This is a genomic window from Salibaculum sp., from assembly GCF_035270045.1.
GTDB lineage: Bacteria > Pseudomonadota > Alphaproteobacteria > Rhodobacterales > Rhodobacteraceae > Salibaculum.
The window spans coordinates 113,483-162,005 of the sequence record NZ_DATFIP010000076.1 but is presented as its reverse complement, the minus strand read 5'-3'; the positions used below and the strand labels follow the sequence as shown (position 1 = coordinate 162,005).

Annotated in this window: 46 protein-coding genes (1 of these 46 only partly in view); 25 read left to right on the top strand and 21 right to left on the bottom strand. The window is 66.6% G+C overall.

The annotated features are described in order from the left end of the window. On the bottom strand, positions 1–869 hold an 869-nt coding region (locus VJ897_RS13085), incomplete at its 3' end, for an outer membrane protein transport protein (protein ID WP_324056133.1). Positions 870–974: 105 nt separating this feature from the next. Next, entirely contained in the window at positions 975–1,862 is an 888-nt protein-coding gene (locus tag VJ897_RS13080; RefSeq protein ID WP_324056132.1) for a DMT family transporter, read from the bottom strand. A gap of 334 nt (positions 1,863–2,196) precedes the next feature. Between VJ897_RS13080 and VJ897_RS13075 the strand changes: the two genes are divergently transcribed. Continuing rightward, entirely contained in the window at positions 2,197–2,847 is a 651-nt protein-coding gene (locus VJ897_RS13075; RefSeq protein WP_324056131.1) for an FkbM family methyltransferase, read from the top strand. A gap of 52 nt (positions 2,848–2,899) precedes the next feature. Here VJ897_RS13075 and guaA read toward each other — a convergent pair whose 3' ends face one another. Further along, positions 2,900–4,474, bottom strand: coding sequence for a glutamine-hydrolyzing GMP synthase (gene guaA / locus VJ897_RS13070; RefSeq protein WP_324056130.1), 1,575 nt, complete (start codon positions 4,472–4,474; stop codon positions 2,900–2,902). 139 nt (positions 4,475–4,613) lie between these two features. Here guaA and VJ897_RS13065 point away from each other — a divergent pair, with 139 nt between their 5' ends. Beyond that, entirely contained in the window at positions 4,614–6,167 is a 1,554-nt protein-coding gene (locus VJ897_RS13065; RefSeq protein ID WP_324056129.1) for a trimethylamine methyltransferase family protein, read from the top strand. A 4-nt stretch (positions 6,168–6,171) separates the two neighbouring features. Here the strand turns inward: VJ897_RS13065 and VJ897_RS13060 are convergent, their stop codons facing one another. Further along, a complete protein-coding gene (locus VJ897_RS13060) occupies positions 6,172–6,486 on the bottom strand; it encodes a DUF6477 family protein (RefSeq protein ID WP_324056128.1) in 315 nt (104 codons plus the stop codon). A gap of 216 nt (positions 6,487–6,702) precedes the next feature. Here VJ897_RS13060 and VJ897_RS13055 point away from each other — a divergent pair, with 216 nt between their 5' ends. Beyond that, positions 6,703–7,746: a DUF6456 domain-containing protein gene (locus VJ897_RS13055; RefSeq protein WP_324056127.1), complete on the top strand. Its 1,044-nt coding sequence runs from the start codon at positions 6,703–6,705 to the stop codon at positions 7,744–7,746. Positions 7,747–7,866: 120 nt separating this feature from the next. After that, entirely contained in the window at positions 7,867–8,823 is a 957-nt protein-coding gene (gene lipA / locus VJ897_RS13050; RefSeq protein ID WP_324056126.1) for a lipoyl synthase, read from the top strand. Here lipA and VJ897_RS13045 read toward each other — a convergent pair. Further along, on the bottom strand, positions 8,820–9,707 hold the full coding sequence (locus tag VJ897_RS13045; protein WP_324056125.1) for a c-type cytochrome: 888 nt from the start codon (positions 9,705–9,707) through the stop codon (positions 8,820–8,822). The two genes, lipA and VJ897_RS13045, sit on opposite strands and share 4 nt — an antisense overlap. 3 nt (positions 9,708–9,710) lie before the next feature. Continuing rightward, a complete protein-coding gene (locus VJ897_RS13040) occupies positions 9,711–10,184 on the bottom strand; it encodes a cytochrome c (RefSeq protein ID WP_324056124.1) in 474 nt (157 codons plus the stop codon). A 96-nt stretch (positions 10,185–10,280) separates the two neighbouring features. Between VJ897_RS13040 and VJ897_RS13035 the strand changes: the two genes are divergently transcribed. Further along, positions 10,281–11,147: a LysR family transcriptional regulator gene (locus tag VJ897_RS13035; protein WP_324056123.1), complete on the top strand. Its 867-nt coding sequence runs from the start codon at positions 10,281–10,283 to the stop codon at positions 11,145–11,147. Positions 11,148–11,174: 27 nt separating this feature from the next. On the opposite strand, the gene hpt is transcribed toward VJ897_RS13035, so the two are convergent. Then, positions 11,175–11,711, bottom strand: coding sequence for a hypoxanthine phosphoribosyltransferase (gene hpt / locus VJ897_RS13030; protein ID WP_324056122.1), 537 nt, complete (start codon positions 11,709–11,711; stop codon positions 11,175–11,177). Between the two features lie 87 nt (positions 11,712–11,798). Here hpt and VJ897_RS13025 point away from each other — a divergent pair, with 87 nt between their 5' ends. Continuing rightward, complete coding sequence (locus VJ897_RS13025) at positions 11,799–12,242, top strand: type II toxin-antitoxin system RatA family toxin (protein WP_324056121.1); 444 nt, start codon at positions 11,799–11,801, stop codon at positions 12,240–12,242. On the opposite strand, the gene VJ897_RS13020 is transcribed toward VJ897_RS13025, so the two are convergent. The 3 genes from VJ897_RS13020 to VJ897_RS13010 form a co-directional block, all read right to left on the bottom strand. Then, positions 12,233–12,700: a CinA family protein gene (locus tag VJ897_RS13020; RefSeq protein ID WP_324056120.1), complete on the bottom strand. Its 468-nt coding sequence runs from the start codon at positions 12,698–12,700 to the stop codon at positions 12,233–12,235. The genes VJ897_RS13025 and VJ897_RS13020 overlap by 10 nt on opposite strands. After that, on the bottom strand, positions 12,697–13,215 hold the full coding sequence (locus VJ897_RS13015) for a phosphatidylglycerophosphatase A family protein (RefSeq protein WP_324056119.1): 519 nt from the start codon (positions 13,213–13,215) through the stop codon (positions 12,697–12,699). Before VJ897_RS13015 ends, VJ897_RS13020 begins: the two co-directional genes overlap by 4 nt. A gap of 83 nt (positions 13,216–13,298) precedes the next feature. Then, a complete protein-coding gene (locus tag VJ897_RS13010; RefSeq protein ID WP_324056118.1) occupies positions 13,299–14,444 on the bottom strand; it encodes a bifunctional 2-C-methyl-D-erythritol 4-phosphate cytidylyltransferase/2-C-methyl-D-erythritol 2,4-cyclodiphosphate synthase in 1,146 nt (381 codons plus the stop codon). A 175-nt stretch (positions 14,445–14,619) separates the two neighbouring features. Between VJ897_RS13010 and dusB the strand changes: the two genes are divergently transcribed. The 9 genes from dusB (at position 14,620) to hflX (ending at position 26,407) form a co-directional block, all read left to right on the top strand. Then, positions 14,620–15,585, top strand: coding sequence for a tRNA dihydrouridine synthase DusB (gene dusB, locus VJ897_RS13005; RefSeq protein ID WP_324056117.1), 966 nt, complete (start codon positions 14,620–14,622; stop codon positions 15,583–15,585). Next, a complete protein-coding gene (locus VJ897_RS13000; RefSeq protein ID WP_324056116.1) occupies positions 15,582–16,667 on the top strand; it encodes a two-component system sensor histidine kinase NtrB in 1,086 nt (361 codons plus the stop codon). The genes dusB and VJ897_RS13000 overlap by 4 nt, the downstream gene beginning before the upstream one ends. Further along, positions 16,667–18,031 carry a response regulator gene (locus tag VJ897_RS12995; RefSeq protein ID WP_324056115.1) on the top strand — a complete coding sequence of 455 codons (1,365 nt, stop codon included), beginning with the start codon at positions 16,667–16,669 and terminating at the stop codon, positions 18,029–18,031. The genes VJ897_RS13000 and VJ897_RS12995 overlap by 1 nt, the downstream gene beginning before the upstream one ends. An 88-nt stretch (positions 18,032–18,119) precedes the next feature. Further along, positions 18,120–20,402 (top strand): sensor histidine kinase NtrY-like, encoded by a 2,283-nt coding sequence (locus VJ897_RS12990; protein ID WP_324056114.1) that lies wholly within the window; start codon positions 18,120–18,122, stop codon positions 20,400–20,402. A gap of 7 nt (positions 20,403–20,409) precedes the next feature. Beyond that, positions 20,410–21,816: a nitrogen assimilation response regulator NtrX gene (gene ntrX / locus VJ897_RS12985; RefSeq protein WP_324056113.1), complete on the top strand. Its 1,407-nt coding sequence runs from the start codon at positions 20,410–20,412 to the stop codon at positions 21,814–21,816. Positions 21,817–21,902: 86 nt separating this feature from the next. Continuing rightward, positions 21,903–23,279, top strand: coding sequence for a Trk system potassium transporter TrkA (gene trkA, locus VJ897_RS12980; RefSeq protein ID WP_324056112.1), 1,377 nt, complete (start codon positions 21,903–21,905; stop codon positions 23,277–23,279). Continuing rightward, complete coding sequence (locus VJ897_RS12975; protein ID WP_324056111.1) at positions 23,279–24,799, top strand: TrkH family potassium uptake protein; 1,521 nt, start codon at positions 23,279–23,281, stop codon at positions 24,797–24,799. The genes trkA and VJ897_RS12975 overlap by 1 nt, the downstream gene beginning before the upstream one ends. Before the next feature lie 102 nt (positions 24,800–24,901). Next, complete coding sequence (gene hfq, locus VJ897_RS12970; protein WP_324056110.1) at positions 24,902–25,135, top strand: RNA chaperone Hfq; 234 nt, start codon at positions 24,902–24,904, stop codon at positions 25,133–25,135. Continuing rightward, positions 25,136–26,407, top strand: coding sequence for a GTPase HflX (gene hflX / locus VJ897_RS12965; RefSeq protein WP_324056109.1), 1,272 nt, complete (start codon positions 25,136–25,138; stop codon positions 26,405–26,407). A gap of 57 nt (positions 26,408–26,464) precedes the next feature. Here the strand turns inward: hflX and VJ897_RS12960 are convergent, their stop codons facing one another. Beyond that, positions 26,465–28,942, bottom strand: a complete 2,478-nt coding sequence (locus VJ897_RS12960; RefSeq protein ID WP_324056108.1) for a penicillin acylase family protein — start codon at positions 28,940–28,942, stop codon at positions 26,465–26,467. Between the two features lie 86 nt (positions 28,943–29,028). Between VJ897_RS12960 and VJ897_RS12955 the strand changes: the two genes are divergently transcribed. Beyond that, positions 29,029–29,904: an NAD(P)-dependent oxidoreductase gene (locus VJ897_RS12955; protein ID WP_324056107.1), complete on the top strand. Its 876-nt coding sequence runs from the start codon at positions 29,029–29,031 to the stop codon at positions 29,902–29,904. 109 nt (positions 29,905–30,013) lie between these two features. On the opposite strand, the gene VJ897_RS12950 is transcribed toward VJ897_RS12955, so the two are convergent. The 6 genes from VJ897_RS12950 to VJ897_RS12925 form a co-directional block, all read right to left on the bottom strand. Then, positions 30,014–31,363: a branched-chain amino acid ABC transporter permease gene (locus VJ897_RS12950; RefSeq protein ID WP_324056106.1), complete on the bottom strand. Its 1,350-nt coding sequence runs from the start codon at positions 31,361–31,363 to the stop codon at positions 30,014–30,016. Beyond that, positions 31,360–32,370 (bottom strand): branched-chain amino acid ABC transporter permease, encoded by a 1,011-nt coding sequence (locus tag VJ897_RS12945; protein WP_324056105.1) that lies wholly within the window; start codon positions 32,368–32,370, stop codon positions 31,360–31,362. The genes VJ897_RS12950 and VJ897_RS12945 overlap by 4 nt, the downstream gene beginning before the upstream one ends. Before the next feature lie 3 nt (positions 32,371–32,373). Beyond that, on the bottom strand, positions 32,374–33,195 hold the full coding sequence (locus tag VJ897_RS12940; protein ID WP_324056104.1) for an ABC transporter ATP-binding protein: 822 nt from the start codon (positions 33,193–33,195) through the stop codon (positions 32,374–32,376). A gap of 79 nt (positions 33,196–33,274) precedes the next feature. Further along, positions 33,275–34,057: an ABC transporter ATP-binding protein gene (locus VJ897_RS12935; protein ID WP_324056103.1), complete on the bottom strand. Its 783-nt coding sequence runs from the start codon at positions 34,055–34,057 to the stop codon at positions 33,275–33,277. A 118-nt stretch (positions 34,058–34,175) separates the two neighbouring features. Beyond that, positions 34,176–35,372 (bottom strand): ABC transporter substrate-binding protein, encoded by a 1,197-nt coding sequence (locus tag VJ897_RS12930; RefSeq protein WP_324056102.1) that lies wholly within the window; start codon positions 35,370–35,372, stop codon positions 34,176–34,178. A gap of 97 nt (positions 35,373–35,469) precedes the next feature. Beyond that, positions 35,470–36,471 carry a GlxA family transcriptional regulator gene (locus VJ897_RS12925; protein ID WP_324056101.1) on the bottom strand — a complete coding sequence of 334 codons (1,002 nt, stop codon included), beginning with the start codon at positions 36,469–36,471 and terminating at the stop codon, positions 35,470–35,472. Between the two features lie 197 nt (positions 36,472–36,668). On the opposite strand from VJ897_RS12925, the gene VJ897_RS12920 reads away from it, so the two are divergent. Continuing rightward, positions 36,669–38,039 (top strand): class II 3-deoxy-7-phosphoheptulonate synthase, encoded by a 1,371-nt coding sequence (locus VJ897_RS12920; protein WP_324056100.1) that lies wholly within the window; start codon positions 36,669–36,671, stop codon positions 38,037–38,039. 11 nt (positions 38,040–38,050) lie between these two features. Here VJ897_RS12920 and VJ897_RS12915 read toward each other — a convergent pair whose 3' ends face one another. After that, entirely contained in the window at positions 38,051–38,686 is a 636-nt protein-coding gene (locus VJ897_RS12915) for a PAS domain-containing protein (protein WP_324056099.1), read from the bottom strand. Between the two features lie 177 nt (positions 38,687–38,863). Here VJ897_RS12915 and VJ897_RS12910 point away from each other — a divergent pair, with 177 nt between their 5' ends. The 4 genes from VJ897_RS12910 to VJ897_RS12895 are packed head-to-tail and all read left to right on the top strand — an operon-like array spanning position 38,864 to position 42,085. Next, on the top strand, positions 38,864–39,751 hold the full coding sequence (locus tag VJ897_RS12910) for a YicC/YloC family endoribonuclease (protein ID WP_324056098.1): 888 nt from the start codon (positions 38,864–38,866) through the stop codon (positions 39,749–39,751). Between the two features lie 2 nt (positions 39,752–39,753). Next, a complete protein-coding gene (gene gmk, locus VJ897_RS12905; RefSeq protein ID WP_324056097.1) occupies positions 39,754–40,392 on the top strand; it encodes a guanylate kinase in 639 nt (212 codons plus the stop codon). After that, the gene (locus VJ897_RS12900) at positions 40,389–40,910 is read left to right on the top strand and encodes a gamma carbonic anhydrase family protein (RefSeq protein WP_324056096.1); all 522 of its coding nucleotides are present in this window, start codon (positions 40,389–40,391) and stop codon (positions 40,908–40,910) included. The genes gmk and VJ897_RS12900 overlap by 4 nt, the downstream gene beginning before the upstream one ends. Before the next feature lie 2 nt (positions 40,911–40,912). Continuing rightward, positions 40,913–42,085, top strand: a complete 1,173-nt coding sequence (locus tag VJ897_RS12895) for a trans-sulfuration enzyme family protein (RefSeq protein ID WP_324056095.1) — start codon at positions 40,913–40,915, stop codon at positions 42,083–42,085. Here the strand turns inward: VJ897_RS12895 and VJ897_RS12890 are convergent. After that, the gene (locus tag VJ897_RS12890) at positions 42,063–42,518 is read right to left on the bottom strand and encodes a hypothetical protein (protein WP_324056094.1); all 456 of its coding nucleotides are present in this window, start codon (positions 42,516–42,518) and stop codon (positions 42,063–42,065) included. The two genes, VJ897_RS12895 and VJ897_RS12890, sit on opposite strands and share 23 nt — an antisense overlap. Before the next feature lie 59 nt (positions 42,519–42,577). Here VJ897_RS12890 and VJ897_RS12885 point away from each other — a divergent pair, with 59 nt between their 5' ends. The 3 genes from VJ897_RS12885 to VJ897_RS12875 all read left to right on the top strand — a co-directional run bounded on the left by VJ897_RS12885 (position 42,578) and on the right by VJ897_RS12875 (position 45,825). Next, positions 42,578–43,654 carry a sensor histidine kinase gene (locus VJ897_RS12885; protein WP_324056093.1) on the top strand — a complete coding sequence of 359 codons (1,077 nt, stop codon included), beginning with the start codon at positions 42,578–42,580 and terminating at the stop codon, positions 43,652–43,654. A 76-nt stretch (positions 43,655–43,730) separates the two neighbouring features. After that, on the top strand, positions 43,731–44,918 hold the full coding sequence (locus tag VJ897_RS12880) for a M24 family metallopeptidase (protein WP_324056092.1): 1,188 nt from the start codon (positions 43,731–43,733) through the stop codon (positions 44,916–44,918). A 142-nt stretch (positions 44,919–45,060) separates the two neighbouring features. Further along, on the top strand, positions 45,061–45,825 hold the full coding sequence (locus VJ897_RS12875) for a LuxR family transcriptional regulator (RefSeq protein WP_324056091.1): 765 nt from the start codon (positions 45,061–45,063) through the stop codon (positions 45,823–45,825). Positions 45,826–46,186: 361 nt separating this feature from the next. Here the strand turns inward: VJ897_RS12875 and tsf are convergent, their stop codons facing one another. Beyond that, entirely contained in the window at positions 46,187–47,062 is an 876-nt protein-coding gene (tsf, locus tag VJ897_RS12870; RefSeq protein WP_324056090.1) for a translation elongation factor Ts, read from the bottom strand. Positions 47,063–47,145: 83 nt separating this feature from the next. After that, positions 47,146–47,925: a 30S ribosomal protein S2 gene (rpsB, locus tag VJ897_RS12865; RefSeq protein ID WP_324056089.1), complete on the bottom strand. Its 780-nt coding sequence runs from the start codon at positions 47,923–47,925 to the stop codon at positions 47,146–47,148. Between the two features lie 220 nt (positions 47,926–48,145). Between rpsB and VJ897_RS12860 the strand changes: the two genes are divergently transcribed. After that, positions 48,146–48,523: the 5' end (the start) of a hypothetical protein gene (locus VJ897_RS12860; RefSeq protein ID WP_324056088.1), read on the top strand. Its footprint extends 1,026 nt past the window's final position; the window shows 378 of its 1,404 coding nt (coding positions 1–378); its start codon is at positions 48,146–48,148; the stop codon falls past the right edge of the window.

The window sequence follows — 48,523 nt, the reverse complement described above, 5'->3', positions numbered from 1 at the left end:
ACCGAGAAGGAGGCCGAGAGCTTGTCGGTGAACTGCCGCCCGATACCGATGGTGTAGGTATAGACGTCGTTGTCGTAGCTCAGGATGTCGCCGGCGATGCTGTCGGTCAGCGCGAACCCGTCCCATGCGGCATAGCGCACCGACCCGAAAAGCAGGGTGTCCTGTGCAATACCGGTCTGAAAGTCGAGGTTGACGCTTTCGGGCATGGTTGTGCTCAGATCGCCCGCCGACCCGTCGAGTGCCAGGTCGACCGGGCTGCTGTAGGTCAGCGCGATCCGCATGGCGATGTCGGGACGTTCATAGGCCGCCCCCACGACATAGCCCATGCCGGTGTCCTTGGAATAGGTCGAGGCGTAGGCCGGTTTGGCCGAGGCAGGCCCCGGGCCATCGAGGTCAGGTACCGCGGGCACATCGTAGACACCGCTTGCCGTCACGGTCCGAACCCCGCCGTGAAGGCTGAAGTTCTCGTTGACCTTGAACCGCAGCAGGATCGAGAGACCGGTCGTGTCGACCTCGGCATTTGCTCCATCAAGGGCGTATCCTGCCCGGTCATAGTCGACGTCGGCGCCGTAGGGTTGATCCACAATGATGGCAAGCGAGGTGCCCCCGAACAGGTCTGCCTTGTAGGCCGCGCCGAACTGCGCGTAGCTGGGTGCCATGTCGCCGGAGGGCGCCCCGCCGGTCGGCGGGGGCAGGGCGGCGTTCATGTTGCCGCTGACCGACGGGTTGACCTGACCAAAGCTCAGTTCGGCATAGCTGCCGGTTTCGAACAGGGCGCCGACCGGCTGCCCCGACCGATCAAGCCCGCCGGCACTGGCCAGACCCGTCGTCATCATCAGCGCGGCGCTTGCGCTCAGTATCTTTTTCATGTCGCTCGTCCCTGAAATGGTGTCTCTCCTCGCCGGGACCCTAGAAAGGGCCGGGGCGCGGGGTCAATTCTTGACGCCACGTCAGGGTGAAGGGGCGTCGCAGCGTCACTTTCGCCCGGCGGCGGCGCGCACCGTCGGTTGTGGCTGACCGCGCGTTATATTCAGGTAATTGCCCGCGAAGATGAAGGCCGCCCCGAGAAAGACGAAGGGATCGAGCGCCTCGGCATAGACCAGCGCGCCAACCACGGCGATCACCGGCAGCCGGACGAAGTCGATGGGCATGACGACCGCCGCCGGAGCGATGGACAGCGCGCTGGTCAGGCAGAAATGCGCCACCAGCCCGGCGCAGCCGATCAGCACCAGCCAAGGCAGGCTTTCGGGCGAGGGGCGGGTGATGTCGCCGTCAATCCCCGCGCAGAGCACGCCCAAGCCAAGTTGCATCGCTGTCAGCCAGAAAAGGATGCCGGTGATGGTCGTCCCGCGCGTGAGCCGGCGGGTGAACAACGCCGAAAGGGCAAAGCCCACGGCCGCGCCCGCGGCGGCCAGGTGGCCCGGCTCGAGCGCCGAAAGACCCGGCCGGGTCACGATCAGCACCCCGGTGAACCCGATCGCGGCGGCCATCGCGCCGACGCGGGTGATCCGTTCGCCCAGCACCAGCGGGGCCAGCAGGATGACCCAGATCGGCGAGGTGAACTCCAGCGCAAAAACCTGTGCCAGCGGGATCGCCGAGATCGCGAAGAACCAAAGGTTCTGGCCCGCGAAATGCGCTACGTTCCGCAGGGCGTGCAGGCCGATATTGTCGCGCGTGACCTGATGCAGGGTTCCGGCGAGGGTGCCCACGGCGAGCACGATTACAAGGCCGACAAAAGAGCGATACATCATGATCTCGAACGTATCGAGCTCGAAAGACACGGCGCGCCCGGCAATCGCCATCGAGGAAAAAGACAGGATCGCGCCAATCATCCAGAGCGCGGCTTTGAGGGTCTCGGTCAACTGTGGTCATCCCCGTGAATGAGAGGTTAAGTCTGGGTCGGAACGGGCGGGAACAAAAGAGCAAAACCGCGAACACACTGATTTCACCCGCCGGGCATGGAGCTTTGGCGGATTGCACAGGCAGAGGACATGGCAGAACAAGGGTACCGACAGGGCTGCATCGCGCGGGGCCGGCAGGCGCTTGGGCGCCTGCGCGGCGAATACAAGGCCAGTCGACGGGCCCGCCGGGGCCTCGGCCCCATCAAGGCCGCTGACAGGGACGCGGGGCGGGCGATACTGTCCATGTTGCGGCCCTTCCAGGCCCCGATGCCAATGATCCGCATTGGTCCCGAGAATGATGGGGGGGTATGTGCTGCCGGATGATCTCGAAGGGATCGCGGCATGTTTTTCGCCCGGCGTGTCGAATGTCATCGGGTTCGACGAGGAGATCGCCGCGCGCGGAATCCGGTGTTTTCTGGCCGATGGGTCGGTCGAGGGACCAGCGAACCCGCCGCCGGGCATCCGTTTCGAGCGGCTTTTCCTTGGCGCCGAAAGCGGGCAAGGGGTGATTTCGCTCGATGATTGGGTGCGCGGGCGGGCGCCGCCGTCGGGAGACCTGATGCTGCAGATGGACATAGAAGGTGCGGAATATGACGTGCTCGGCACGGCCAGCGCGCAGGTTCTGTCGCGGTTCCGGATCATCGTGCTGGAATATCATCGTCTCGAGAGCCTGTTCACCCCGCAGGGAAGAGACAGGATTCGCCCGGCCCTTGAGGCGCTGGCCAGGGATTTCGAGGTCGTGCACGTGCATGGCAACAATCACGCGCAATGCCTTCGCATGGCGGGGCGGCGGTTTCCGCCGGTGCTTGAAGTCAGCTACCTGCGCCGCGACCGCATGGCGCGTGCGCGCAAGGACGCGGTGATCCCGCATCCGTTCGACCGGCCCAACAGCCCGCGCAGGCCGGATCTTCAGCTGTCGCGGTTCTGGGATACCCCACGAAAATGACCCGCCGGATGAGGGCGGGCCATTGATCAGACGCGGCGCCGGTGCGCGGCCTTCATTCCCATTCTATGGTGCCCGGAGGCTTGGAGGTCACGTCATAGGTGACGCGGTTGATACCCTTGACCTCGTTTATGATCCGGGTCGCGGTCTCGCCAAGGAAGTCGTGGCTGAAGGGATAGTAATCGGCGGTCATGCCATCCACGGATGTCACCGCGCGCAGGGCGCAGGCATAGTCATAGGTCCGCCCGTCGCCCATGACGCCCACGGTGCGCACGGGCAGGATGGCCACGAAGGCCTGCCAGATCTCGTCGTAAAGCCCGTGCTTGCGGATCTGGTCGATGTAGACAGCATCGGCCTTGCGCAGGATCTCGAGTTTGTCGCGGGTGATCTCGCCGGGGCAGCGGATGGCCAGGCCCGGTCCGGGAAAGGGGTGGCGGCCGATGAAACTGGCCGGAAGGCCCAGTTCATGGCCCAGCGCGCGGACCTCATCCTTGAACAGCTCGCGCAGCGGCTCGACCAGTTTCAGGCCCATCTTGTCGGGCAGCCCGCCCACGTTGTGATGTGACTTGATGGTGACGGAGGGCCCGCCCGAGAAACTGACCGATTCGATGACATCGGGGTAGAGCGTGCCCTGCGCCAGGAAATCCGCCCCCTCGATATCGCCCGCGTATTTCTGGAAGACGTCGATGAACAACCGCCCGATGATCTTGCGCTTTGTTTCCGGGTCGGAAACGCCGTCCAGTTCGCCCAGGAACAGCTCGGCCTCGTCGGCATGAATCAGCGGGATATTGTAGTGGTCGCGGAACATGGTGACGACCTCGTCGGCTTCGCCCTGACGCAGCAATCCGTGATCCACGAAAACGCAGGTAAGCTGGTCGCCGATCGCCTCGTGCAGCAGCACGGCGGCGACCGAACTGTCCACCCCGCCCGACAGCCCGCAGATCACCTTGCTGTCACCCACCTGGGCGCGGATCTTGGCAACGGCCTCGGCACGGTAGGCATCCATGGTCCAGTCGCCCTTGAAGCCCGCGTCGCGCAGGAAATTCTCGTAAAGCGTCTTGCCGTTGGGGGTGTGATGCACCTCGGGATGGAACTGCACCGCGTAGAAGCGGCGCTCCAGGTCGGCGGTGATGGCGAAGGGCGCGCCGGGCGAGGTGCCCAGCACCTCGAACCCCGGGGCCAGCTTCGAGACATGGTCGCCGTGGCTCATCCAGACCTGTTCGCGCCCCGAGCCGTCCATGAACCAACCGTTCAGGAAATCGGGCCGCGCGCCCTTGGCGGGGGTGACCCAGGCGCGGCCGAACTCGGCAGTGGCGTCTTCACCGGCTTCGACGGTGCCGCCCAGGTCCTGCATCATCACCTGTTGGCCGTAGCAGATGCCGAGGATCGGAACGCCCAAGTCGTAGACGGTCTGCGGGGGGCGCGGACTGCCCGCGCGCATGACCGAATCCGGCCCGCCCGAGAAGATCACCGCACGGGGCGCGAAATCCTCGAGGAACGCCTGCGTAACGGTCTGGAAGGGGTGTATTTCGCAGTAGACATTCAATTCCCGCAGGCGGCGCGCGATGAGCTGCGTGACCTGGCTGCCGAAATCAATGATGAGAAGGCGGTCGTGGATCTGGCTTTGCATGGCGCCAGTTAAGCCGGAAGCGAAGGCCACGCAAGCACGCGCATGTCGCTTTCGCACTCAAAGGGGCGCAAATCCGATCTATCTGCATGCCCTGCGGGGCTATCACGCCTACAACGGATCGAAACGAGGGAGTCGCGGTATGAGCGAAGCAGGCACGGCACGGGCAGGGCGCAGGGGCCGCGGCGGCGGCGGGGCCGCGCGACGGGCACAGCGTTCGGCGGTCAGTTTCGAGACGGCGAAATACATCGAGCGCAATGTCCCCAACTTCGAGGTCCTCACCGAGGAGGCCATCGCGGTGATCGAGGCCAACGCCGAGCAGATCCTGGAGGAGATCGGCGTGGCCTTCGTGGACAACCCCGAGGCGCTGGAGCGCTGGAAGGCCGCCGGCGCCGAGGTCACGGGCGAACGTGTGCGCCTGCCCAAGGGGCTGGCCCGCGAGCTGATCAAGACCGCGCCTTCGGAATTCACCCAGCACGCCCGCAACCCGGAGCGCAATGTGGTGATCGGCGGGCGCAACCTGGTGCTGGCCCCGGTCTACGGGCCGCCCTTCGTGCGCGACGTGGACGGCGGGCGCCGCTATGCCACGATGGAGGATTTCCAGAAATTCGTGAAACTGGCCTACATGTCGAAGTGGCTGCACCATTCGGGCGGCACGGTCTGTGAACCCACGGATGTGGCGGTGAACAAGCGCCACCTGGACATGCTGCTCGCGCACATGACCCTGTCGGACAAGCCCTTCATGGGGTCTGTCACCGATCCCGACCGGGCGCGCGACAGCATCGAGATGGCCGAGATCCTGTTCGGTGCGGAGTTCGTCGACCGGAACACGGTGATGACCTCGCTCATCAACATCAACTCGCCGCTGACCTTCGATGCGACCATGATGGGCGCGTTGGAAGCCTATGCGGCCAAGAACCAGGCCGCGATCATCAGCCCCTTCATCGTCGGCGGGGCGATGGCGCCGGTTTCCGTGGCCGGCACGCTGACGCAGGTCCTGGCCGAGGTCATGGCAGGCGTCGCCTACAGCCAGTTGATCCGTCCGGGCGCCCCGGCGATCTTCGGCACCTTCGTGACCTCGATCGACATGAACTCGGGCGCGCCCACCTTCGGCACCCCAGAGGCAGCCAAGATCACCTATGGCGCGGGCCAGCTGGCGCGGCGGCTGGGTTTGCCCTACCGCTCGGCGGGGTCGTTCAACGGGTCGAAACTGCCCGATGCGCAGGCTGCCTACGAGACCGCGAACAGCCTCAACGTCGGCCTTCTGGCGGGGGTCAACTTCATGCTGCATTCCTGCGGCTGGCTGGAGGGCGGCCTGGTTGCCGACTTCGAGAAATTCGTGATGGACGCCGACCAGCTGGGCGCCCTGCATGGCATCGCCAGCGGTGTCCAGATCGACGAGAATGCCCAGGCCATGGACGCCATCCGCGAGGTCGGGCCGGGCGGGCATTACCTTGGCTGTGCCCATACCCAGGCGAATTTCAAGTCCGCCTTCTGGCGGTCCGATCTGCTCGATTACAAGCCCTTCGAGACCTGGGAAGAGGAAGGCGGGCGCGACACCCGCCAACTGGCCCGGCTGCGGGTCGAAAAATTGCTGGCCGACTACCAGCAACCAGCGCTCGACCCTGCGATCAACGAGGCGCTTCACGCCTACGTTGCCGCCAAGAAGGACAGCATGCCCGACGCCTTCAGCTGAGACGTCAGTCCAGCGGTTCGAGCCTGCGGCGCGATTTGCGTGTCGCGCGCAGGCTCGCCGCCTCGGCCATCAGTGCGATCAACACTTCGACGTGCCGGGCGATCGAATAGGCCGCCCGGTCCTGCCGGCGCTGGAAGTCCAGCGCCGCTTCCATGTCCAGAAGCCGCACCAGCGCGTCACTCGCCCTCGGGGGCACATCCGCCTGCAGCAGCCGCCGCAGATGGCGATTACGGTAATAATCGGTTAACCCTTGGCGTGCGGTTTGCACCAGGATCTGTGGTCTTTCGAGGCGCGAAACACGTGTCAGAACATCTTCCATGATGGACTCCCAGTTGATTTCACATGCTTTCTAACACAACCCCAGCGTGTGTTGCGTGTGGATAACAACCGCCGAACGGCGCGTTAACAGACGTTTACGTTTTGGAAACGATGCTTTCACACTGTGAATAATGTTTCCGAAAGAGAAACGGCGTCCTGGGTGGGTATGGGCCGGATTGGCCGCGCGCTGTCAGCGCGGCGAGGATGGGAACGGACAATGTCATTTGAACACAAGTCGTCGGTCTCGATGCCGACCTGGGTGCCGGAACACGTCCGGCATTATCTTCTGCACACCGTTTACGGCCAGTCGATCCGTGCGCTGGCCCGGCGGGCCGACTGCCACGCCTCGACCATCATGCGCCAGGTGCGCAAGGTCGAACAGCGTCGCGAGGACCCGCTGATCGACGGGGCGTTGCGCGTTCTGGCCTCGGACGGGACCGGAGGGGCGGCTGCGGTGTCGAACGGTGAACAGTTGCAGGCCCTGCGGCGCCTGGGCGAGCCGGGCGCACTGATGGCGGTGGCCCCGGACATGGGCCGCGCGGTCATCGTCCGCGACGGCGCGGGCGGGGCGCCCGAGTGCAGCACGTCGCTGGAGTTGCGCGTGGCCCGTGCCCTGGCGCTGCGCGATTTCCTGGACCCGGGCGCGTCCGGCGGCCGCGTGATACGCTACCGGATTTCCCATACCGGCCGGGCCGCCCTGCGCGACCTGATCGCGCGCTCCGAGAACCGTGCCCGCGAAATGGCCGAGGCGCAGACGCCTTTCGCCCATGCCCCCGGCGCGGGGGCGGCCCCCGGACCCGAGGAAAAGACGCCCCTGCGCAGTACGCGGCTCGGCTCTGCCGACAGCCCCGTGCGGGCGCTGGCCCGGCGCAAGGACAAGTTCGGCGAGCCCTTCCTGACCCGCGAGATGGTCCGGGCGGCCGAACGCCTGCGCGAGGATTTCGAGGTCGCCCATGTCGGGCGGTCGGTCAGCCAGGACTGGGCGGCCATGATGACAGGGGCGCCGCGCAAGGGCCGCGGCGGCAGCGACCATGGCGCGCGACTGGACGTTCAGGCGCGTGTCACCGCCGCCTTCGAGGCGCTGGGGCCGGGGCTGGCCGAGGTGGTCTATCGCACCTGCTGCCTGCTCGACGGGCTGGAGACCACCGAACAGCGCATGGGCTGGTCGGCCCGCTCGGGCAAGATCGTGTTGCGCATCGCGCTGGATCGCCTGGTCGAGCATTACCGCCAGGCGGAGCAGTTGAACACGCGCCATGGCTAGGCCGGGTGAATCAGCGCGGCATCCGGCCCCGAGGCTTGCGCCCGGTGCAAGGCGGGGTTTCATTGCTTTTCCGGACGTTTGGGCCTAGGTCAGGGGAAGCCTAGTCTGGAGGAGGCCAAATTGCGCGATCTGAACATTCCCGAATCCCGGCATCCCGAAAAGGCGCATCGCGCCGACAACGCACAGCCCAAGAAACCGGACTGGATCCGCGTCAAGGCGCCGACCTCCAAGGGCTATCAGGACACTCACAGGATCATGCGCGAGCATGGCCTCGTCACCGTCTGCGAAGAGGCGGGATGTCCCAACGCCGGCGAATGCTGGTCGCAGGGCCACGCCACCATGATGATCATGGGCGAGATCTGCACACGTGGGTGCACTTTCTGCAACGTGGCCACCGGTCGCCCTGACACGCTTGATGCCTTCGAGCCGGGCCGCGTGGCCGATGCCGTCCAGAAACTCGGCCTCAACCACGTGGTCATCACCAGCGTGGACCGCGACGATCTTGACGATGGCGGGGCCGAGCATTTCGCCATGACCATCCGCGCCATCCGCAAGCGCAGTCCGGACACCACGATCGAGATCCTGACGCCCGACTTCCTGAAATGCCCGCCCTCGGCGCTGGAAACCGTGGTTGCGGCGAAACCGGACGTTTTCAACCACAACCTGGAAACCGTGCCGGGCCTCTACCAGGAGGTCCGCCCGGGTGCGCGCTATTTCCACAGCCTTCGCCTGTTGCAGCGGGTCAAGGAACTGGACCCGACCATGTTCACCAAGTCAGGGATCATGGTGGGGCTGGGCGAAGAGCGTCCACAGGTGCTGCAGGTCATGGACGACATGCGCAGCGCCGACGTGGATTTCCTGACCATCGGGCAATACCTGCAGCCGACCCCCAAGCACCACGCGGTCGCCCGCTTCATCCACCCCGACGAATTCGCCGCCTATGAAAAATCTGCCTATGGCAAGGGGTTCCTCATGGTTTCGGCCACACCGCTGACCAGGTCGAGCTATCACGCCGGCGACGATTTCGCGCGGCTGCGGGAAAACCGCCTGAAAAAGCTGGGCGAAGCAGCCGTCTAGGGCAGGGCGACCAGGTAGGCGGCGATCGCGTCGCGGTCCTGCACCGACAGGCGACTGGTGTTCTTGATTACCGAGACCATGGTGCCGCCCGCCGTGTCGAACTCCGGCGTGAAGCCACTTTCGAGGTAGGCCGAGATATCGGGCGCGGACCAGCCCAGGCCCTCGGGCGTGATGTCGGGGATACGGCCCTCGCCATCGGGATTTACCGCGCCGGCCAGCCAGTTGCCGCGATCCAGACCGCCCAAGGCATTGCGGGGCGTGTGGCATTCGCCGCAGTGGCCCAACGCCTCGACCAGGTAGCGGCCGCGTTCCACTTGGCTGTCCAGGTTGCCCGTGACCACCCAGTCTTCATTCCTGAACAGCGTTTTCCAACCGCCCAGACTGCGCCGGACGTTGAAAGGAAAGGTGATGTCGTGCGGCTGGCTGGGCGTTGCATCGGCGGGCAGCGTCCGCATGTAGGCGATCAGGTCCGCGATATCCTGACGGCCGGCCCGCGCATAGGCGGTGTAAGGAAAGGCCGGGTAATAGTGCGCACCGCCAGGCGAGACCCCCCGCTGAACCGCATTGGCCAGGTCCATGTCCGACCAGCCCCCGATACCGTGGTTCGGATCAGTCGAGATGTTGGGGGCCACGAATGTGCCGAAATCGGTCTCGAATCTCTGACCACCGGCCAGGATGGGAAGGCCTTGGCCCGCCTCGGCGTCGGGCGCGGTGTGGCAGGACCCGCAGCCGGCGGCAATGAAGACCCGTTCGCCCGCCGCCGCGTCGCCGGTCAAACCCGCCAGGTGATCGGCTGGCAACGGCTCGGGCGCGGTCAGCCACCAGCCGGCCGCACCCCCGGCGACGGCCAGTGCCGCCACCCCTTTCAGCAGGCGACCGGCCAAGGCTCAGTCGTCGCTTTCGCGGTAGTCCTCGTGGCAGGCCCCACAGGCGCCGCCGAGACCGCCCATCGCACCCTTGAGCGCGCCCAGCCCCTGGCCGGCAGCGTCTTCCATGGCAGCGGCGGCCATGACCAGGTCCTCGGACATGGACATCACGTCGTCGAGGTTCTCCCAGATGGCCGGCAGGGCCTTGGAGCCCTCGACGGAATTGTCCGACCCCTCGGGCCAGTAGGTGGATTGGTCCAGTTGGGACAGCGCCGCGATGTTCGAGGCCGCGGCACTCGCCGCGTCGGCGTCGTAGGCAATGCGTTCGCGGGCCATGCCACCCAGCACACCTATGTTGTGGGCATAGAGCTGCATGTGGGCCTGCCGGGCCTTCATGGCCCCGGCGATGGCGGGATCGACATGGGATTCGGCCACGGCAGTGGTGCCAAGGCCGGTGAGGCTCAGAACGGTAATGGCAGTCGCAAGACGCTTCACGGTAAAACTCCTGATTGAATCAGTTTCAGTGACATCCACGATACCTGTGAGTAAAATCGAAGCCATTCCATAATTTTGCGTAAGGGGTCCGATTCCATGCACAGCCAGAACTGGGACGACCTGCGTTTCGTTCTCGCCGTGGCCGAGGAAGGCTCGGTGAGTGCGGCGGCCCGGCGGCTTCGGGTCAATCACGCCACGGTGCTGCGCCGGGTCGCCGCCTTCGAGGGGCGGGTCGGCCTGCAGCTGTTCGAACGCACTGCCAGCGGTTACGTGGTGCCGCCCGATCATCGCCGGGTGATCGACGCCGCGCGCGAGGCCGCCGCCGCCATCGGGGCGGTCGAGCGGGTGGCCCAGGGCGTCGAGATGCGCCTTACAGGGCGGCTCTGCGTGACCTCGACGGATACCTTTTGCCAAACGGTCCTGCCCGGGATCGTGCGCGATCTTGCAGTCGAGGGCGAGGGGCTGACGGTCGAGCTGTCCTGCACCAACGCCCACCTGGATCTGTCCCGGATGGAGGCCGATATCACCGTGCGCCCCGCCGTGCGCCTGCCAGAGGGGCTGATCGGGGAACAGGCGGGGATCCTCGGACTGGGCGCCTACGGGCCGGCGGCGGCCTCGACCGAGGGCTGGCTGGGCCTGCGCGGGCCACTGGAACGTTCGCGCATGGCCGAGGTCATGGACCGGCAGCAGCCCGGCCCCCTGCGCGCGGCGGCCGACAGTTTCGTCATCCTGCGCGAGATGGTCGCCGAGGGACTGGGCAACGCCATCCTGCCCAAGGTGCTGGCCGCGCAGGATCCGCGCCTGGTGCCGCTGGACCGCCCCGAGATGCAGATGGACATCCCGATCTGGGTCGCCAGCCATGCTGATATCGGCGGCTCGTCACGGTTGCGAGCCTTTCGCGCGCGCATCAAGGCCGGGTTGCAGGACCGGGCCGGTCGGCTGGGACCGGGCGCGCCACCGTAACGTGGCCCGCGCGACGGCTCCGTCCTGCTAGAGCATTCGAACCTTGCCGATATAGGGCAGGTTGCGGTTGCGTTGCGCGTAGTCGATGCCGTAGCCCACGACGAATTCATCCGGGATCTCGAAGCCGGTCCAGTCGGCCTTCACGTCCACCTCGCGCCGGGTCGGCTTGTCCAGCAGCGCGATGGAGCGCAGTTTGCGCGGCCCCCGCGCGCCCAGCAGCCCCAGCACGTGTTTCATGGTATAGCCGGTATCGACGATATCCTCGACAACCAGCACGTTGCGCCCCTCGATTCCGCCGCGCAGGTCTTTCAGGATGCGCACCTCGCGGCTGCTTTCCATGGAATCCCCGTAGGAGGAGGCCTCCATGAAATCCACCTCGACGTTCATGTCCAGCTCGCGCACGAGATCCGCGATGAAGACGAACGATCCCCGCAGCAGCCCCACCACGACCAGTTTCTCGCTGCCGTCGAATTCCGCGCGAATCTCTCGTGCCAGTTCCTCGATCCGGGCGGCGATGGTCTTTGCCGAGATCATCTCGTCGATGGCATAGTCCTCTTGCGTCATCTGGCCCCGCTGTCCTTCGTTGTGCTTGATTTCCGCGGCGCACTCTACGACATCACGCGCAAGAGTCACGCACACAAAGGAGCGCGGATGCCCGCCCATTCCGAGACCCGGCAGCTGCCCTATAGCGCGCAGCAGATGTACGACCTTGTCGCGGACGTTGACCGCTACCCCGAGTTCCTGCCCTGGACGGCCGCCGCCCGGGTGCGCCGCGTGGACGATCACGGCGACCACAAGGTGATGCTGGCCGACCTGGTGGTGTCGTTCAAGGTGTTCCGCGAGCGCTTCGGCAGCCGCGTGACGCTCTGGCCAAGGGCGCGCCAGATCGACACCGAGTATATCGACGGGCCATTCCGCTTTCTTGAAAGTACCTGGGAATTCCGCGAGGCCGAGGGCGGCTGCGAGGTCTCGTTCCGGGTGGATTTCGAATTCCGCAACAGGATGCTGCAGGGCGCGGCGGGGATGTTCTTCAACGAGGCGATGCAGCGCATCGTTCGCGCGTTCGAGGCCCGGGCCAAGGCGCTTTACGGCTGAACCGCGCCGATCAGCAGCGCAAGCGCATGTTCGACGGCCGCCGCGCGCACCTGCGCGCGCCCGATCGCCCCGAACTCCACGGTTTCCGTCCGGGTGCCGGCCGGCGTGGCCAGCGCGAAACAGACGCGCCCCTCGGGCTTGTGCTCCGACCCGCCGGGACCGGCGACCCCGGTGATCGACACCGCGAGTGTCGCCGCCGACCGGCCAAGTGCCCCCGCCGCCATCTGCGCGGCGACCTCCTCGGACACTGCCCCGTGGGCCGCGATCGTGGCCGGATCGACGCCCAGCATCTCGGCCTTGGCCGCGTTGGAGTAGGTGATGAATCCCCGGTCGAAGATGTCCGAGGACCCGGGGACGGCGGTGATGCCCGCGCCCAGCAGACCTCCGGTGCAGCTTTCGGCGCAGGCGATCATGTGGCCATTGGCGCGGGCGGCCTTGATCAGGGCCTCGACACTCATGGCGCGATCACCACATGCGACAGTCCGGCCAGCCCCAGGGTGATCACGGCGGCGAAAAGGCCCGCCCAGACATCGTCCAGCATCACGCCCATCGCGTCGCCGCGCCGGTCGGCCCGGCCCACCAGCCACGGCTTCCAGATATCGAACAGGCGAAACAGCAGAAAGGCCGCGATCCAGCCCGGATACAGCGCCAGGATGTCCTGTCCGGCGGCATGGGCGCCGATGATGACGGGCGCCAGCGCGATCCATTGGCCCACGACCTCGTCAATCACGATTTCGGACGGATCATGGTCGCCGCCCTGCGCGGTATAGGCCCGCGTGGCCCAAACGCCAGCGGCGAAGGCCGCGGGGATGGCCAGCAGGAACAACCACACGCCGCCCAGTTGCCAGATCAGCCAGGCAAGGGGCAGGGCGGCCAGCGACCCCCAGGTGCCCGGCGCCGGGCGCAGGTGGCCGACGTAGAGCACGGTGCCTGCTAACCCTGAAGCAGTGAGTCGGATAGGTTTCGCTTTCATCAACTTCTTGGAAGCTAAAAATCTGCCCTTCTTGGCAGATATCCATTTGAAACGGGCTTCTGCGACTAAGCGCCTTATCGCGTTCATGGTTTCACCAGCGTGGCCGTGGCCATGGCGGCGATGCCTTCGCCGCGCCCGGTGAACCCGAGCCGCTCCGAGGTGGTGGCCTTTATGCTGACGCGGGCCGCGTCCAGCCCCGTGATCCGGGCCATCTGGGCCCGCATGGCGGTAGCATGTGGCCCGACCTTGGGGGCTTCGCAGACCAGCGTGCAATCCACCTGGGTGATCTCGAAGCCACGCGTGCGGGCCAGGGCGCAGGCATGGGCCAGGAAAGTTTCGCTCGGCGCGCCTTTCCAATGTGGGTCGCTGGGCGGGAAATGCGTGCCGATGTCCCCCTCGGCCAAGGCGCCGTAGATGGCATCGGTCACCGCGTGCATGCCCACATCCGCGTCCGAATGGCCCTGAAGGCCCCGGTCGAAGGGCACCGCGACGCCGCAAAGCATGACGTGATCGCCCGGCCCGAAGCGGTGCACGTCGAACCCGTTGCCGGTGCGTATGTCCATGGCGCCCTCCCGGTGCTGCGCGGTCAGGATCTGCGCGGCCCGCGCGAAATCGTCCGGATGCGTGATCTTCAAGTTCCTCTCGTCGCCCTCGACGATGGCGACGTCAAGCCCGGCGGCGCGCGCCACGGCCACGTCATCGGCCGCCGTTCCGTCCGCGCCCGCGTGGGCGGCTCGGATGGCCTCCCTGTGGAACCCCTGCGGCGTCTGCGCCCGGTAAAGGTTGTTCCGGTCCCCGATACCGGTGACCTTGCCGCCGGCCCCGGTCCAAAGCGCATCGGAAACCGGCAGCGCCGGGGCCGCGCCGCGGGTCGTTGCAAGCGCATCCAGCACCCGGTCGATCACCTCGGGCGGGGTGCAGCACCGGGCCGCGTCATGGACCAGGACCGCCGCACCCGTCGCATGGTCCAGTCCAGCCAGCACCGACAGCGAGCGGGTTGCCCCGCCGATGGCAATGGTCGCCTGGTCCGAAAGGCGCAGGCGCTGCACGTGTCCCTGGTCTTCGGGCGCGACGACAAGAACGATGTCGCCGACGCGTGGATGGGCACGGAAGATCGCCAGCGTATGCTCGACAACCGTGCGCCCCGCGATCCGGCGCCATTGCTTGGGTGTCTCGCCGCCCGCGCGACGTCCGCGCCCGGCAGCGACGATGATTGCAGTGGTCTGCATTGGCCCCTCTCGTTCCGTCTGAGGGGGTGCTTAGCCGCTGGTGCAGGCCTGGGAAAGGGGGTTTCACCGGGTCTGTCCGGTCCTTTTGCACATCTTTTAATCATTTGACGCCGGCCGCACATTTTTTGACCGCAATTCAATTGTTCGGTCCGGGGGGCTCTGCTATCTGCAAAGCATGTCGTTGCCCGCCGCGCCCTTTCCCGTCGCCCTCGCCCCGCTCGCCGGGATCACCGATCTGCCGTTCCGGCGGTTGGTGGCCTCTTTCGGAGCGGGCTGGGTGGTGTCGGAAATGGTGGCCAGCCAGGAAATGGTCCAGGCCAAGCCCGGCGTGCGCGAAAAGGCCGAACTGGGGCTGACAGAGGCCGCCACCGCGGTGCAACTGGCCGGGCGCGAGGCCCGCTGGATGGCCGAGGCCGCGCGCCGTGTCACCGCCCAGGGCGCGGCGATGATCGACATCAACATGGGCTGTCCGGCCAAGAAGGTGACGCAGGGGTATTCCGGCTCGGCGCTGATGAAGGACCTCGACCATGCGCTCGGCCTGATCGAGGCGGTGGTGGCGGCGACCGACCTGCCGGTGACGCTCAAGACCCGGTTGGGCTGGGACGACGCCCTGCGGAACGCGCCGGAGCTGGCCCGCCGCGCCGAAGCCGCGGGGGTCAGGCGCATCGTGATCCATGGCCGGACCCGCTGCCAGTTCTACAAGGGCCGGGCCGACTGGGCCGCGATCCGCGCGGTGACCGAGGCCGTCGGAATCCCCGTCATCGCCAACGGCGACATCGTGGATGCCGTCACGGCCCGTGCCGCGCTGGCCCGGTCGGGCGCCGCGGGCGTGATGATCGGGCGTGGCGCGCAGGGACGGCCCTGGCTGCCAGCACAGGTCGCCGCGGACCTCTGGGGGCATCCGGCCCCGACAATTCCGGTGGGCCAGGCATACACGGACATGGTTTCAGATCATTACGACGCGATGCTCGCGTTCTACGGCAAGGCCCTGGGGACCCGCGTCGCCCGCAAGCACCTGGGCTGGTACATGGACTCGGCCGCGCCCGATCCGGCCCTGCGCCGGGCCGTGCTGACCGCCGATGACCCGGCCCGCGTTCTGGCCCTGTTGCCGCAGGCCCTGGCGGAAAGGCAAGCCGCATGATCACCGATCCGGACCTCTGGAATTCCCTGCCTGTGCCCGCGCTGCTGCTGGAGGCGGACGAGACCATCGCCGACAGCAACCTGGCGGCCGAGAACTTTCTCAATCTCTCGACCAAGGCTCTTTCGGGGGCGCTGGTCTGGGACAAGGTGATGATCGACGCGCCCTTGGAAGAGGCCTATGCCCGCGCCCGTGACAACAGCACACCGCTCTTCGTGAACGATGTGGACGTGGGCAGCGGCGAACGCCCGCCGCTGCAATGCAACGTGCAGTTCGCCCCGCTCTCGGGGGCCGCCGACCAGATGCTCATGCTGATCTCCCCGCGCGAGATTTCCACCCGTATCGCGCAGAACGCGCAAAGCTACCGCGCCGCGCGCTCGGCCATCGGCATGGCCGAGATGCTGGCCCACGAGATCAAGAACCCGCTGGCCGGCATCGCCGGGTCGGCGCAGTTGCTGTCCATGGGGCTGGCGGGCGAGGACCTGGAGCTGACCCACCTGATCGTCGAAGAGACCCGGCGCATCGTCAAGCTGCTGGACCAGGTCGAACAGTTCGGCAATATCCAGGCGCCGAGGCTCAGGGCCGTCAACATCCATGACGTTCTGGACCGTGCCCGCCAGTCCGCCTCGGTCGGGTTCGGCGCGCACATGCTGATGATCGAGGACTACGACCCGTCGCTGCCGCCCACCCATGCCGACCCCGACCAGTTGCAACAGGTTTTCCTGAACCTGCTCAAGAACGCCGCGCAGGCCGGGGGCGCGGGCGGCTCGATCACCCTGCGCACCTTTTACGACCCGGCGCTGCGCCTGCGCCGGCGGGACGGCAGCGAGGGCAGGTTGCCGCTGCAGGTGGAAATCATCGACGACGGCCCCGGCCTGCCGCCCGACATCGCCGCCGAGGTTTTCGAGCCCTTCGTCTCGGGCCGGGAGAACGGCACCGGGCTGGGCCTGGCGCTGGTCAGCAAGCTGATTGCTGACATGGGCGGCTGGATTTCCGTGGACAGCGTGCCGGGGCGCACCGTCTTTCGCGTGGCCCTGCCCACCGTGCCCCGCGACATCGCCACCAGTGAAAAGGATGAAGACTGATGGACGGAACCGTTCTTGTCGCCGATGATGACCGCACGATCCGCACCGTTCTGACCCAGGCCCTGACACGCGCGGGCTGCAAGGTGCATGCGACATCTTCCATCGTTACGCTGATGCGCTGGGTGGACGAGGGCAAGGGCGACCTGGTGATCTCGGACGTGGTCATGCCCGACGGCAACGGGCTGGAGCAGCTGCCCAGGATCGGCGAGGCGCGCCCGGGGCTGCCCGTCATCGTGATCTCGGCGCAGAACACCATCACGACGGCCATCCAGGCCGCCGAGGCCGAGGCCTATGACTACCTGCCCAAGCCCTTCGATCTTCCCGACCTGATGAAACGGGCCGCACGGGCGCTCGAGGTCAAGCGCCGCGCGCCGGTCCGGCGTGACGCGCCGGAAGAGGGAGCCGACACGGACCTGCCGCTGATCGGGCGCACCCCCGCAATGCAGGCGATCTACCAATTGGTCGCGCGGGTGATGAACACGCCGCTGTCGGTGCTGATCACCGGCGAGAGCGGCACCGGCAAGAGCCTGATCGCGCGCACCATTCATGATTTTTCCGACCGTCGAACCCTGCCTTTCGTGGTCGCTTCGGCCGCCGACCTTCAGGGAATGGACGGGCCCTCGGCACTGGTCGCGCGGGCCAAGGGCGGCACGCTGGTCTTCGACGAGGTGGGCGACCTGCCCGTCGAGGCCCAGGCGCGTGTTGTGCGGATGCTTGATTCCCTTGGCGATGGCGCGCCGCAGATCATGGCCACCTCGCGCGGGGGACTGATGGACGAGATGGAGGATGGCGGCTTTCGCGAAGACCTCTATTACCGGCTGGCCGGGGTCACCATGACCCTGCCGGCCCTGCGCGACCGGGTCGACGACATCCCGCTCCTGATCGAGCATTTCCTGGCCCGGGCGGAGCGGGACGGCGCCCCGCCGCGGCAGCTTGCGGATGCGGCCATCGACCTGTGCCGCGCCTACAGTTGGCCCGGCAACGTGCGGCAGTTGGAAAACGTGGTGCTGCGCCTTGTGGCCACCGCCCCCGAACCCGAGATCCATCGCGGCGAGGTCGAGATCGTGCTGGGCAACCAGCCGGCGATGGAACCGCTCAGGGGCGGGGACAGCGACAAGCTCTCGGCCTCGGTGGCCAAGCACCTGAGGCGCTATTTCGACCTGCACGGCGGCGAATTGCCGCCACCGGGCCTTTACCAGCGCATTCTGCGCGAGGTCGAGGCTCCCTTGATCGAGATTGCGCTGGATGCCACGGGCGGCAACCAGGCCCGCTGCGCCGATCTTCTGGGCATAAACCGCAATACGCTGCGAAAAAAGATCACCGATCAGGATATCCGCGTGACACGCCGCCGGAAATTGATGTAAAAGCGCAACAGAACCGTGGCCACTTTGCCGCAGAAGTGCGGGCCGAGCCCCGGACGAACAGGCGGTAGGGACCGGCCCCGGTCCGGCAATGAACGAGGCACCCGGCGTGCGGCGCTCTCTTCTGGGCATCAACCTTTCGACGATCAGCCGCTGGCGGCGCAAGCGGCGAGTTCAGAACGTCATGACGCTGGTGCTTGTGCTGCTGGCCCCGGTGCTTGTCCTGTCGACCATCACCGCGCTGCGCCCGCTGGAGCAGACCGACCGCACGGAGGTCCTGCGCCTTATCCTGCTGGTAGACCTGGTCTATATCCTTGTTGTCACGGCGCTGGTGCTGGCCCGGATCAGCGCGATGATCGCCGCGCGACGGGTGCGGTCGGCCGGCTCGCGGCTGCACCTGCGGCTGACCGGGGTCTTCGGACTTCTGGCGCTGATTCCAACGGTGGCGGTCGCCGTCTTTTCGGTGCTGACAATCAACATCGGGCTCGAGGGCTGGTTCTCGGAACGGGTGCGCAACGTGGTCGGCAACTCGCTCGAGGCTGCCCAGGCCTATGAAGAAGAGCACCGACAAGAGGTGGCCCGGGACGGCCGCGCGCTGGCCGGCTTCCTCGACACGCAGCGGATGCAGACCTTCTTCATGGAGCGCGGCGAGATCCGCCAGGCCCTGTCGCGCGTCGCCCCGCAGATCGAGCGCGGCCTGTCGGAGGTCTTCGTGCTGGACGGCGCGGGCGAGATCGAGGTGCGCGGCGAACGCTCCTACGAATTCTACTTCGAGAAACCGACCGAAGCGCACCTCGCGCAGGCCCGCGAAGACGGTATCGCCATCATCGAGGACTGGGCCAACAACGAGTTCCGCGCGCTGATCCCGCTGGAGAATTTCACCGACAGATACCTCTACGTCACCCGTCCGGTGGACGGCGATATCCTTTCGCTGCTCGACGAGACACAGGAGACGGTCGAGCTGTATGGCCAGCTCGAGAACGAACGCGGGCGCGTGCTGTTCGAATTCGGCCTGATCTACCTTGGATTCGCGGTGATCCTGATCCTGGCGGCGATCTGGGTGGGGCTGTGGTTCGCCGAGCGCCTGTCGCGACCCGTGGGCCGGCTGGTGGGCGCCTCGCAGCGTGTCGGCGCCGGGGACCTTTCGGTGCGTGTGCGCGAGGAACAGGGCGACGACGAGATCGCCCAGCTGGGACGCTACTTCAACCAGATGACCGAACAGTTGGCCGACCAGCGCGAGGAGTTGCTGAACAACACCCGCCAGATCGAGGAGCGCCGCCGTCTGTTCGACAGTGTGCTCAGTTCCGTGCCTTCGGGCGTTGTCGGGCTGGACCAGGAGGGCTGCGTGACCTTTGTCAATCGCTCGGCCACCCGCCTGCTGGAGGTGGGCAAGGGGGCCGAACGCACGCCGCTGACGGTCGCGGTGCCGGAGTTCGCGCCACTGTTCACGCAACTGACCGAACGCGGCCGCCGCGTGGTACAGGGCCAGGTGGAACTGGTGCGCGGGGGCGAACAGGAAACCCTGCTGGTGCGCATGTCGCCGCGCCGGGGCGAGGGCGGCACGCTGGAGGGCTACGTGATCGCCTTCGAGGATGTCACCGACCTTGTCAGCGCCCAGCGGATGGCGGCCTGGGGCGACGTTGCCCGCCGCATCGCTCACGAGATCAAGAACCCGTTGACGCCGATCCAGCTTTCGGCCGAACGGATAAAGCGCAAGTTCCGCCGCGAGGTGCCGCCCGAGTCGGTCGAGGCGCTGGAACAGATGACCGAGGTCATCGTGCGCCAGACCAATGACCTGCGCCGCATCGTCGATGAGTTCTCTCGTTTCGCCCGGATGCCCGAACCGGACCGCGCCACCCATGATATCGTCGGCCTGGTGCGTGATGCCGCCGCACTGCAGGAAGCCGGCCTTCCGGGCGTGACCATCAGCGTTGACCTGCCCGCGCCGCCGGTCCTGGCCAGCCTGGACAGCACCATGCTGTCCCAGGCCCTGACGAACCTGATAAAGAACGGCGGCGAAGCGATCGAGAGCCTGATGGACAAGGGCGCCCCCGAGGGGTTCTCCCCCGAGATCCGCGTGGCGCTCGAGGTCGGCGCGACCAGCGCCCGGATCACGATCGCCGACAACGGCATCGGCCTGCCCGAGAACCGCGCCAAGCTGTTCGAGCCTTACGTGACCACGCGTGAAAAGGGCACCGGGCTGGGCCTGCCCATCGTGCGCAAGATCATAGAGGAACACGGCGGCAGCCTGACCCTGACCGATGCGCCCGTCTTCGAGGGCGCCGCGCACCGGGGCGCCATGGCCACGATCGACATGCCGATACTGACCGAAACCGAAACGGGCGCCGAGACAACGGCCACCAAAACAGCGTGAGGGGATGATGAGCGATATTCTGATCGTGGACGACGAACGGGACATCAGGGAACTGATCTCGGACATCCTGCGGGACGAGGGCTTCACCACGCGCCTGGCGGGCGGGTCGGAAGAGTGCATGGCCGAGATCGGCAAGGGCCTTCCGGCGCTGATGATCCTGGACATCTGGCTCAAGGACAGCGCCATGGACGGCATCGACATCCTGTCCCATGTCAAGCGCGAGCACCCCGAAGTGCCCATCGTCATCATCTCGGGGCACGGCAACATCGAGATCGCCGTGGCGGCGATCAAGCAGGGCGCCTACGACTTCATAGAAAAGCCCTTCAACATCGACCAGCTGATGGTGGTGATCCGCCGCGCGATGGAAACCAGCCGGCTGCGCCGCGAGAACCTCGAACTGCGGCGCGGAGAGAGCGGCGAGATCGAGATGATCGGCGATTGCCCCGCCTTCCGCACCCTGCGCGGCCAACTCGACAAGGTCACGAAATCCAACGGACGGGTCATGCTGACCGGCCAGCCCGGCAGCGGCAAGGAAACCGCGGCGCGCTACATCCACGCCCAGTCGGAGCGCGCGGGCGCGCCCTTCGTCAGCGTCAATTGCGCCTCGGTCGCGCCCGACCAGATGGAGGAGATGCTCTTTGGCCGCGAAACCGAAGGGCGCGGCATGGAACCGGGTCTGCTGGAAGAGGCAGACGGTGGCGTGATTTACTTCGACGAGATTGCCGACCTGCCCGAGGGCACGCAATCCAAGATCCTGCGGGTGCTGGTGGACCAGAAATTCCAGCGGGTCGGAGGATCGGACAAGGTGCAGGTGGACCTGCGGGTCATTTCCGCGACCGGGCGCGACCTTCAGGCCGAGATCGAGGCCGGCCGCTTCCGGCAGGAACTTTACCACCGTCTCAACGTGGTGCCCATCCATGTCCCTTCGCTAGAGGAACGCCGCGAGGATATCCCGCGGCTGGCCGAGTATTTCATCGCCCGCCTGCACGCCGAGCAGGGCCTGCCCTTGCGCGCACTGTCCGACGAGGCGGGCGCGCTGTTGCAGACCATGCCCTGGCCCGGAAATGTACGCCAGCTCAAGAACGTGGTCGAACGCATCCTGATCCTGGGCGACAGCCAGGACCCGATCGGCACCCGAGAGATCCCGGCCGGGGGCGAGACCGGACAGGCTGACGAGGAACGGGTGATCCTGTCGGGGTCGCTGGCAACCCTGCCGTTGCGCGAGGCGCGCGAGCTGTTCGAGCGCGAATACCTGCTGACCCAGATCAACCGCTTCGGCGGCAATATCAGCAGGACCGCGAATTTCGTTGGGATGGAACGGTCGGCCCTGCACCGCAAGCTGAAATCTTTGGGTGTCGTCACGTCGAACAAGGCGGGCGCGCGGGTCGCTCACGTGGACGAGATCGAAGGCTGAGGACACCGGGCCGGCTTGACCGGGCCGCCTTGACCGTCAATGTGGGCTCTGTCACGACGCGGTGACGCTCTAGCGAGGGACCAGGCATGAAGGTCATCATCTGTGGCGCCGGGCAGGTGGGCTGGCAGATCGCCCGGCACCTTGCCTCGGAAAAGAACGACGTGACGGTTGTCGACAACAATGCCGAGCTGATCCGCCGCGCGACCGACACGCTCGATGTGCAGGGGATCGCCGGTTTCGCATCCTACCCGGACGTGCTGGACAAGGCCGGTGCGCGGGACGCGGACATGATCATCGCCGCGACCCATTCCGACGAGGTCAACATGGTCACCTGCCAGGTGGCGCACTCGGTCTTTGCCGTCCAGCGCAAGATCGCCCGGTTGCGCGCGCAAAGCTATCTGGACGCGATCTATGCCGATCTCTACCGCCGCGATCACCTGCCCATAGACGTGGTCATCAGCCCCGAACGCGAGGTGGCCGAGGCCGCCCTGCAACGGCTGGCGGCCCCTGCGGCCTTCGACACGGAAAGCTTCCTGGAGGGCAACGCCCAGTTGCTGGGAATCCATATCGAAGCCGATTGCCCCGTCATCAACACCCCGCTGCGCCAGCTGTCGGACCTGTTCACCACGCTCAAGGCCGTGGTCGTGGGCATCCGCCGCCGGGGCAGCCTCTTTGCCCCAAGTGCAGGCGACCAGATCTTTCCCGGCGACGAGTGTTATGTCTTTACCGAGACGCGCGACATGGCCCGCACGCTCGAGATTTTCGGCAAGACCCAGGCCAAGCAGGAAAGGGTTGTCATCATCGGCGGCGGCAACGTCGGACTGTCGGTGGCCCAGGCGCTGGAACACCGCGAGAACCGTATCCGAGTGCGGGTGATCGAGCGCGACAGGGCGCGTGCCGAACGCACCGCCGACGCGCTGGAACGGACCATCGTGCTCAACGGTGACGGGCTGGACGCGGCGCTGCTCCAAGAGGCCAACATCGGGTCCACGGACGCGGTGCTGGCGGTGACGGACGATGACAAGACCAACCTGCTGGCCGCGGTGCGGGCCAAGGCCCTGGGCTGTCCCATGGCCATCAGCCTGACCAACGATCCCACGCTTGTCCCGCTCATGGGGCCACTGAACGTGGATGCCTACATCAACCCGCGCGCCACCACCGTCAGTTCGATCCTCAGCCATATCCGGCACGGCAGGGTGCGCTCGGTCTACTCCATCGGCGATGCCGAGGCCGAGGTGATCGAGGCCCAGGTGCTGACCACTTCGCCCATCGCGGGCAAGCCCCTGCGCGAGGTGGATTTCCCCGAGGGCGTGCTGCTGGGCGGCATCCTCAAGGGTGGACGCATGGAAAAGCCGCGCGGAGGGCTGCGCATCGAGGAGGGCGACGTCGTCGCCATTTTCGCGACGGCCAAGCAGGTGGCCGAGGTCGAGCGCATGCTCCAGGTCTCGATCGACTACTTCTGATGGCCGGGTTCCTGTCGCGCAGGCCGTTCTTCGTGCTGCTCATGGGGCTGGGCGCGCTGGCCATGATCGTGCCGGCGGTCCATGCCCGGGTGGTCGAGGACTACGAGAGCATGCGGATCTTTTTCTACGGGTTCCTGCTGTTCTCGGTAATCACCCTGTTCGTGGCGCTGGCCACCGAGGGGCACCAGCCACGCTTCGGGCTGCGGGGGCTTCTGGTCTCGTTGCTGGCGGCCTTCGTTTTCCTGCCCATCATGCTGGCCATCCCCTTCATCGAGGCCGTGCCGGGCACACGGCTGATCGACGGTTGGTTCGAGATGGTCTCGGGCTTCACCACGACGGGGGCCACGCTCTGGGACAACCCGCGCAGCCTGCCGCGCTCGGTGCACCTGTGGCGGTCGCTGGTGGGCTGGATGGGCGGCCTTCTGATGTGGATCGCGGCCATGGCGGTGCTGCTGCCACTGAACCTCGGGGGCTTCGAGGTCTACCAGCAGGGCACGGCCGAGGCCGGCGAGGACCACCATGCCCGGATCGGCAGCAGCGTTGAACCGCCCGAACGTCTGGCCCGCTACATCCTGCGGTTCGTGCCGCTTTACACCGGGCTGACACTGCTGCTCTGGCTGGGACTGACCGTGGCCGGCGAGGTGCCCTTCGTCGCATTGTGCCATGCCATGGCGACGCTTTCGACCTCGGGCATTTCGCCCGTCGGGGGGATCTATTATTCCTCGGCCGGGATCGCCGGCGAGGTAATGATCGCCCTGTTCCTGCTTTTCGCGCTGTCGCACCTGACATTCACCCGCGCCCCGGGCGAGGACCCGCGTTCGGTCGTGACCCGCGACGCCGAGCTGCGCTTCGGGCTGACGCTGATCGGCCTTCTGACCTTGGCGCTGCTGGCACGCCACGTCTTCGAGATGGGCTCCGACGGGGCAGACAGCAGCGCGCTGACGGCACTTGCCGCGGCCTGGGGCGGCGTGTTCACGTTCCTGTCCTTCATGACCACCGCCGGGTTCGAATCCTCGCAATGGCCCGTCACCCAAAGCTGGTCGGGCCTGTCCACCCCGGGGCTGATACTCGTGGGGCTGACGGTGATCGGCGGTGGGGTGGCCACCACGGCAGGCGGGATCAAGCTGTTGCGGGTCTACGCGCTCTACAAGCACTCGCAGCGGGAACTGCAGCGGCTGGTCCATCCGTCCTCGGTCGGCGGCGCGGGCGCGCACGCCAGGCGCATCCGGCGGCAAGGGGCGCAGATCGCGTGGATCTTCTTCATGATCTTCGCAATGTCCATTGCCGGGGTAATGGTGCTGCTGTCCCTGACGGGCGTGCAGTTCGAAACGGCCATGGTGCTTGCGGTCTCGGCGCTGTCGACCACCGGGCCGCTGGCGGTGGTCGGGGCAGAGGACCCGATCTCGTACGCCGGGCTGACGGATTTGTCCAAGACGGTGCTGGCCCTGGCGATGATTCTGGGCCGGCTGGAAGCCCTGGCCATCATCGCCCTGCTCAACCCCGAATTCTGGCGCCGGTAGCCTGGCGCAACAATTTGGGCTGGAAACTCCGGCATCTGCGCGACATACTGAACGCGAATTCCGGCGCCGATCCGCGGCAACAAGAACAAGGGACAGGACAAGATGGCCAACGACAAGCAGAACCTGCAGGATGCCTTTCTCAATCATGTGCGCAAGTCCAAGATCTCGGTCACGATCTTCCTGGTCAACGGGGTCAAGCTGCAGGGCATCATCACCTGGTTCGACAGCTTCTGCGTGCTGCTGCGCCGCGACGGCCAGTCACAGCTGGTCTACAAGGGCGCCATCAGCACCATCATGCCGGCCACGCCGATCAATCTTTACGACGGTGAAGAATAATTGGAGGACGACCGGCCCGTAACGCGGGGCTATGTCGTTCACCCCGACATCCGCACGAACCCCGATCGTAACGCCCCCGGCCCGGCGCTTGAGGAGGCCGTATCGTTGGCCGTGGCGCTGCCCGACCTGGAGGTTGCGGGGTCGGAGGTCGTGCCACTGAACAAGGTCCATCCTGGCACGCTTTTCGGATCGGGCAAGATCGAGGAACTCAAGGCGCGCATCAAGGCCGCGGGGGCGGGTCTGGTGCTGGTCGACGGGCCGGTCAGCCCGGTCCAGCAGCGCAACCTGGAACGGGCTCTGGAAACCAAGCTGCTGGACCGAACGGGCCTGATCCTCGAAATCTTCTCGGATCGCGCCCGCACGCGCGAAGGCGTGCTCCAGGTCGAGATGGCCCATCTGTCCTACCAGCGCACGCGGCTGGTCCGGGCCTGGACCCACCTGGAACGCCAGCGCGGCGGCCTGGGCTTCGTGGGGGGGCCGGGCGAAACCCAGATCGAGGCCGACCGCCGGGCCATCGACGAGCAGCTCAACCGTCTGCGCAAGCAGCTCGACAAGGTGGTCAAGACCCGCAAGCTGCACCGGGCCGCCCGCGCCAAGGTGCCGTTCCCGATCGTGGCGCTGGTCGGCTATACCAACGCGGGCAAGTCCACGCTGTTCAACCGGCTGACCGGGGCGCAGGTGATGGCCAAGGACATGCTTTTCGCGACGCTGGACCCGACCATGCGCAAGGTCGAGCTGGAAACCGGCGACGAGGTCATCCTGTCCGATACGGTGGGCTTCATCAGCGACCTGCCGACACAGCTGGTTGCCGCCTTCCGCGCCACCCTGGAAGAGGTGCTGGAGGCTGATGTGATCGTGCATGTCCGCGACATCAGCCACCCCGAGACCGAGAGCCAGCGCGCGCAGGTCATGACGATTCTGTCTGACATGGGCGTGACCGAGGCCACGCCGCTCATCGAGGTCTGGAACAAGGGCGATCTGCTGGACATCGAGGTGGCGGACGCTCTGGAGGCCCGCGCCGATCGCGACCCGGATATCTTCCTGACCTCGGCGGTGACCGGGCGGGGGCTGCGGCCAATGCTTGAGCGCGTGTCCGAGCGGTTGAGCGCCCCCCGGACGACCGAGGACCTGGTGTTGCCTTATGCGCAGGCGCGCAAGCGGGCCTGGCTGCACGAGGAAGGCATTGTCGAGGCCGAGCGCACCGACGATGACGGCTATCACCTGCGGGTCAACTGGACCGCGCGGCAAAAGGCACGCTTCGAGAGGCTGTAGGTATGCCCAGGGTCAGGGACTGTCGCGACCCACGGGGCCATGGCTGTCGCGCCGCCCTTACTGCAGCGGCTCCAGCACGGTGATCCCCACTGCGCCGGCCCGGGCCAGCGCCGGGTCCAGCGACATCGGGATATACTCGCCGCGCCGCCACAACTCGCTCAGGTCGTCGTAATAGCGCGACAGCGGATGACCCGACTGCCCGGTCGAGGTGATGAAGACCGAACTGTCGGGATCGGCGAAATCGTAGACCCCGCGATAGACGGCGGCATGAACGTTCAGGAAGGGGCTTGGCCCAGTCCCGGCGGTGCGCCCGCGCATCAGCGTGTTGTCGCCACCGCTGGTGGACTGGCGAATGTTGACGAACCAGTTGAGCAACGGCGCCTCGCCCAGGACGGGGTGATCGTGTGTGGCCTCGTGGGCATCGCCCCAGCGCAGGGAATCCAGGTTGTCTCCGTAGCGTTCGGCAATCCAGACCAGCGCGTCGTCCAGCGCCAGTCGGGCAATGTCGGTGCAGGTTTCCCGCGGTGCCGACCGGCTGATGTCGCACCAGGCCGCCGCGCCGTCCACGTCGCGGAAGACCCGCTCGATGAAGAGCGGCTCCACGTGGGTGAATTCATCGGCCAGCGGTCCCAGGTCGTCGCGGATCAGGCGCTTTTGCAATTCCCGCAGCCAGGCGGCGTAGATAAGCGGCTCGGGAAGGTGCTCGTTCATCTCGCCGTTCCACTCTGACAGAAGCTCCAGCGCCAGCTGGCGCAGCCGCTGCGGCGTGCCGTCAGCGGCCGCTTCGCCGGTGAACCACAGGTCCGCGCCGATCAGCGGGAGCAGCGACCGCGCGGTGAAAGACACCGTATCGAGCTGCGCCTCGATGAAACTTTCGCGGGTATGGACCCGTCGCTCCTGCATCAATCGGCGCCAGCGGTTGATGCGCTGGCTGTCGCCCCATGTGTGGCTGACGTGGGCCGGGAAGGGGGCATCGGTGATCTTGTTGTTGGTGTTGCCGACGATGCCGCCTGCGGGGGCCACCCATCCGGGGTTGTCAGCGTAAGGCCGGCGGCCCTGCCAACGGTTTTCCGCCATATAGCCGAAATGCGGCATGCGGCCCTTGGTCACGTGGTCCGGGTCGCGGGCTGGAACATGGCCGATCAGCTTCATGCCCACGGTGTTGCGATCGGCAAGTGTCAGAACCTGGGCGGGGGCCACGAAGCCCTGGCCCGCGGCAATGCCGGCCTCGACCGTGCGTGCGCGCATCAGGTCCATCCCGGCCTCTATCGTGGTGTCGTCATGCGACAGCGCGGTCCAGCCCAGGGCGACGACGTGGCCGGGCGGTCGAATTTCGCGCAGGTCGAACTGGTCTGGGGAAAGGACCGGACCGTTCCGCGTCCATTGCAACTGGATCGTGACGGGGGCCTGGTCCGCGATACGGATGACGCTGTCTCGGGTCTCGAAATCGGCCCAGCCACCGGGCGTGCGGTATTGCGCGGCGTTGGCGGGGTTCACTTCTTCGATGAAGAGATCCTGGTCGTCCAGATAGGAGGAGGTGATTCCCCAGCCGAGGTAGGCATTGCGTCCGGTCAGGACCAGCGGCACGCCGGGGATGGTGCCGCCGATGACGCCGCCGGCCTGCAGCTCAAGCCGGGCGAGGTAGAACAGCCCCGGCGCCGCAAGCCCCAGGTGCGGGTCGTTGGCCAGCAGCGTCGCCCCGGTGGCAGATCGGCTGATGCCCGCCGCCCAGGCGTTCGAGGCCCCCGCGCGGCCGCGCGGCGGGATCGGCCAGAAGGGATCCTCGGCGATGCGCGCGGCCATGCGCGGGCCGGACGGGGTCTTGGGCAGGTCGGGCACCAGGCTGGCATAGTCGGGCAGGGCGGCCAGCCCGCCGCCCGGGTGTTCGGGCAGGATGTCGGCCAGCCTTGCGGGGTCGTCAAGCGCCAGCGAGGTGCGCGCGCGCAGCACTTCCTCTTCAAGGTGGCCCGAAAGCTGCACCGCCATGAGCTTGACGATCGCGACGCTGTCGGCGGGCTGCCAGGGGGCCAGGGCATGGTTGAACAGCCACATCTCGGGCGCGCCACGGCCCCGGGCACCCGCGTTGACCTGGCCGATCCAGGCGTTGACCCCCTCGGCATAGGCCGCCAGCGCCGCCTGCGTCTCGGCGTCCATCGCGCCGACGGAGGCGCGCGCTGCCGTGTAGATGTCGAAGCGGCGGAGCAGCTTGTCGGTCTCCAGCGTTCGGGGGCCGAACAGTTCGGACAGCTTGCCCTGTGCCGTGCGCCGCAGCATCATCATCTGCCAGAGCCGATCCTGCGCATGGGCAAGGCCGAGGGCGCGAAAGACATCCGCGTCGGTTTCCCCGAAGACATGGGGCACATTGGCATTGTCGCGCACGATCTCGACCGGCGCGTCCATCGACGCGACCTCAAGCGTCGCATTGTAGTCGGGCAGCGAGCGGGCGGCAAAATACCAGCCCAGGGCGATCACAGCGAGAGCAAGAAGCACCAGGCCCGAGGCGATACGGATGAGCCAGCGGAATAGGACGGCCATGTCTTCTCCGGATCGGGACTGGTGCGCGCACCTCAGGTTGGATACCTATCCATCAGGCAAGGACATGATGCAAGCGGAGGACACGCATGGCAAAGACAGCATTCCTGGGGCTGGGGGTCATGGGGTATCCCATGGCGGGTCACCTGGCGGCGGCGGGTCACGAGGTCCGCGTCTACAACCGCACCACCGCCAAGGCCGAAGCCTGGGTTGCCGCGCACGGTGGAACCCTGGCAACCACGCCGGTCGAGGCCGCGGCGGGCGCCGAGTTCGTCATGACCTGCGTTGGCAACGACGACGACCTGCGCGCGGTCTGCACCGGCCCGAACGGCGCCTTTGCAGGGATGGACCCGGGCGCGGTGCTGGTCGATCATACGACCGTGTCGTCACAGGTCACCGCCGAGATGGACGCGGCTGCCCGCGGGTCGGGCCTGTCCTTCGTGGATGCGCCGATATCGGGCGGTCAGGCCGGGGCCGAGAGCGGCCAACTGGTGGTGATGTGCGGCGGCGAGGAAGACGCCTACGACCGCGCCGAACCGGTGATCGGCAGCTATGCCAAGCTCTGCCGCCGGCTGGGCGGCAGCGGCGCGGGCCAGATGACCAAGATGGTCAACCAGATCTGCATCGCGGGGCTGCTGCAGGGCCTGTCCGAGGGGCTGCATTTCGCCGAGAAAGCAGGGCTGGACGGCCGCGCGGTGGTCGAGGTGATCGGCGGCGGCGCCGCCGGGAGCTGGCAGATGGAGAACCGCCACGCCACAATGCTGGCGGACCGGTTCGACCACGGATTTGCCGTGGACTGGATGCGCAAGGACCTGGGCATCTGCCTGAAGACCGCCGACGAGACAGGGGCCGCCCTGCCGGTGACGGCCCTGGTGGACCAGTTCTACAAGGAGGTCCAGTCGATGGGCGGCGCGCGCTGGGACACCTCGAGCCTGATCAAGCGGCTGCGGGCGCTGGAGGGGTAGCGGTTTCGAATTGGCTGCGCCTTTCCGACGGGGGCGAGGGGGCGCTGCCCCCTCGCGCTCCCCCGGGATACTTGGGGCCAGAAGAAGCCCGTGCAGGGGCGCTTGGCGGTCAGCGTTCGGGGAGCAGTCCGCGGGGCGCGAATCGCAGCATGAGCAGCATGACCACCCCCATGGTGAAGAGCCGCATGTGAGCGACCGCGTCCATGATCCGGACCCGGAAGGCGTTGTCTTCGGCCATGCCGCCAGTGACCAGCTCGGCCAGCCAGGCGCCCAGCGGTTCGACCTGGACCCAGAGCCACCAGACCAGGAATCCCCCCAGGACAGCGCCGTAATTGTTGCCCGAGCCGCCGACGATCATCATCACCCAGACCAGGAAGGTGAAGCGCAGCGGCTGGTAAGTGCCCGGTGTCAACTGGCCGTCCAGGGTGGTCATCATGGCCCCGGCCACGCCGCAGACCGCCGAGCCGAGGATGAAGATCTGCAGGTGCCGGGCCTTGACGTCCTTGCCCATGGCCTCGGCAGCGGTCTCGTTGTCGCGGATCGCGCGCATCATCCGCCCCCAGGGACTGGACAGGGCCTTTTGCGCCAGCCACAGGATAACGATCAGGACCAGCGTGAAGAGCACCGCGTAACCGAATTTCACGTAGAGCGTCGAGGCCATGGTGGGATCGAGCCCCAGCCCCGCCGCACGTTCAACGAATCCGGGATCGTTCTGCAGGTCGACCTCGTAGGGCACGGGCCGGGGCAGGCCGATCACGTTCTTGACGCCCCGGCTGAGCCAGTCCTCGTTCTTGAGCACAGCGATGACAATCTCGGCGATGCCCAGCGTGGCGATGGCGAGGTAGTCCGAGCGCAGGCCGAGCGCGGTCTTGCCGATGATCCAGGCCGCTCCGGCGGCCAGCAGCCCGCCCACGGGCCAGGCGACGATCGTGATCCAGCCACAGGCGCGGTAGTCTCCGCAGGGGTTCAAACCGCCAAGGTTGCCTGTGACGGCGGGGTTGATGTCCTCGACCGCGGCGACGCCCGCGTCAAAGACCCAGCGGTAGAGGAAGAACCCCGCGACGAGGATCGTCAGCATGATGAGGACACGGACCCGCCCCTTCGGCAGGCGGGTCCAGGCCAGGATCGCGGCCAAGATACTGGCCGCCCCCACCACCAGGCCCAGCAGGATCTGGACGCCCCCGGCGGCCCAGGCCCCTGGCGAGGGCGGCATGGCAACCAGCACCGTGGCCAGCCCGCCAAGCGCGACGAAGCCCATCACGCCCACGTTGAACAGCCCGGCAAACCCCCATTGCAGGTTCACCCCCAGCGCCATGACGGCCGAGACCAGCGCCATGTTGAGGATGCCAAGGGCGGTGTTCCAGGACCCCGAGAATATCCAGACATCCGTCGTCGCCTCGAGCAGGAACAACGCGGCGACGAAGGCGAAGAGCAGCGGGGCGCGCATCGACTGGGTCATACGGATTTTCCCTTGAACAGGCCGGTGGGCTTGAACAGCAGCACCACCACGAGGATCGCGAAACTGACGGCGAACTTGTAGTCGGTGGACAGAAGCTGGGCCAGGTTATCGGGCGCGAGGCTTTCGGGCAGGACGTAGCCGGCCACCTTTTTCCAGGCATAGGTGATCATGACCTCCGAATAGGCGATGACGAAGCCGCCCGCGATGGCGCCCACGGGGCTGCCCAGTCCGCCGACGATGGCGCTGGCAAAGATCGGCAGCAGGAGCTGGAAGTAGGTGAAGGGCTTGAAGCTCTTGTCGAGCCCGTAGAGCGTGCCGGCGATGGTGGCCAGGGCGGCGACGATCAGCCAGGTCACCATGACCACCCGTTCGGGGTTGATCCCCGACAGCAGGGCCAGGTCCTCGTTGTCGGAAAAGGCGCGCATGGACTTGCCCGTGCGGGTCCGGTTGAGGAACCAGAACAGCAGCGCCACCGCCACGGCGGCCACCACCAGGGTGATCGCCTGCGTGGATTTCAGCGCCAGCCCCTCGTCAAGCCCGGTCATTTCCTTGAAATCCCGCGCCGAGATGATGAAGCGCTCGCCATCCGCGAAGCGTTGGGTATCGACCCCGATGATGAAGCGCACCAGCCCGTTGTAGACGAACATCACCCCCATCGAGACAATCACGAGGATCACCGGCACCGCCTTTTGCGCGCGGTAGAACCTGAAGACCACCCGGTCGGTCATCAGCAGCAACAGCGCACAGCCCGCGATGCCGAAGGGCAGGGCGATCAGCGCGGTGGGCAGCGGGCCGAAGCTGATGCCCATGGACTGGAACAACCAGGTGAAGAGGATGGTGATCGTCGTCCCGAAGGCCATCGTGTCGCCATGGGCGAAATTGGAAAACCGAAGGATGCCGTAGATAAGCGTCACCCCCAGCGCGCCAAGCGCCAGCTGCGCGCCATAAGCGGTGGCGGGGATGAGAACGAAGTTGAGAAGTGCCACGATGGCGTTGATCAGGTCCATCGTTCAGCCCCCCAGGAAGCTCTGGCGCACTTCGGCGTCGGCCAGCAGGTCCTTGCCGGTGCCGGTGTGCGCGTTGCGGCCCTGCACGAGGACAAAGCCGTGGTCGGCAATCTCCAGCGCCTGGCGGGCGTTCTGTTCCACCATCATGACCGGCAGGCCGGTGCGGGCCACCTCGATGATGCGGTCGAAAAGCTCGTCCATGACGATGGGGCTGACCCCGGCGGTGGGTTCGTCCAGCATCAGCACCTTGGGCCGTGTCATCAGGGCGCGGCCCACGGCCACCTGCTGGCGTTGTCCGCCTGACAGTTCGCCCGCCGCCTGGTCGCGCTTGTCGCGCAGGATCGGGAACAGGTCAAAGACCTGCTCCATGGTCGCGTCGATATCGTCCTCGCGGATGAAGGCGCCCATCTCGAGGTTCTCCTCGACGGTCATCGAGGGAAAGATGTTGCGGTTCTGCGGCACGAACCCCATGCCCCGGCGCACCCTGTTCTGCGGTGACAGGGCCGTGATATCCTCGCCATCGAGCGAGACATGCCCGCCGCGCAGGTCCAGCATCCCGAAGATCGCCTTCATGGCCGTGGACTTGCCCGCGCCGTTGGGCCCGACGATGACCGCGATCTCGCCGCGGTCCACTGCAATGGTGCAGTCGTGCAGGATGTCGGGGCCCTTGCCGTAGCCGCCGGTCATGCCCGCGCCCGACAGGAAGGGCCCCGCGCCGGGGGCCGGCTTGGCGGTGCCATCTGCGGCCCCGGCCAGCTCCGACCGGGGGCCCGGCTTGGCGATGGAGGCATCATTGTTGCCACGGCCGGAATAGGGATCGCTCATTCTGGGCACCTTTCGCGCTGCGGCGTGGGGGGTGGCCGCGTGCCGGTCCACGCGGCGATCAAAGCAAGCGTCACGGCCTTCATGCGCCCAGCTTCTCCTTGTTTTTCAGGCCCGTGCCCAGGTAGGCCTCGATCACCTGCTCGTTGGCCTTGATCTCGGCCAGGCTGCCCTCGGCAAGAACCTTTCCCGAGGCCATGCAGATGACCGGGTCGCACAGGCGTTCGATGAAATCCATGTCGTGCTCGATGACGACGAAGGTATAGCCGCGCTCCTCGTTCAGGCGCTTGATCGTGTCCGAAATCGTGTAGAGCAGGGTGCGGTTGACCCCCGCGCCGACCTCGTCGAGGAAAACGACGCGCGCGTTCACCATCATGGTCCGACCCAGTTCCAGCAGCTTCTTCTGTCCGCCCGACACGGCCCCGGCGGGGTGGTCGGCCAGGTGTTCGATGGTCAGAAATTCCAGCACCTCGTCGGCCTTGGCGCGCAGCGCGCGTTCCTCCTCCGCGATCCGCTTGCGCCCGAACCAGGTGTTCCAGAGCGTCTCTCCCGACTGGCCCGGGGGCACCGTCATGAGGTTCTCGCGGCAGGTCATCGAGTGGAACTCGTGTGCGATCTGGAACGTGCGCAGCAGGCCGCGGTGGAACAGGTCGTGCGGCGGCAGGCCCGTGATGTCCTCGCCAAGCATCGTCACCCGGCCCGAGGTCGGTGGAAGAACACCGGCGATCACGTTGAAAAGCGTGGTCTTTCCCGCGCCGTTGGGGCCGATCAGACCGGTGATCGAGCCCTGCGAGATCTCCAGCGTCGCACCGTCGACCGCGTGGAAGCCGCCAAAGGCCTTGACGACGTTCTCGACCCTGATCATTGCGGCTGTCCCCCAGTATCCCCGTTATCCCCGTTGCGCGGGCGGCCGTCGCGCCCGTCTTTCCCGTGGCAAGCGGCGCGGGGTTGCCCCCGCGCCGCGCCGTCAGGTCGTGCCGTTCTCAGCGGAACTGCACGGTCTCGTAGTCGCCATCGGTGACGGTGTATTCGCGGTAGGTGCCCGCGGCCTCACCGGGGCCGATCAGTTCGACGTTGGTGGCGCCGACGTAGTCGATCTCGCCACCCTCGGCCAGGATCTCGAGCCCGCGGCCCAGTTCACCGGGCAGGATTTCCTCGCCCGGGGCGTTGGCAACCGCCAGCACGTTCTCGGCGATGGTGGCGCTGTCGGCCGCACCGCCCGCTTCCATCGCCAGGGCCAGAAGCGCCGCGGCGTCATAGCTTTCACGGGTGAAGGAACTGTCGCCGTTGATGCCGGCGGCTTCGGTGATCTCGGTGAAGGCCTCGGCGCCCGCGCCCTGCGACCACGGCACCGCCCCGAAGGAGCCTTCCATATCGCTGCCCAGCGACTCCATCAGGCTGTCGGCGAACATGCCGTCGCCCATCATGAAGGTGTCGAAGGCGCCGCTGTCCAGCGCGCTGCGGATCACGCCCGGGCCACCCTGGTCGGCATAGCCCAGGACCACCAGCACCTCGCCGCCGGCCGACGCCATGGCGGCGACTTCGGCCGAGTAGTCGGCCTTGCCATCCTCGTGGGCGGCCGAGATGGTCACGATGCCGCCGTCTTCCTCGAAGCTGGAAATGAAGCTGTTGGACAACCCCTTGCCGTAGTCGTTGTTGGTGAAGGTCACGGCGACCTCGGTGATGCCCTTGTCGGCAAGGATGTCGGCCAGCACTGCGCCCTGCCGCGCATCCGAGGGCGCGGTGCGGAAGAACAGGCCGTTGTCCTCGGCGGTGGTCAGGCCCGGAGAGGTCGCCGAGGGCGAGATCATCGGCACGCCGTTGGGCACGGCCACGTTGGCCAGAACCGCGCCGGTCACGCCGGAGCAGTCCGCTCCCATGATCGCGACCACGCCGTCGCCGGTCACGAGGCGCTCGGCTGCGGCGGTGGCCGCGCCGTTGTCGATGCAGGTGCTGTCGGCGCGCACGGATTCCAGCATCATGCCCTCCAGCACCCCGCCGGCATCGTTGACCTCGGTCATCGCCAGTTCGGCGGCATCGGCCATCTGCGGGGTGAGGGATTCGATGGGCCCGGTAAACCCGAGGATGACGCCGATCTTGACGGTGTCACCATGTGCCTCGGCATGGGCGGCACCGGCGACCAGGGCGCTGGCCGACGCGGCCATGAGTAGTTTTTTCATGTTCTTAACTCCCAATTGGAACAGGTTTCTCCAGCGTCGAGATTAGGCGCCGATTCGCGAAAAGAAAAGCCGTAGCGGGCCTGTCGCACCTGCCACCTCAGATCGACAGTCGCGCCGCCTGCGCGCCGCGCTCGCGGTAGGGCGTGGTGTTGTAATGCGACCGGTAGCACTTCGAGAAATGCGACGGCGAGGCAAAGCCGCAGGCCAGCGCGACGTTGATGACGCTCATGTCCGTCTGCATCAGCAGGTTGCGCGCCTTTTGCAGCCTCAGTTCCATGTAGTACCGTTTCGGGCTGCGGTTGAGGTAGCGCCGGAACAGACGTTCAAGTTGCCGGGTCGACATGCCCACCTCCTTGGCCAGCAGCGCCGGGCTGATCGGCTCCTCGATATTCTGTTCCATCATCTGGATCACGCGGCTCAGCTTGGGGTGGCGCACACCGATCCGGGTGGGGATCGACAGCCGCTGCGTGTCCTGGTCGGTGCGGATCGAGGAATAGATTTGCTGATCGGCCACGGAACTGGCCAGCTCCTCGCCATACTGGTCGGCGATCACCTGCAGCATCAGGTCGATCGAGGAGGTGCCCCCGGCGGTGGTCCAGCGGTTGCCGTCCTTGATGAAGACCGACTTGGTCAGGTTCACGTCGGGAAATTCCTCGGCGAAGCTGTCCTGGTTTTCCCAGTGGATGGTGGCGCGCTTGTCGTCCAGCAGCCCGGCCCGGGCCAGGGTATGGGCGGCGGTGCACAGCCCGCCGATCACGATGCCGCGCCGGGCCTCGCGGCGCAGCCAGCTGACGATCCGCTTGGTCGTGGCCGACTGCACGTCACGTCCGCCGCAGACCAGCAGGTAGTCGTCGCGGCGCAATTCTTCGAGATCCATGTCCACGTTGAAGCTGACCCCTCCGGCCGAGGCGACCGTTCCACCGCCATCCGCCGCAAGCGCCCAGGTGTAAAGCTCCCGGCCGGCCATGAGGTTGGCGATGCGCAGGCAATCCACAGCCGCCGCGAAGGACAGCAGCGTGAACTCCTCCAGCATCAGGAAAACGAAACGCCGGCGCACGCCCGGGTCAGTCTTCACGTCGATCGTTTGCCTGCGGTCCATCAGCCCGTCCCTGCCAAGTTGACGCAGGACATGACCACCTTTGCGCCCGCGGTTCAAGAGGCAAGCAGACCACTTGCATCATGGAAAGCCGGGAAAATGCCATTGGCCCCGCGCGCCGTGATCGCTATAAGCGCCGCGTATCGTAATCGCCCCCCGCGCACCCATCGTGCGGCGGGGCCTTATCCGGAGCGAAGACAATGGCGGAATGGACGAAGTCCGACTGGCGCGACAAGCCGCGGGTGCAAATGCCGGACTATACCGACGACGCGGCCCTGGCCAAGGTCGAGGGCCGGTTGTCTTCCTATCCGCCGTTGGTCTTCGCCGGCGAGGCGCGGCGGCTGAAAGCCGAACTCGCCGCGGTGTCGCGCGGAGAGGCCTTCCTGCTGCAGGGCGGCGACTGCGCCGAGAGCTTTGCCGACTTCGACGCCGACCATATCCGCGACACCTTCAAGGTGATGTTGCAGATGGCCATGGTGCTGACCTACGGTGCCAAGGTGCCCACGGTGAAGGTCGGGCGCATGGCCGGGCAGTTCGCCAAGCCGCGCTCTGCTCCGACCGAAACGGTCGACGGCCAGGAACTGCCCAGCTATCGCGGCGACATCATCAACGAGTTGGACTTCACGCCGGCATCCCGCAGTCCCGACCCGGGCAAGATGTTGCGTGCCTATACCCAGGCGGCGGGCACGCTGAACCTGCTGCGCGCCTTTTCGACGGGCGGTTTCGCCGACGTGCACCGGGTTCACCAGTGGACGCTGGGGTTCACCGACGGCGGCGAGGCGCAGAAATACCGCGAACTGGCGGCGCGTATCGGCGATGCGCTGGACTTCATGAATGCGGCCGGGCTGAACGGCGACAACAACCATGAACTGGCCACGGTGGATTTCTACACCAGCCACGAGGCGCTGCTGCTTGAATACGAAGAGGCGCTGACGCGGCTCGACAGCACCTCGGGCCAATGGCTGGCCGGGTCCGGGCATTTCCTCTGGATCGGGGACCGCACGCGCCAGCCCGATGGCGCCCATGTCGAATTCCTGCGCGGTGTGCAGAACCCGATCGGCCTGAAATGCGGGCCGAGCATGACCGTGGGCCATCTCAAGGCGCTCATGGCCAAGCTCAACCCCGACAATGAACCGGGCCGTCTGACGCTCATCACCCGCTTCGGCGCGGGGGCGGTTGGCGAACACCTGCCGCGGCTGATCAAGGCGGTGCAGGAAGAGGGGGCCGAGGTCGTCTGGACCTGCGACCCGATGCACGGCAACACCATAAAGTCCTCGACCGGTTACAAGACCCGGCCATTCGACAGCGTGTTGCGCGAGGTGCGCGAGTTCTTCGCCGTGCACAATGCCGAAGGGTCGATCCCCGGCGGCGTGCATTTCGAGATGACCGGCGACGACGTGACCGAGTGCACCGGCGGCGTCCGTGCCGTCACCGAGGAAGACCTGTCCGACAGGTATCACACCGCCTGCGATCCGCGGCTCAATGCTTCGCAGTCGCTGGAGCTTGCCTTCCTCGTGGCCGAGGAGCTGTCTGCGCGGCGCCAGTCGGTCGCCAGCGCCGCCACCGGCTGAGGGGACGCCTCTCAGGCGTTGTCGACCACCAGCCGCAGCGCAGGGCCGCCAGCGGCCGGGCGCCGGCGGGGCGGGTCGAGCGGGGCGCGGTCCAGCGGTTCGTGGCGGATGCTCGGGTCGTCCAGTATGCTGAACCGGCGGGGGCCCCCGCCGGGATTGCCATCGGCCACCAGTGCGCAGAGGCACCGCGAAACGCTTCCGGCATCGTCACACAGCGGCAACAGCAGCAGCCGGCCCGACAGTGCCGGCCGCCCCGGTGCCCGCGCGGCCCGCAGCGGCAATTCCACCACCGAGGGCATCCGGAAGGCGACTTCGACCTGGGTGGCCAGCCGGCCGCGATCCCCGGGGGTGAAAAGCACCGAAAGCGGCATGCCGCGCGGCTCGGACCCTGCCAGGACGGCGATGCGCTGGCCCGCGACACGGATGCGCGCCACCCCCGGGGCCACCCGTTCCAGGATCAGCGCGTCCTCGATCACGTCGCCGATGAGCGCGGGATCAAGGGCGCTGCGCCGTGGCACCCGACCCGCGGGCGCAAGGCCCCGCCAGTAGGACTCCAGCTCGACCAGGGCGGTGGGGTTGGTCACCATGAAGTCGGCGCCCGACCGGTTCCGCGCATTGTGACCATCGGTATTCCAGAACCGTGCCATGGCTGTTTTCCTCCTGCTGTTGTCAACGACATTTATACCGTCTTTTCGTCCAATTTTCCCTATCTAAAACCTTAAAGGGTTAACGGCAGCGGGCGGGGCACCCTCGGCCCGGGCTTGCCCTTGGCCCGGCTTTGCCGTTAGGTGCGCCGACATCCGACACCGCCAGGGAAGCCCCGCGTGATCCGTTCCATGACCGCCTTCGCCAGCCGTTCAGGCAGCCTCGGCCCCGTCGGCTGGTCCTGGGACCTGCGCGGCGTCAATGGACGCGGGCTGGAACTGCGCCTGCGCCTGCCAGACGGAGTCGAGGGGCTGGAGGCCGAGGCACGCAAGCGGCTTGCCGCGGCGCTGACCAGGGGCAACGTGACCCTGGCTCTCAAGCTGGCGCGGTCCGACGCCGCGCAAGGCCCCACGCTGGACAACGACGAACTGACCCGCGTGCTGGACGCGCTGGACGCGGTGCAGACCCGCGCCGTCGGCATGGGCGTGACGCTGGGCCAGCCCACGGCGGCCGACGTGCTGGCGCAACGCGGTGTTCTGACCCATGCCCTGCCCGAGACAGACACGAGCCTGGTGCCCGCGCTTCTGACAGATCTCGACAGGCTGATCGCTGACTTCGATACCATGCGCGAGGGTGAGGGCGCGGCGCTCGCCGCCGTTCTAGCCGCTCAGGTCGACGAGATCGAGGCGCTTGTCGCGCAGGCCGAGGCGCAGTTGCCCGCCCGCGCCGAGCAGACCCGCGCCGCCCTGCGCCGCGCCCTGGACCGGATCACGGCCGAGGGCGCCCCGCTGGACGAGGACCGCCTGGCACAGGAACTGGCCCTCGTGGCGGTCAAGGCCGACGTGACCGAAGAGTTGGACCGCCTGCGCGCCCATGTGCAGGCGGCGCGCGACTTGCTGGGGCAGGGCGGCGCCGTGGGCCGCAAGCTCGATTTCCTGGCGCAGGAATTCAACCGCGAGGCCAATACCCTGTGTTCCAAGGCGCAGGACAAGACGGTGACCCGCATCGGGCTGGACCTCAAGGCGGTGATCGACCAGATGCGCGAGCAGACCCAGAACGTGGAGTAGCCATGCCCAGACGCGGCCTTCTCATCATCCTGTCCTCGCCCTCGGGCGCGGGGAAATCGACCCTCTCGAACCGGCTGCGTGCCTGGGACGACACGATCCGGTTTTCCGTCTCGGCCACCACCCGGGAACCGCGCCCCTCGGAGGTGGATGGCCGCGAATACCACTTCCGGTCCGAGGCCGCGTTCAAGCGCATGGTGGCCGAAGGCGAGATGCTGGAACATGCCCATGTTTTCGGCAACCACTACGGCTCGCCGCTTCCGCCCGTGCGCGACGCGATCGAAGAGGGCTGCGACGTGCTCTTCGACATCGACTGGCAGGGCGCGCAGCAAATCCGCAATTCCCCGCTCAAGGACAACGTGCTGTCGATCTTCCTGCTGCCGCCCTCGATCGCGGAACTGGCCCATCGCCTGCGCAGCCGCGGCCAGGATGACGCAGCGACCATCGCCCGGCGGATGCAGAAAAGCTGGGACGAGATTTCGCACTGGGACGCCTACGATTACGTGCTGATCAACGACGACCTTGACCGGACCGAGGATCGGCTGAAGACGATCGTCAGCGCCGAGCGCCTGCGCCGAGAGCAACAGCCTGACCTCGTCGGCCATGTCCGGCGACTGCACCGCGAATTCGAGGAGATGTCATGACCCTGTATGCCCTGGACGGCCACGCCCCCGAGATCGACGCGACCGCCTGGATCGCCCCTGGCTGCCACCTGATCGGACAGGTGGTGCTGGGCCCGCGCGCCTCAGTCTGGTTCGGGACCACGCTGAGGGGCGACAACGAACCCATCGTGGTGGGCGCGGGGACCAATGTTCAGGAAAACTGTGTATGCCACACTGACATCGGCCTGCCGCTGACCATCGGGGAGAACTGCACCATCGGCCACAAGGTCATGCTGCATGGCTGCACCATCGGGGACAATTCGCTGGTGGGCATGGGCGCGACCGTCCTTAATGGCGCAGTGATCGGTCGCAACTGCCTGATCGGGGCGGGGGCACTGGTCACAGAAGGAAAGGAGATCCCCGACGGTTCGCTCGTCCTGGGGGCGCCGGGCAAGGTGGTGCGCGCGCTGGACGCCGACGCGATCGAGGGGCTGACCGCCTCGGCGCTGCATTACCAGGACAACGCCGCACGGTTCCGCGCCGATCTGAAAGAGGTTTGAGCATGTCCGACTCCATCGTGCGCCGCACGCCCTGGCCCGACAGCACCTCGAGCCCCGTGGTCACGCCGCTTCAGCCCTCGGTCGTCTACGCCTCGCCCGACCCCGATGCACTGGACCGGCAATACGCCGAGGCCTCCGGCTATACCTACGCGCGCGAAGGCCACCCCAACGCCACCGTGCTGGCGCAGAAGATCGACCGGCTGGAGGGGGCCACGGGGGGCATCATTGCCGGTTCGGGGATGGGCGCCATCGGCAACGTTTTCCTGGGGCTGCTCAAGGCCGGGGACCACGTGGTCGGCGGCGACCAACTTTATGGCCGCTCGCTGCGGCTCATGACCGAGGACCTGCCGCGCCTCGGCGTCGAGACGACGCTGGCCGACCCGACCGATGCCGCCCGGATCGCGGCGGCGCTGCGCCCGGACACGAAGATGATTCTTGTCGAGGTCGTCTCGAACCCCACCATCCGCATTGCCGACATGGAGGGGATCGCGCGGCTGGCGCGGGATCGTGGCATCCTGCTGGTGGTGGACAATACCTTTACCACGCCGCGCGGCTATCGGCCCTTCGACCACGGCGCCGATATCGTCGTTCATTCCGTCACCAAACTGCTGGCGGGCCATTCCGACGCGACGTTGGGCTATGCCGTGGCCCGCGACCCGGCGTTGAACGAGAAAATCTACACCGCCAATGTAACCTGGGGCTTCACCCCCAGCCCCTTCGATTGCTGGCTGGCCGAACGGGGACTGCATTCCTTCGAGCTGCGCTACGACCGGGCCGAAGCGACCGCCACGCGGCTGGCCGAGGCGCTGGCGCAGATGCCGGGCGTGACCCGCGTGCTGCATCCGGGCCGCCCGGACCATCCCGACCACAACCGCGCGCAAGCGGTGCTGGGCGACCGGCCCGGCAACATGCTTTCCTTCGAGGTGGCAGGCGGGCGCGCGGCCGCCAACGCGCTGACGCGCGCCGCACCTGACATCGCCTTTGCGCCGACCCTGGGCGACGTCGGCACCACGCTCAGCCATCCGGCGTCGTCCTCGCATCGGGCGCTGACGCCCGAAGGCCGCGCGGCGCTGGGGATCAGCGAAGGGTTCTTCCGCGTCTCGGTGGGTCTGGAAGAGCCGGATCTGCTCATCTCGGAATTCGGACAGGCCATCAGCCGCGCGCAGAGCGCATGAGCCAAGCCAGGTCCTGCGGCAACAGCAGGTCGAAGACCAGATCGGGCGCCACCCGCGCGACCTCGGCGCGGACAAGGCCCGTGTCGGGCAGGGCGCGAGTGGTCGCATAGTAAACGCCGCGATAGCCCTCTGCCTGCAAGGTCTGGGCGATCGTGACCGCATCGAACCCCGGCCCCCATAGCGGTGAGAGCACCAGCGACGGCGCGGCCCCGCCGGCCAGCAGCGCGGAGAGGTGCCCAGGCTCGACGAATTTCACCCCGGCCGGGGCGATGTCATCGGGCTGTCGCAGCTCCGTCATGCCCTCGACAACGAGGACGATGAGGCCGGCGCCATCCGTAGCCACGGCGCTCAGGGGGTTGCCAGATGTCAAACGATGTCCCCAGGTCGCTGTTTCGCGTTCACCTTCGAGGTAAAAACGGGCCGGTTCAACCATTGGATCACCCGCGCGGCACGGCGATCAGGGGGTCCCCGCATCTTGATCTTGCCGGGCAGATGGGCCAGCAGGTCATCATGGCCGATGACAGTGACCTTCGCCTGCTCGATGCGCTTCCGGTGCCCGCCATGGTCATCGGTGTGGATGAGCGTGTCCGCCGGGCCAACCGTCATGCCCAGTCCCTGATCGGCACCGACTGCACCGGCTGGCATTACATCACCGCCCTGCGTCAGCCCGGCCTGCTGGATGCCGTCGAGGCCAGCCTGCGCGACGGCGGCCATCGCAAGGCGCGGTTCCTGGGCAGCGACGGCGCCCGCGACACCACATGGGATGTCACGCTGATCGGCGCGGCGCTTCCGACCGGCCATGCCGTCGTCCTGACCTTTCAGGATGTCACCGCGGTCGAAGAGGCGGGCCAGATGCGGCGCGACTTCATCGCCAATGTCAGCCACGAGCTGCGCACGCCGCTGACGGCGCTTCTGGGCTTTGTCGAGACCCTGCGCGGCCCCGCCCGTGACGACGCCGCCGCGCGCGATCGGTTTCTCGACATCATGGAAAAGGAAGCCGGACGGATGCACAGGCTGGTCGAGGACCTGCTGTCGCTCAGTCGCGTGGAGGATCAGGAGCGCAACCGCCCCCGGACCGCCATCGACCTTGCCGTGGTGGTGGAGGGCGCGCTGGATTCGCTGCGTCCGATGGCCGCCGAGCGCGGCATGACGATCGACTGGCAGCCACCCGGCGACAGCGCGCCGGTCGCCGGGGATGCCGTTCAATTGGCCCAGGTGGTCACGAACCTTGTCGAGAATGCCATAAAGTACGGCCACGAAAACAGCCGCATCGACCTTCACCTGTCGGACGCGGCGCACGAGACGAGCCTGCGTCAGACCGGTCTGCGCCTGTCGGTGCGCGACCGGGGCGACGGCATCCCGGTGCATCACATCGCCAGACTGACCGAACGCTTCTACCGGGTCGACAGCCACCGCTCGCGCGAGATCGGCGGGACGGGTCTTGGACTGGCCATCGTCAAGCATATCGTCAATCGCCATCGCGGGCGTCTGCGCGTCACCAGCGAACTGGGGCAGGGGTCTACGTTCACGGTAATCCTGCCCTGCATCCCACCCGAGGACGCTGGCTGACCCCGGCCCGCCGTTTTTCGACTGGAAATCGTGGCGTTATGGGGCGAGTCTGGAACCGAACAAGCAGGAGTCCCCCATGCCGAGCAGCCGCACGAGCCCATCCTTTCCCGACCAGGAATACTACGACCGCATCGAGAAGACCCGCGGCGCGATGGAAGCGGCCGGTTTCGACCTGCTGATCCTGTCGGACCCGTCGAACATGGCCTGGATCTCGGGATATGACGGCTGGTCCTTTTATGTCCACCAGGCGGTGCTGCTGCCCATGGACCAGGACCCGGTCTGGTGGGGCCGGGCGATCGACGCCACCGGCGCGATGCGAACCGTCTTCATGGAAGAGGACGACATCCACGGCTACGACGACAGCTATGTCATGAACCCGGACAAGCACCCGATGGCGGACCTGGCCCGGCTGATCGACGCCTATGGCTGGGGGCAGCTCCGTATCGGTGTCGAGATGGACAATTATTATTTCAGCGCAAAGGCATATGAAGAACTTCTAAGGCATTGCCCGAAGGCGAATTTCGGCGATTGCACGGGTATCGTGAACTGGCAGCGCGCGGTGAAGTCCGAGACCGAGATCGTCTACATGCGCCGCGCGGCCGACATCGTGACCGCAATGCACAAGCGCATCGTCGAGACGGCCGAACCGGGCCTGCCCAAGAACCACCTGGTGGCCGAAATCTACCATACCGGCATCACCGGGGTCGGGGGCCATTTCGGGGACTACCCGGCGATCGTGCCCATGGCACCCTCGGGGCTGGACGCCACCGCGGCGCATCTTACCTGGGACGACACGCCGTTGCGCACCGGCGAATCCACCTTCTTCGAGATCGCGGGCTGTCACCGGCGCTATCATTGTCCACAGTCGCGCACGCTGTTCCTGGGAAAGCCGCCCCAGAAATACCTCGATGCGCAGGCCGCGGTCGAGGATGCCACCGCCGCGGCGCTGGAGCAGGCCAAACCAGGCAACCGCTGCGAGGACGTGGCCAATGTCTTCAACGTCACGCTGGGCAAGCACGGTTTCATCAAGGACAGCCGGTGCGGCTATCCCATCGGGTTGTCCTATCCGCCGGACTGGGGCGAACGGACCATGTCTTTTCGCGCGGGCGACCGGACGATCCTAGAACCGGGCATGACCTTTCATTTCATGCCCGCGATTTGGCTGGACGACGGCGGGCTCGAAACCACCGACCCGATCCTGATCACGGGGACGGGGCACGAGAACCTCTCGGGCACGCCTTCGGGGCTGGTCGTCAAGACCTGAGGCCTCGCCGGATCATATGCGCATAATCGGTATTATGTAAAATAGATGCCATCCAGCAACCGCATATCCCCAACCGGGTTGTTAGCTGACACGAATGCAAAAATAGCTTTGTGCAAACTCCCAACGGTGCTACCGAACGGCAATGACAAAGCTTGCCGCTCATCTCGAAGCGCTGATAAACGCGCCCACCTTCGAGACGCTCTGGGACCTGCACACGGTTCGCATGGCCGAGCTGGGCTTTGATCGGCTGATCTACGGTTTCACGCGCTATCGCAGTGGCGACTCCCTGGGCGATCCGCAGGACTGGGTCGTTCTGACGAACCACGACGACGCCTACATGGATCGTTTCCTTGGCGACGGCTACATCCACAGTGCCCCCATGGTTCGGTGGGCGCTGGCCAATGATGGCGCCTGCAGCTGGTCCTGGATCGCCAATTCCGACAATCTGACGCCCGCCGAACGGCGCGTGACCGAATTCAACCGGTCCATGGGCGTGGTTGCGGGATACACGATCAGTTTCCGTTCCGTCAGCCAGCGCACCAAGGGCGCCGCGGCCATCACCGCCCGCGCCGGGATCAGCCAGGACGGGGTCGAGGACATCTGGGCCGAACACGGCGAGGCCATCCGGGTCATGAGCAACGTCGTCTACCTGAAAATGCTCACCCTGCCCCACGCCACGCGCAACCTGACCAAGCGCCAGCGCGAAGTGCTGGAATGGGTTGCCGACGGTAAGATAACGCAGGACATCGCGACGATCCTGGATCTGACCCCGGCAACGGTCGAGAAACACCTGCGCCTGGCGCGCGAGGCGTTGGGTGTCGGGACGACGGCGCAGGCGGTTCTCAAGGCTTCGTTCTACAACGAGATGTTCATTCTGGACCCCGACAGCCGCGGCACCGACGAGTGACGGTAGGGAATCCCTCACTGTGATCGAGCCAAGGGAGATGTCACACTAGAACGGTTCCGTGAGTGGTGGCCTTCGGGCCAAGGAAGGGACTGCGGTCCGGGCACCTTGCGATTTCAAGGCAAGCCGGCCGCGCACCGGTTAACCGGTTGCTGGTTTTCTCGGGCTCGACCCGGGTGAGCTGGCGCATTGGGTGGGCCGCGTCACCGAGTATCGTGTTTGTATTCCGGCGGGCCGCCGCGGCCCCGCGCCTTTCTGGCGCGGGGCCGGACCTGGCTTGAAAGGCGTGTTGCAACACGTTGATCCAAAAGAAAACGGCCACCCGAGGGTGGCCGTATGTTTGTCGCGGATCGGACCCTGGATCTCAGCCCTGGGCGGCCTTGGCCACCTCGGCGGCGAAGTCTTCCTGCTGCTTCTCGATCCCCTCGCCCACTTCGAGGCGCACGAACGCAGTGATCTCGGCCCCGGCCTCCTTGGCGGCGGCCTCGACCGTCAGGTCGGGGTTCACGACAAAGGCCTGACCAAGCAGGGTGTTCTCGCCCATGAACTTCTTCATGCGGCCCTCGATCATCTTCTCGATGACCTGCTCGGGCTTGCCACTTTCACGGGCGATGTCGATCTGGATCTGGCGCTCTTTCGCGACCATCTCGGCATCGAGCGAAGCCTCGTCCAGCGCGGCCGGACTGGCCGCCGCGATGTGCATCGCCACCTGCCTGGCAAAGCTCTCGTCGCCGCCGTTGGTAGCCACCAGGACGCCGATCTTGCCCATGCCGTCGGTCACGGCGTTGTGGATGTAGGCAACGACCGTGCCACCCTCGACCGCGGCCAGGCGGCGCACGGACATGTTCTCGCCAATGGTGGCGATCTTGTCGGTCACGGTCTCCGAGACGGTCTTGCCGCCCATGTCGGCCTCGAGTAGCGCCTCGACGGTGTCGACACCGGTCGCGGCCTTGGCGATCCCGGCGACCATCTCCTGGAACTCGGCGTTCTTGGCGACGAAGTCGGTCTCGGCGTTCACCTCGACGGCAACGCCCTTGCCGCCCGCGACGTTTACGGCCACCAGGCCTTCGGCGGCGGTGCGGCCGGATTTCTTGGCAGCCTTGGACAGGCCCTTGGTGCGCAGCCAGTCAACGGCGGCGTCCATGTCGCCGTCGGTTTCGGTCAGCGCCTTCTTGGCGTCCATCATGCCCGCGCCGGTGGAGTCGCGGAGTTCCTTCACGAGAGCAGCGGTAATCGCCATGGCTCTTTCTCCTGTAAGATGTGATGCAATCCGGGGCGGGACAGGCCCGCGCCCGGTATCAGTTTTTGCGACGGGAGACCGGCTCAGCCGGCGGCCTGTCCGGCTCCTGTGTCCTCGACGGCAGGATCCTCGGCGGCCTGTTCCAGTTCGCCCAGGTCCACCCCGGCGGCGCCCAGCTGCGCCGAAAGCCCGTCCATCGCGGCGCGGGCGGCCAGATCGCAGTAGAGCGTGATCGCGCGCGACGCGTCATCATTGCCGGGAACCACGTAGTCCACGCCCAGCGGCGAGCAGTTGGTATCGACAACGGCCACGACCGGAATGCCCAGCTTGCGGGCCTCGGCGATGGCGAGGTCTTCCTTGTTGACGTCGATCACGAAAAGCAGGTCGGGCAGGCCACCCATCTCGCGGATACCGCCCAAAGTGGCCTCGAGCTTTTCCTGCTCGCGCTCCATGTGCAGGCGTTCCTTCTTGGTCAGCCCTGCGAATCCACCCTCGGCGCTTTCGTCGATGGCGCGAAGGCGGCCGATTGACTTGGACACGGTCTGCCAGTTGGTCAGCGTGCCGCCCAGCCAGCGGTGGTTCATGTAGAACTGCGCGGACTTCTCGGCGGCGTCCTTGATCGGGGCCTGGGCCTGGCGCTTGGTGCCCACGAAGAGCACACGCCCCCCCTTTGCGACCGTGTCGCGAACAACCTGAAGAGCCTGGTCCATCATCGGGACCGTTTGCGTCAGGTCCATGATGTGAATGCCGTTGCGGGCGCCATAGATGTACTGTGACATCTTCGGGTCCCAGCGCTGTGTCTGGTGGCCGAAGTGAACGCCGGCCTCGAGCAGCTGGCGCATGGAAAACTCTGGAAGAGCCATGTGTCGTATCCTTTCCGGTTTCATGCCTCGACGGGGGATCAGCGTGTCGCCAACCGGTGGATGGGCCGGGATGTCTCCCCGACGCACCCGCCCCCGCCTGCGGGATTGAGTGCCGTGCCTATAGTCCCGGTGACGCGGCTTGGCAAGAGGGACATCTGTAATGTTCCTGTCATATGCAGCCCCTACCCCTTGGCCCTGTTGAAACAAAGGAGACCACCTCATGGGGACCACCACCAAGACGCTGCTGACCAGCACCGCCGTGGCACTTTGCCTGTCCGCGCCCGCGCTGGCCGAAACCCTCACCGTGACCGAGGCGACCGAGGCCGCGATAACCGACGCGCTTGCCGCTGCCGCGGCCTCGGACAGCGCGAGCACCGTCGTGCTGGCCTTCGAGGGCGATGTCGAGATCACCGAGACGCTGGCCTATGACGGCCAATCAGCCTTGGCCCTGATCGGCAACGGCCAGACGATTTCCACCGCCGACAACGTGACCCCTCTGGCCGCCACGCAAGGCGCCGACCTGCATGTGGTCGACCTTACCCTGGCCGGCCCGGGCAGCTGGACGGTTCAGAACCGCGGCGACATGGACGGGGCCGCC

Bases quoted from the DNA above. Each gene is read 5' to 3' on its own strand.
- VJ897_RS13075 (WP_324056131.1), top strand. From the start codon at position 2,197: ATGATGGGGGGGTATGTGCTGCCGGATGATCTCGAAGGGATCGCGGCA.
- guaA (WP_324056130.1), bottom strand. From the start codon at position 4,474: ATGCAAAGCCAGATCCACGACCGCCTTCTCATCATTGATTTCGGCAGC.
- VJ897_RS13065 (WP_324056129.1), top strand. From the start codon at position 4,614: ATGAGCGAAGCAGGCACGGCACGGGCAGGGCGCAGGGGCCGCGGCGGC.
- VJ897_RS13060 (WP_324056128.1), bottom strand. From the start codon at position 6,486: ATGGAAGATGTTCTGACACGTGTTTCGCGCCTCGAAAGACCACAGATC.
- VJ897_RS13055 (WP_324056127.1), top strand. From the start codon at position 6,703: ATGTCATTTGAACACAAGTCGTCGGTCTCGATGCCGACCTGGGTGCCG.
- VJ897_RS13035 (WP_324056123.1), top strand. From the start codon at position 10,281: ATGCACAGCCAGAACTGGGACGACCTGCGTTTCGTTCTCGCCGTGGCC.
- hpt (WP_324056122.1), bottom strand. From the start codon at position 11,711: ATGACGCAAGAGGACTATGCCATCGACGAGATGATCTCGGCAAAGACC.
- VJ897_RS13025 (WP_324056121.1), top strand. From the start codon at position 11,799: ATGCCCGCCCATTCCGAGACCCGGCAGCTGCCCTATAGCGCGCAGCAG.
- VJ897_RS13020 (WP_324056120.1), bottom strand. From the start codon at position 12,700: ATGAGTGTCGAGGCCCTGATCAAGGCCGCCCGCGCCAATGGCCACATG.
- VJ897_RS13015 (WP_324056119.1), bottom strand. From the start codon at position 13,215: ATGAAAGCGAAACCTATCCGACTCACTGCTTCAGGGTTAGCAGGCACC.
- VJ897_RS13010 (WP_324056118.1), bottom strand. From the start codon at position 14,444: ATGCAGACCACTGCAATCATCGTCGCTGCCGGGCGCGGACGTCGCGCG.
- dusB (WP_324056117.1), top strand. From the start codon at position 14,620: ATGTCGTTGCCCGCCGCGCCCTTTCCCGTCGCCCTCGCCCCGCTCGCC.
- VJ897_RS13000 (WP_324056116.1), top strand. From the start codon at position 15,582: ATGATCACCGATCCGGACCTCTGGAATTCCCTGCCTGTGCCCGCGCTG.
- VJ897_RS12995 (WP_324056115.1), top strand. From the start codon at position 16,667: ATGGACGGAACCGTTCTTGTCGCCGATGATGACCGCACGATCCGCACC.
- VJ897_RS12990 (WP_324056114.1), top strand. From the start codon at position 18,120: ATGAACGAGGCACCCGGCGTGCGGCGCTCTCTTCTGGGCATCAACCTT.
- ntrX (WP_324056113.1), top strand. From the start codon at position 20,410: ATGAGCGATATTCTGATCGTGGACGACGAACGGGACATCAGGGAACTG.
- trkA (WP_324056112.1), top strand. From the start codon at position 21,903: ATGAAGGTCATCATCTGTGGCGCCGGGCAGGTGGGCTGGCAGATCGCC.
- VJ897_RS12975 (WP_324056111.1), top strand. From the start codon at position 23,279: ATGGCCGGGTTCCTGTCGCGCAGGCCGTTCTTCGTGCTGCTCATGGGG.
- hfq (WP_324056110.1), top strand. From the start codon at position 24,902: ATGGCCAACGACAAGCAGAACCTGCAGGATGCCTTTCTCAATCATGTG.
- VJ897_RS12960 (WP_324056108.1), bottom strand. From the start codon at position 28,942: ATGGCCGTCCTATTCCGCTGGCTCATCCGTATCGCCTCGGGCCTGGTG.
- VJ897_RS12955 (WP_324056107.1), top strand. From the start codon at position 29,029: ATGGCAAAGACAGCATTCCTGGGGCTGGGGGTCATGGGGTATCCCATG.
- VJ897_RS12950 (WP_324056106.1), bottom strand. From the start codon at position 31,363: ATGACCCAGTCGATGCGCGCCCCGCTGCTCTTCGCCTTCGTCGCCGCG.
- VJ897_RS12945 (WP_324056105.1), bottom strand. From the start codon at position 32,370: ATGGACCTGATCAACGCCATCGTGGCACTTCTCAACTTCGTTCTCATC.
- VJ897_RS12940 (WP_324056104.1), bottom strand. From the start codon at position 33,195: ATGAGCGATCCCTATTCCGGCCGTGGCAACAATGATGCCTCCATCGCC.
- VJ897_RS12935 (WP_324056103.1), bottom strand. From the start codon at position 34,057: ATGATCAGGGTCGAGAACGTCGTCAAGGCCTTTGGCGGCTTCCACGCG.
- VJ897_RS12930 (WP_324056102.1), bottom strand. From the start codon at position 35,372: ATGAAAAAACTACTCATGGCCGCGTCGGCCAGCGCCCTGGTCGCCGGT.
- VJ897_RS12925 (WP_324056101.1), bottom strand. From the start codon at position 36,471: ATGGACCGCAGGCAAACGATCGACGTGAAGACTGACCCGGGCGTGCGC.
- VJ897_RS12920 (WP_324056100.1), top strand. From the start codon at position 36,669: ATGGCGGAATGGACGAAGTCCGACTGGCGCGACAAGCCGCGGGTGCAA.
- VJ897_RS12915 (WP_324056099.1), bottom strand. From the start codon at position 38,686: ATGGCACGGTTCTGGAATACCGATGGTCACAATGCGCGGAACCGGTCG.
- gmk (WP_324056097.1), top strand. From the start codon at position 39,754: ATGCCCAGACGCGGCCTTCTCATCATCCTGTCCTCGCCCTCGGGCGCG.
- VJ897_RS12900 (WP_324056096.1), top strand. From the start codon at position 40,389: ATGACCCTGTATGCCCTGGACGGCCACGCCCCCGAGATCGACGCGACC.
- VJ897_RS12895 (WP_324056095.1), top strand. From the start codon at position 40,913: ATGTCCGACTCCATCGTGCGCCGCACGCCCTGGCCCGACAGCACCTCG.
- VJ897_RS12890 (WP_324056094.1), bottom strand. From the start codon at position 42,518: ATGGTTGAACCGGCCCGTTTTTACCTCGAAGGTGAACGCGAAACAGCG.
- VJ897_RS12885 (WP_324056093.1), top strand. From the start codon at position 42,578: ATGGGCCAGCAGGTCATCATGGCCGATGACAGTGACCTTCGCCTGCTC.
- VJ897_RS12880 (WP_324056092.1), top strand. From the start codon at position 43,731: ATGCCGAGCAGCCGCACGAGCCCATCCTTTCCCGACCAGGAATACTAC.
- VJ897_RS12875 (WP_324056091.1), top strand. From the start codon at position 45,061: ATGACAAAGCTTGCCGCTCATCTCGAAGCGCTGATAAACGCGCCCACC.
- tsf (WP_324056090.1), bottom strand. From the start codon at position 47,062: ATGGCGATTACCGCTGCTCTCGTGAAGGAACTCCGCGACTCCACCGGC.
- rpsB (WP_324056089.1), bottom strand. From the start codon at position 47,925: ATGGCTCTTCCAGAGTTTTCCATGCGCCAGCTGCTCGAGGCCGGCGTT.